Source organism: Streptomyces sp. SolWspMP-5a-2 (genome assembly GCF_900091845.1).
GTDB classification, from domain to species: Bacteria; Actinomycetota; Actinomycetes; order Streptomycetales; family Streptomycetaceae; genus Streptomyces; species Streptomyces doudnae.
The window spans coordinates 1-50696 of sequence record NZ_FMCI01000117.1 but is presented as its reverse complement, the minus strand read 5'-3'; the positions used below and the strand labels follow the sequence as shown (position 1 = coordinate 50696).

The following is a 50696-nucleotide window of genomic DNA, read 5'->3' as shown; positions in this document are numbered from 1 at the left end:
CCCACCGCCCGCCGCCCGGCGCGCCCGCGCACGCCCCCGTGACCCGTACCGGCCGCGCGTCGTCCTCGCGCTCGTCCCGGTGCGCCTCGGGCGGCACAGGGGTCTCCGGGGCCGCGGACGGGCGCCCAGGGCCCGTGGCGGGGGAGACGGCGGCTGGGGCGCCTCTCGCGTCCCGGGTGCCTCCGCGGGCACCCGTGGCCCATGAAAAAAGCCACCGAGGCGGCCGGAACCGTCAAGTTCCGGTCACCCCGGTGACACGTTTCTTCTCAAGCGGGGAGCGGGTCAGCCCTCGTCGTGCGTGGCGACGGCGCGGCGCGCGTCCGCGTCCAGCACACCCCAGCTGATCAGCTGCTCGGTGAGGACCGAGGGGGACTGGTCGTAGATGACGGCCAGTGTGCGCAGGTCGTCCTGGCGGATCGACAGCACCTTGCCGTTGTAGTCGCCGCGCTGGGACTGGATCGTCGCCGCGTAGCGCTGGAGCGGGCCCGCCTTCTCGGCCGGCACCGTGGCCAGCCGCTCCAGGTCGAGGACCAGCTTGGGCGGCGGCTCGGCGGCTCCGCCCGGAGTGGTGCCCGGCAGCAGCTCCTGCACCGGAACGCCGTAGAAGTCCGCCAGCTCGGCCAGGCGCTGCACGGTCACGGCGCGGTCGCCGCGTTCGTACGAACCGACCACGACGGCCTTCCAGCGTCCCTGCGACTTCTCCTCGACTCCGTGGAGGGAAAGGCCCTGCTGGGTGCGGATGGCCCGAAGCTTGGCCCCGAGCTGTTTGGCGTATTCGCTGGACATATAGCTCCCCGGACACTGTGTCGCGCGGAGCGGCCTGGTTTCCGTGCCGCGCGTCTGGTAACTCACTGTGAGGTTACGCAGCGTGACTCTCGTGCGTCAAGCCGAATGGTCCACACCGATGCTTCCGCGACAGCCATGGCCGATTACTCCAGGGGGGTGAATCGGGGGCACGGTGGGGCCTGCTACCGTGGATGGCGCAAATCCGACGTCCTTTAAGGTCCGTCCCGTGAGGCGGAGAAGGAGGTCCGTTTCCCATGGACACGCAGGACACGCAGAACCCGCGGCAGGACCAGGACACCCCGCGAAGCGGTGGCTCCGGGCCCGCCGACGCCCGGCCCGTCCTCGAGGGCCCCGACATCGCGCGGGTGCTGACCCGCATCGCGCACGAGATCGTCGAACGCGCCAAGGGCGCCGAGGACGTGGTGCTGCTCGGCATCCCGACCCGGGGCGTCTTCCTCGGCCGCAGGCTCGCCGAGAAGCTCGCCGAGATCACCGGCCGCACCGTCCCGGTGGGCTCCCTCGACATCACCATGTACCGCGACGACCTGCGGATGCACCCGCCGCGCGCGCTGGCCCGCACCGAGATCCCCGGCGACGGCATCGACGGCCGCCTCGTCGTCCTCGTCGACGACGTGCTCTTCTCCGGCCGCACCATCCGCGCCGCCCTGGACGCCCTGAACGACATCGGGCGCCCGCGCGCGGTCCAGCTCGCCGTCCTCGTCGACCGGGGCCACCGCGAACTGCCCATCCGCGCCGACTACGTCGGCAAGAACCTCCCCACGTCGCTGCGGGAGACGGTCAAGGTGCTGCTCGCCGAGGAGGACGGTCGCGACACCGTGCTGCTCGGTGTGAAGCAGAACCCGTAGCGGACCGACGGCACACCACCTCGCGGTGTGCCGCGCCTTCGCCTGCCCGGAATCTCCTCATTCCTGAACTGCCTTACGGAGCCTGACAGATGCTGCGTCATCTCATCTCGGCCGCCGACCTCACCCGCGACGACGCCGTCCTGATCCTCGACACCGCCGAGGAGATGGCCCGGGTCGCCGACCGGCCGATCAAGAAGCTGCCGACCCTGCGCGGCCGGACGGTCGTCAACCTCTTCTTCGAGGACTCGACCAGGACCCGGATCTCCTTCGAGGCCGCGGAGAAGCGCCTGTCCGCGGACGTCATCAACTTCACCGCCAAGGGGTCGAGCGTCTCCAAGGGCGAGTCCCTGAAGGACACCGCCCAGACCCTGGAGGCCATGGGCGTCGACGCCGTGGTCATCCGGCACGGCGCCTCCGGGGCGCCCTACCGGCTCGCCAACTCCGGCTGGATCGACGCCGCCGTCATCAACGCGGGCGACGGCACCCACCAGCACCCCACCCAGGCGCTGCTGGACGCGTTCACCATGCGCCGCCGCCTGGTCGGCCGGGACGCCGGACTGGGCCAGGACCTCGGCGGGCGGCGCATCACCGTCGTCGGCGACATCCTGCACAGCCGGGTCGCCCGCTCCAACGTCGACCTGCTGCACACCCTCGGCGCCCAGGTCACCCTGGTCGCCCCGCCCACCCTGGTGCCGGTCGGCGTCGGGAGCTGGCCCTGCGAGGTCTCCTACGACCTCGACGCCGTCCTGCCCAAGTCCGACGCGGTGATGATGCTCCGCGTCCAGCGCGAGCGCATGAACGCCGCGTTCTTCCCGACCGAGCGCGAGTACTCGCGCCGCTACGGACTCGACGGCGACCGGATGGCCCGGATGCCCGAGCACGCCGTGGTGATGCACCCCGGGCCGATGGTCCGCGGCATGGAGATCACCGCCGAGGTCGCCGACTCCGACCGCTGCACCGTCGTCGAGCAGGTCGCCAACGGCGTCTCCATCCGGATGGCCGTCCTGTACCTGCTGCTCGGCGGCAACGAGCCCGCCGTCACCCACACCCGCACCGAGGAGAAGTCCGACCGATGAGCAAGATCCTGATCCGCGGTGCGAAGGTGCTCGGCCACGACCCGCAGGACGTCCTGATCGACGGCGAAACGATCGCCGAGGTCGGCACCGGCCTCTCCGCCGACGGCGCCGAGGTCGTCGAGGCCGACGGCAAGGTGCTGCTGCCCGGCCTCGTCGACCTGCACACGCATCTGCGCGAGCCCGGCCGCGAGGACTCCGAGACCGTGCTGACCGGCACCCGCGCCGCCGCCTCCGGCGGGTTCACGGCCGTCTTCGCGATGGCCAACACCTTCCCGGTCGCCGACACCGCGGGCGTCGTCGAGCAGGTGTACCGGCTCGGCCGCGACCACGGCTACTGCGACGTCCAGCCGATCGGCGCCGTCACCGTCGGCCTGGAGGGCAGGAATCTCGCCGAGCTGGGCGCCATGCACGAGTCCGCGGCCGGTGTCACCGTCTTCTCCGACGACGGCAAGTGCGTCCACGACGCCGTGATCATGCGCCGCGCCCTGGAGTACGTGAAGGCCTTCGGCGGCGTCGTCGCCCAGCACGCGCAGGAGCCGCGGCTCACCGAGGGCGCCGAGATGAACGAGGGCGTCGTCTCCGCCGAGCTGGGCCTCGGCGGCTGGCCCGCGGTGGCCGAGGAGTCGATCATCGCCCGGGACGTCCTGCTCGCCGAGCACGTCGGCTCCCGCGTCCACATCTGCCACCTCTCCACCGCGGGCTCCGTCGAGATCGTCCGCTGGGCCAAGTCTCGCGGCATCGCCGTCACCGCCGAGGTCACCCCGCACCACCTGCTGCTCACCGACGAACTGGTGCGCACCTACAACCCCGTCTACAAGGTCAACCCGCCGCTGCGCACCGAGCGCGACGTGCTGGCCCTGCGCGAGGCGCTCGCCGACGGCACCATCGACATCGTCGCCACCGACCACGCCCCGCACCCGCACGAGGACAAGGACTGCGAGTGGGCCGCCGCCGCCATGGGCATGGTCGGCCTGGAGACCGCGCTGGCGGTGGTGCAGGAGACCATGGTGGACACCGGGCTCCTCACCTGGGCCGGGGTCGCCGACCGGATGTCCGTCAAGCCCGCCGAGATCGGCCGGGCGGAGGGCCACGGCCGTCCCGTCTCGGCTGGTGAGCCCGCCAACCTCACACTCGTCGACACGGCATACCGTGGGTCGGTGGACCCCGCGGGCTTCGCCTCGCGCAGCCGGAACACCCCCTACGAGGGGCGCGAGCTGCCGGGCCGTGTGACGCACACCTGGCTGCGGGGCAAGGCCACGCTCGTCGACGGGAAGCTCACGTGACACCTCTCATCCTGCTCGCGGCCGAGAAGAAGTCGGCCGAGGTCACCGACTGGGCCGCCCGGCTCGGCTGGCTCGTCGGACTCGCGCTCTTCGTCGCGCTCGTCTACTGGCTGATGCGCGAGGGCTGGAAATGGCGCGGCACCCTCCAGGGCGACCTGCCGGAGCTGCCCACCGCGCCCGCAGCGCCGGGTGCGGCGAGACTGACCATGAACGGCCGCTACCACGGCTCCACCACCGCCGGCCAGTGGCTCGACCGCATCGTGGCGCACGGCCTCGGCACCCGCAGCCGGGTCGAGCTGACCCTGACCGACGCCGGGCTCGACGTCGTGCGCCCCGGCGCCCGCGACTTCTTCGTGCCGCTCGACCGGCTGCGCGAGGCCCGGCTCGACAAGGGCATCGCGGGCAAGGTCCTCACCGAGGGCGGGCTGCTGGTGGTGACGTGGGAGCACGGCGAGCGGCTGATCGACTCCGGGTTCCGCTCGGACCGGGCGGCCGAGCACACCGAGTGGGCCGACGCCCTGAACCAGATCATCAACAAGACGGAAGGCGCACGATGACAACCTCCACCAGGGGAGCTGACAAGACTCCCGCCGTACTCGTCCTGGAGGACGGCCGGATCTTCCGCGGCCGTGCCTACGGGGCCGTGGGGGTCACGTTCGGCGAAGCCGTGTTCTCCACCGGCATGACCGGCTACCAGGAGACCCTCACCGATCCGTCGTACCACCGCCAGGTCGTCGTGATGACCGCCCCGCACGTCGGCAACACCGGCGTCAACGACGAGGACCCCGAGTCGGGCCGCGTCTGGGTCGCCGGGTACGTCGTGCGCGACCCCGCGCGCGTGCCGTCCAACTGGCGCTCCCGCCGCTCCCTCGACGAGGAGCTGCGCAACCAGGGCGTCGTCGGCATCTCCGGCGTCGACACCCGCGCCCTCACCCGCCACCTGCGCGAACGCGGTGCCATGCGCGTCGGCATCTTCTCCGGGACCGCCCTCCCGGACGACGACAGCATGCTCGCCGAGGTCCGGCAGGCCCCCGAGATGACCGGCGCCGACCTCTCCGCCGAGGTCGCCACCCGGGAGAGCTACGTGGTCCCCGCGGTCGGCGAGAAGAGGTTCACCGTCGCCGCCGTCGACCTCGGCATCAAGGGCATGACCCCGCACCGGATGGCCGAGCGCGGCATCGAGGTGCACGTGCTGCCCGCCACCGCCACCGCCGAGGACGTCTACGCGGTCGCCCCCGACGGCGTGTTCTTCTCCAACGGTCCCGGCGACCCCGCCACCGCCGACCACGCGGTCGCCGTGATGCGCGCCGTCCTGGAGCGCTCCACCCCGCTCTTCGGCATCTGCTTCGGCAACCAGATCCTGGGCCGGGCCCTCGGCTTCGGCACCTACAAGCTGAAGTACGGCCACCGCGGCATCAACCAGCCGGTGCAGGACCGCACCACCGGCAAGGTCGAGGTCACCGCGCACAACCACGGCTTCGCCGTCGACGCCCCCCTCGACCGGGTCTCCGAGACCCCCTTCGGCCGCGCCGAGGTCTCCCACGTCTGCCTCAACGACGACGTGGTGGAGGGGCTGCGGCTGCTCGACCGGCCTGCCTTCAGCGTCCAGTACCACCCCGAAGCGGCAGCGGGCCCGCACGACGCCGCCTACCTGTTCGACCGCTTCGTCTCCCTGATGGAGGGCCAGCGTGCCTAAGCGCACCGATATCCAGTCCGTCCTGGTCATCGGCTCCGGTCCGATCGTCATCGGCCAGGCCGCGGAGTTCGACTACTCCGGCACCCAGGCGTGCCGCGTCCTGCGGGCCGAGGGCCTGCGGGTCGTCCTCGTCAACTCCAACCCGGCGACGATCATGACCGACCCGGAGATCGCCGACGCCACCTACGTCGAGCCGATCACCCCGGAGTTCGTCGAGAAGATCATCGCCAAGGAGCGCCCGGACGCCCTGCTGCCCACCCTGGGCGGCCAGACGGCCCTCAACACGGCGATCTCGCTGCACGAGGCCGGAACGCTCGACAAGTACGGCGTCGAACTGATCGGCGCCAACGTCGAGGCCATCAACAAGGGCGAGGACCGCGACCTCTTCAAGGGCGTCGTCGAGGCCGTCCGCCGCAAGATCGGCCACGGCGAGTCCGCCCGCTCGGTCATCTGCCACTCCATGGACGACGTCCTCCAGGGCGTCGACACCCTCGGCGGCTACCCCGTCGTCGTGCGCCCCTCCTTCACCATGGGCGGCGCCGGTTCCGGCTTCGCCCACGACGAGGAGGAGCTGCGCCGCATCGCCGGACAGGGCCTCACGCTCTCCCCGACCACCGAGGTGCTCCTGGAGGAGTCCATCCTCGGCTGGAAGGAGTACGAGCTGGAGCTGATGCGCGACAAGAACGACAACGTCGTGGTCGTCTGCTCCATCGAGAACTTCGACCCGATGGGCGTCCACACCGGCGACTCGATCACCGTCGCCCCCGCGATGACGCTCACCGACCGCGAGTACCAGACCCTGCGCGACATCGGCATCGCCGTGATCCGCGAGGTCGGCGTCGACACCGGCGGCTGCAACATCCAGTTCGCGGTCGACCCCGAGGACGGCCGGGTCATCGTCATCGAGATGAACCCGCGCGTCTCCCGGTCCTCCGCGCTCGCCTCCAAGGCGACCGGCTTCCCGATCGCCAAGATCGCCGCCAAGCTCGCCGTCGGCTACACCCTCGACGAGATCCCGAACGACATCACCCAGGAGACCCCGGCCTCCTTCGAGCCCACGCTCGACTACGTCGTCGTCAAGGCTCCGCGGTTCGCCTTCGAGAAGTTCCCGAGCGCCGACTCCACGCTGACCACGACCATGAAGTCGGTCGGCGAGGCCATGGCCATCGGCCGCAACTTCACCGAGGCGTTCCAGAAGGCGCTGCGCTCGCTGGAGAAGAAGGGCAGCCAGTTCACCTTCGTCGGCGAGCCCGGCGACAAGGACGCGCTGCTCGCCGAGGCCGTGCGGCCCACCGACGGACGCATCAACACCGTCATGCAGGCCATCCGCGCCGGTGCCACGCCCGAGGAGGTCTTCGCGTACACGAAGATCGACCCCTGGTTCGTCGACCAGCTCTTCCTGATCAAGGAGATCGCGGACGAGCTGGCCGCCGCCGACAAGCTGGAGCCCGAGCTGCTCGCCGAGGCCAAGCGGCACGGCTTCTCCGACCAGCAGATCGGCGAGATCCGCAGCCTGCGCGAGGACGTCGTCCGCGAGGTGCGGCACGCGCTGGGCATCCGCCCCGTCTACAAGACGGTCGACACCTGCGCCGCCGAGTTCGCCGCGCGCACCCCGTACTTCTACTCGTCCTACGACGAGGAGAACGAGGTCGCCCCGCGCGAGAAGCCCGCCGTCATCATCCTGGGCTCGGGCCCCAACCGCATCGGCCAGGGCATCGAGTTCGACTACTCCTGCGTCCACGCCTCCTTCGCGCTCTCCGACGCCGGGTTCGAGACCGTCATGGTCAACTGCAACCCGGAGACCGTCTCCACCGACTACGACACCTCCGACCGGCTCTACTTCGAGCCGCTCACCCTGGAGGACGTGCTGGAGATCGTCCACGCCGAGCAGCAGGCGGGCCCGGTCGCCGGTGTCGTCGTCCAGCTCGGCGGCCAGACCCCGCTCGGCCTCTCGCAGGCGCTCAAGGACAACGGCGTGCCGATCGTGGGCACCTCGCCCGAGGCCATCCACGCCGCCGAGGACCGCGGCGCCTTCGGCCGGGTGCTCGCCGAGGCCGGACTGCCCGCCCCCAAGCACGGCACCGCCACCACCTTCGCCGGTGCCAAGGCCATCGCCGACGAGATCGGCTACCCGGTCCTGGTACGCCCCTCGTACGTCCTCGGCGGACGCGGCATGGAGATCGTCTACGACGAGACCCGCCTCGCCTCCTACATCGACGAGTCGACCGAGATCAGCCCCTCCCGGCCGGTCCTCGTCGACCGCTTCCTCGACGACGCCATCGAGATCGACGTCGACGCCCTGTACGACGGCGAGGAGCTGTACCTCGGCGGCGTCATGGAGCACATCGAGGAGGCCGGCATCCACTCCGGCGACTCGGCGTGCGCGCTGCCCCCGATCACCCTCGGCGGCTTCGACATCAAGCGGCTGCGCACCTCCACCGAGGCCATCGCGCGCGGTGTCGGCGTCCGCGGACTGATCAACATCCAGTTCGCGCTCGCCGGTGACATCCTCTACGTCCTGGAGGCCAACCCGCGCGCCTCCCGCACGGTCCCCTTCACCTCCAAGGCGACCGCCGTGCCGCTGGCCAAGGCCGCCGCCCGCATCTCGCTGGGCGCGACCGTCGCCGAACTGCGCGCCGAGGGCCTCCTGCCGGCCCGCGGCGACGGCGGCGACCTGCCCTACGACGCGCCGATCTCCGTCAAGGAGGCCGTCATGCCGTGGTCGCGGTTCCGCGACGTCCGCGGCCGGGGCGTGGACACCGTCCTCGGCCCGGAGATGCGCTCCACCGGCGAGGTCATGGGCATCGACTCCGTCTTCGGCACGGCGTACGCCAAGTCGCAGGCGGGCGCCTACGGCCCGCTGCCCACCAAGGGCCGCGCGTTCATCTCGGTCGCCAACCGCGACAAGCGGTCGATGATCTTCCCGGCGCGCGAGCTGGTCGCCCACGGCTTCGAGCTGCTCGCCACCTCCGGCACCGCCGAGGTCCTCAAGCGCAACGGCATCAACGCCACCATGGTGCGCAAGCAGTCCGAGGGCACCGGGCCCAACGGCGAGAAGACCATCGTCCAGCTGATCCACGACGGCGAGGTCGACCTGATCGTCAACACCCCGTACGGCACCGGCGGCCGCCTCGACGGCTACGAGATCCGCACGGCGGCCGTGGCCCGGTCGGTCCCCTGCCTGACGACGGTGCAGGCGCTCGCCGCCGCCGTCCAGGGCATCGACGCCCTCCACCACGGCGACGTGGGCGTCCGTTCGCTCCAGGAACACGCCGAACACCTGACCGCGGCCCGCGACTAGCAGCCGACAGGGGGACACCGGAAACGGTGTCCCCCTCGTCATGAGGACACCATGTACAGGATCTTCTTCTCCCTCGTCTTCCGGCGGATGGACGCCGAGGCCGCCCACCGCCTCGCCTTCCGCTGGATCCGCCTCGCCGCCCGGATCCCGGTGCTGCGCACCTTCCTCGCCGCCGCGCTCGCCCCCCGCCACGAGGAGCTGCGCACCGAGGCCCTCGGACTGCGGATGCACGGCCCGTTCGGGCTCGCCGCCGGTTTCGACAAGAACGCGGTCGCCGTCGACGGCATGACGATGCTCGGCTTCGACCACGTCGAGATCGGCACCGTCACCGGGCAGCCGCAGCCGGGCAACCCGGGCAAGCGGCTGTTCCGGCTGGTCCCCGACCGGGCGCTGATCAACCGCATGGGCTTCAACAACGACGGCTCGCTGGCGGTCGCCGCCCGGCTCGCCTCCCGCGAGGCGGTCTTCAGGACCGTCGTGGGCGTCAACATCGGCAAGACCAAGGCGGTCCCCGAGGCCGACGCGGTCGCCGACTACGTCACGTCCACCGAGCGGCTCGCCCCCCACGCCGACTACCTGGTCGTCAACGTCTCCTCGCCCAACACCCCCGGACTGCGCGACCTGCAGGCCACCGAGGCGCTGCGCCCGCTGCTGACGGCCGTGCGCGAGGCCGCGGGCCGCGCGGTCCCCGGCCGCCGGGTCCCGCTCCTCGTCAAGATCGCCCCCGACCTCGCCGACGAGGACGTCGACGCGGTCGCCGACCTCGCCGTCGAACTCGGCCTGGACGGCATCATCGCCACCAACACCACCATCGCCCGCGACGGACTCGGCCTCACCTCCGACCCCGCCCTGGTCGCGGAGACCGGCGGCCTCTCCGGCGCGCCCCTCGGGGAACGCTCCCTCGAGGTCCTGCGACGCCTCTACGCGCGCGTGGGCGACCGCGTCACGCTGGTCGGCGTCGGCGGTGTCCGGGACGCCGAGGACGCCTGGCAGCGCATCCTGGCCGGCGCCACCCTCGTGCAGGGCTACAGCGCCTTCGTCTACGAGGGGCCGTTCTGGGCCCGCGCCGTCCACAAGGGCCTCGCCGCCCGCCTGCGCACCAGCCCGTACGCCACCCTCGCCGACGCGGTCGGCGCCGACGTCAGGAAGGCCGCCGCATGACCGCCCCCGCCCCCTTCGGCGCCCGGCTGCGCCACGCCATGGACACCCGCGGGCCGCTCTGCGTGGGCATCGACCCGCACGCGTCCCTTCTCACCGGCTGGGGCCTGACCGACGACGTCTCCGGTCTCGAGCGGTTCAGCCGCACGGTCGTGGCGGCCCTCGCCGACCGGGTCGCCGTCCTCAAGCCGCAGAGCGCCTTCTTCGAGCGGTTCGGCTCGCGCGGCGTCGCCGTCCTGGAGCGGACCGTCCAGGAGGCGCGGGCGGCCGGGGCGCTGGTCGTGACCGACGCCAAGCGGGGCGACATCGGCTCCACCATGGCCGGGTACGCCGAGACCTTCCTGCACCCGGACTCGCCGCTGTTCTCGGACGCGCTCACGGTCTCGCCGTACCTCGGCTACGGCTCGCTCGCCCCCGCCGTGGAGCTGGCCCGGCGGACCGGCACCGGGCTCTTCGTGCTGGCCCTCACCTCCAACCCGGAGGGCGGCGAGGTGCAGCGCGCGGTGCGGGCCGACGGCCGGGACGTCGGCGCGACGATGCTGGCGCACCTGGCGGCCGAGAACGCGGGGGAGGAGCCGCTCGGTTCCTTCGGCGCGGTGGTCGGCGCCACCCTGGGCGACCTGTCCTCCTACGACCTCGCGATCAACGGCCCGCTGCTGGCGCCCGGCGTCGGCGCGCAGGGCGCCACCGCGGCCGATCTGCCCGCCGTGTTCGGGTCCGCCGTGCGGGACGTCGTCCCCAGCGTCAGCCGGGGCGTCCTGCGCCACGGTCCGGACGCGGGGGCGCTGCGGTCGGCCGCCGACCGGTTCGCGGACGAGATCAGGGCCGTCCTCGCGGCGGTGTGAGGAGCGCCACTGACGACGGCACGCGCGCGTGAGGGGGCGCGCGTGCCGTATGAGGCTTTCGCGACGGTCGTCGCGGGCGTTCGAGCTGGTCGGTGGAGTCCTCCGATGAGTGGCCCGGGATCGGCCCGCGTCCGATTCCGCCCCCACATCCTGGTCCATATGTCCTGAATGTCGGGCCTGACAGAGGCTGACCAGGACTTTTCCGCTGTTCTCGCTGACTCTGGCGCCCTTGCCCGCTAGTCTCCGACGAGAGTCAACGGGCGAGCGTGTTGCTCGTGGCTCGCCAGGTGTGGGGCGACTAGGTTCCTCACCGGTCCGTATCCGACAGTTCGACATCCGAGGTGACGTAGGCGTGGCTCTTCCGCCCCTTACCCCTGAACAGCGCGCAGCCGCGCTCGAAAAGGCCGCCGCGGCTCGCCGGGAGCGGGCCGAGGTCAAGAATCGACTCAAGCACTCCGGCGCCTCCCTGCATGAGGTCATCAAGCAGGGCCAGGAGAACGACGTCATCGGCAAGATGAAGGTCTCCGCCCTGCTGGAGTCACTGCCGGGCGTGGGCAAGGTCCGCGCCAAGCAGATCATGGAGCGACTGGGCATCTCCGAGAGCCGCCGCGTGCGGGGTCTCGGTTCGAACCAGATCGCGTCCCTGGAGCGTGAGTTCGGCAGCACCGGCTCCTGAGTCCGGCCGGTCCGGACCCGGGAGTCCCGGGCACTCCGGGATTGCTGGAATAATCGCTGCATGGCTGCAACATTCCGGGGGACGACCCCCGAGCCCCCGGACGTACGTCCGCGGCTGACCGTGCTCTCCGGCCCCTCCGGGGTCGGCAAGAGCACGGTCGTCGCCCATATGCGCAAGGAACACCCCGAGGTCTGGCTCTCGGTGTCGGCGACGACCCGCAAGCCCCGCCCCGGCGAGCAGCACGGCGTCCACTACTTCTTCGTCAGCGACGAGGAGATGGACAAGCTGATCGCCAACGGCGAGCTGCTGGAGTGGGCCGAGTTCGCCGGCAACCGCTACGGCACGCCGCGCGCGGCGGTGCTCGAGCACCTGGAGTCCGGGGTGCCGGTCCTCCTGGAGATCGACCTCCAGGGCGCCCGCCAGGTCCGCGAGACCATGCCCGACGGACGGCTGCTGTTCCTGGCCCCTCCCTCCTGGGAGGAGCTGGTGCGCAGGCTGACCGGCCGGGGCACCGAGCCGCCCGAGGTGATCGAGCGCCGGCTGGACGCGGCGAAGATCGAACTGGCGGCCGAGCCCGAGTTCGACATGACGCTGGTCAACACCTCCGTCGAGGACGTGGCGCGTGAGCTGCTAGCCTTGATGGACGTTGTGTGATCGTGATCGTGCTGATCACACTCCCCGAATCTTTCCCATCCATCGGAAGGTAGAGCGTGTCCTCTTCCATCTCCGCGCCCGAGGGCATCATCAACCCGCCGATCGACGAGCTCCTCGAGGCCACGGACTCGAAGTACAGCCTCGTGATCTACGCGGCGAAGCGGGCCCGCCAGATCAACGCGTACTACTCGCAGCTCGGTGAGGGCCTCCTCGAGTACGTCGGTCCCCTCGTCGACACCCACGTCCACGAGAAGCCGCTCTCGATCGCCCTGCGCGAGATCAACGCGGGTCTGCTGACGTCCGAGGCCGTCGAAGGCCCCGCCCAGTAGCACCACCCGCTCGACGACGTCCTGTCCGCAGGCCCGGCAGCGCGACTGCCGGGCCTGTGGTGTGTCATGGAGGGTGAACGCCGCCGCGTCGCGGAGTCGCACGGATCAGGGGAGAGACGGTGGACAAGCCCAAGGTCGTCCTGGGGGTCAGCGGTGGCATCGCCGCCTACAAGGCCTGTGAGCTGCTGCGCAGACTGACCGAGTCGGGACACGAGGTACGGGTCGTGCCCACCGCCTCCGCCCTGCACTTCGTCGGCGCCGCCACCTGGTCCGCCCTCTCCGGCAACCCCGTCGCCACCGAGGTCTGGGACGACGTCCACGAGGTCCCGCACGTGCGCATCGGGCAGCACGCCGACCTGGTCGTCGTCGCCCCGGCCACCGCCGACCTGCTCGCCAGAGCCGCCCACGGCCTCGCCGACGACCTCCTCACCAACACCCTGCTCACCGCCCGCTGCCCGGTCGTCTTCGCGCCCGCCATGCACACGGAGATGTGGGAGCACCCCGCCGTCCGGGAGAACGTGGCCACGCTGCGCCGCCGCGGAGCCGTCGTCGTCGAACCCGCCGTCGGCCGCCTCACCGGTGTCGACACCGGCAAGGGGCGGCTGCCCGACCCGGCCGAGATCTTCGAGGTCTGCCGCCGGGTCCTCGCCCGCGGCGTCACCGCACCCGACCTCGCCGGGCGCCATGTCGTGGTCAGCGCGGGCGGCACCCGCGAACCGCTCGACCCGGTCCGCTTCCTCGGCAACCGCTCCTCCGGCAAGCAGGGCTACGCCCTCGCCCGGACCGCCGCCGCGCGCGGGGCCCGGGTCACACTGCTCGCCGCCAACACCGGGCTGCCGGACCCGGCGGGCGTCGACGTCGTCCAGGTCGGCACCGCCGTGCAGCTGCGCGAGGCCGTGCTGAAGGCGGTCGCCGACGCGGACGCCGTGGTCATGGCCGCCGCCGTCGCCGACTTCCGTCCGCAGACCTACGCGGCCGGAAAAATCAAGAAGAAGGACGGCCAGGACCCCGAACCGGTCGTCCTGGTGCGTAATCCGGACATTCTCGCGGAGATCTCCGCGGAGCGCGCCCACCCCGGCCAGGTGGTCGTCGGCTTCGCCGCCGAGACCGACGACGTGCTGGCCAACGGCCGCGCCAAGCTGGCCAGGAAAGGCTGCGACCTGCTCGTGGTCAACGAGGTGGGGGAGCGCAGGACCTTCGGGTCCGAAGAGAACGAAGCGCTGGTCCTGGGCGCGGACGGCACCGAGACGCCCGTGCCGCACGGCCCCAAGGAGGCTTTGGCCGAAATCGTCTGGGACCTGGTGGCGGACCGGCTCCGCTGACGGTTTCCTGCGTCTCCCCGGTCCTGCCGAACCTTCTCCCGACGGGTGTGGCGAGCCTGGCCAACGCCGCTCGGGATGTGCACAATGCCCGTGCCGCAGGTCACAGCCGTCCCTAGGGGCAAGACAGGGGGACCGTTGACCGAGCGCGACCGATAAACTGTTCTCGGACGTGGCCGGGCGCAGCCCCCGTACCGTCCGCCCATGATCAGCCAGCAGCCGCTGCAACCCCAGGGAGCGTTGTGTCCCGTCGCCTTTTCACCTCGGAGTCCGTGACCGAGGGTCACCCCGACAAGATCGCTGACCAGATCAGCGACACCATTCTCGACGCGCTGCTGCGAGAGGACCCCTCGTCCCGCGTCGCCGTCGAGACGCTGATCACCACCGGCCTCGTGCACGTCGCCGGAGAGGTCACCACCAAGACCTACGCGGACATCGCGACCCTCGTCCGCAACACGGTCCTCTCGATCGGCTACGACTCCTCGAAGAAGGGCTTCGACGGCGCCTCCTGCGGCGTGTCGGTGTCCATCGGCTCGCAGTCCCCCGACATCGCGCAGGGTGTGGACACGGCGTACGAGTCCCGGGTCGAGGGTGACGAGGACGAGCTGGACAAGCAGGGCGCGGGCGACCAGGGCCTGATGTTCGGCTACGCGACGGACGAGACGCCGACGCTGATGCCGCTGCCGATCTTCCTCGCGCACCGCCTCTCCAAGCGCCTCTCGGACGTCCGCAAGAACGGCACCATCCCCTACCTGCGCCCCGACGGCAAGACGCAGGTCACCATCGAGTACGACGGCGACAAGGCCGTCCGGCTCGACACGGTCGTGGTCTCCTCGCAGCACGCGAGCGACATCGACCTGGAGTCGCTGCTCTCCCCCGACATCCGCGAGTTCGTCGTGGAGGCCGAGCTGAAGGCGCTCGTCGAGGACGGCATCAAGCTCGACACCGACAGCTACCGCCTGCTGGTCAACCCCACCGGCCGCTTCGAGATCGGCGGCCCGATGGGCGACGCCGGGCTGACCGGCCGCAAGATCATCATCGACACCTACGGCGGCATGGCCCGCCACGGCGGCGGCGCGTTCTCCGGCAAGGACCCGTCCAAGGTGGACCGCTCCGCCGCGTACGCGATGCGCTGGGTCGCGAAGAACGTGGTGGCGGCGGGTCTGGCCGCCCGCTGCGAGGTCCAGGTCGCGTACGCGATCGGCAAGGCCGAGCCGGTCGGTCTCTTCGTCGAGACGTTCGGCACCGCCAAGGTCGACGCCGAGAAGATCGAGAAGGCCATCGACGAGGTCTTCGACCTCCGCCCGGCCGCGATCATCCGCGACCTCGACCTGCTCCGCCCGATCTACGCCCAGACGGCGGCCTACGGGCACTTCGGCCGCGAGCTGCCGGACTTCACCTGGGAGCGCACCGACCGCGTGGACGCGCTGCGCGAGGCCGCGGGACTGTAACCCGCCACACCCGCCGCGAGGCCCGGCGCCCTTGGGGGGCGCCGGGCCTCGCTCTGTTCAGGAGGACCGCCCGCGGCGGACGCCCCCAGGCCCGATGTCAGTCCCGTTTGGTAAGAATGCAGGCGTGAGCAGCGATGACGGGCAGGGTGGCGGGGGCGGGGGGAAGGTGCCGCCCGAGCAGCTCGCGTTGATCCGGGAGAGTGTGCGGGACGCCAAGGTGCCGCGGGCCAAGCCGCGGACCTGGCGGGGGGCCGCGCTGGCCGGGGAGCTGCCCGTCGCGCGGGTGCTCGTCGACAAAGGGGTGCTGCACCTCGACCGGTACTTCGACTACGCCGTGCCCGAGGAGCTGGACGCGGACGCGCAGCCGGGGGTGCGGGTGCGGGTCAGGTTCGGGGCCGGGCGGCACCGGGTGCGGGGCGGGCGGCGCGAGGGCGGCGGCCTGATCGACGGGTTCCTCGTCGAGCGCCGTGCCGAGTCCGACTACGCGGGCCCCCTCGCCGCCCTCGCCCAGGTCGTCTCCCCGGAGCGGGTGCTCAGCGAGGAGCTGCTCGGGCTCGCCCGCGCCGTCGCCGACCGGTACGCGGGCTCCCTCGCCGACGTCCTCCAGCTCGCCGTCCCGCCGCGCAACGCCCGCGCCGAGCAGCGGCCGTCCGCCGCGCCCCTGCCACCGCCCCGCCGCCCGCCGCCGGGTCCTGGGAGCGGTACGCGCACGGGCCCGCGTTCGTCGAGGCGCTCGCCTCCGGTGCCGCGCCGCGCGCCGTCTGGAACGCCCTGCCGGGTCCTGAGTGGGCCGACGAACTCGCCCGCGCCGTCGCCGCCACCCTCGCCTCCGGGCACGGCGCCCTCGTCGTGCTGCCCGACGGCAGGACCGTCGCCCGGGTGGACGCCGCCCTCACCGCCCTGCTCGGCGAGGGGCGGCACGCCGTCCTGACCGCCGACGCCGGGCCCGAGAAGCGCTACCGGCAGTGGCTCGCCGTGCGGCGGGGCGCGGTGCACGCCGTCATCGGCACCCGCGCCGCGATGTTCGCGCCGGTCCAGGACCTCGGCCTGGTCGCCCTCTGGGACGACGGCGACGACAGCCACAGCGAACCCCACGCCCCGCAGCCGCACGCCCGCGAAGTGCTGCTGCTGCGCGCCGCCCAGGACCGCTGCGGGTTCCTGCTCGGCGGGTGGAGCTGCACGGTGGAGGCCGCCCAGCTCGTCGAGACCGGCTGGGCCCGGCCGCTGGTCGCCGTCCGCGACCGGGTCCGCACCGCCGCGCCGCTGGTGCGCACCGTCGGCGACGGCGACCTCGCCCGCGACGAGGCCGCGCGGGCCGCCCGGCTGCCCACCCTCGCCTGGCAGGCCGTCAGGGAGGGGCTGCGGAGCGGACCCGTGCTGGTCCAGGTGCCCCGGCGCGGCTACGTCCCCCGGATGGCCTGCGCCGCCTGCCGGGCGCCCGCCCGCTGCCGGCACTGCGCCGGTCCCCTGGAGGCCCCCGACGCCGCCGCCCTCACCTGCGGCTGGTGCGGGCGTCCCGAGGAGAAGTGGCACTGCCCCGAGTGCGGCGGTTTCCGGCTGCGCGCCCAGGTCGTCGGCGCCCGCCGCACCGCCGAGGAGCTGGGCCGCGCCTTCCCCGCCGTCCCGGTGCGCACCTCCGGGCGCGAGCAGGTGCTCGACACCGTGCCCGGCACCCCCGCCCTCGTCGTCAGCACCCCGGGCGCCGAGCCCGTCGCCGAGGGCGGGTACGCGGCCGCGCTGCTCCTGGACGGCTGGGCCATGCTCGGGCGGCCCGACCTGCGCGCTGGTGAGGACGCCCTGCGGCGCTGGATCGGCGCGGCCGCGCTGGTGCGGCCGCAGACGGTCGGCGGCACCGTGGTCGTCGTCGCCGAGCCCACCCTGCGGCCTGTGCAGGCGCTGGTGCGCTGGGACCCCGTCGGGCACGCGGTGCGCGAACTGGGGGAGCGGGCCGAGCTGGGCTTTCCCCCGGTCTCCCGGATGGCCGCCGTCTCGGGGGCGCCGGACGCGGTGTCCGCGTTCCTCGCCGCGGTGGAACTGCCCGCCGAGGCCGAGGTGTTGGGCCCGGTGCCGCTGCCCGTCACCTCGGCGGGGCGTCCCCGGCGGGTCGGTGCGCCCCCTCCCGGCGAGCGGTGGGAGCGGGCCCTGGTCCGGGTGCCGCCGGGCAGCGGCGCCGCGCTGGCCGCGGCCCTCAAGGCGGCCCAGGCGGCCCGGACGGCACGCGGCGCGTCCGCGTCGGGGGAGGCGGGCGCGGGGGCGGTCCGGGTGCGGGTCGATCCCCCTGACATCGGGTGAGGCGCTGCCGCTGCCCGCGGTGACGGGGGTGGTCCGACGCCGGTCCGGGGGCGGGGTCCGGGGGTCCGGGCGGGCTCGTGTGAACTCCGGCGCCGGGCGCTGATTCCCCGTATCGGCGGGGACGGGGTGGAGAGCGGTGCGGGGGGCCTCGTCCGTGGGTGGGGCCCGGCATGCTACTGCCCTCCCAGAGGGTGGGAGGGCAGGGGCGGTGCGGTGGGTCAGCCGTTGCGGGGGCCGGGGAACGCCGTCGGCCTGGCCTCTTCGCGCAGGACGGGGCTGCCCGACGTCGGCTGGGTCGGCATCGAACGGGCCGCGGGCACCGTCGGGACCGGCGGCAGCGCGGGCGTGACGCTCATCGTGCGGGTCGTCGCCGCCTCCGTGGTCCGCTCGGCGTCCGCCGCGGCCTGCGTCGCCGCGCGCCGGGCGCCGTACCGCCGGTGCACCGCCTGCTTGGTGACGCCCAGCGCCGAGCCCACCGCGTCCCACGAGAAGCCGAGGGAGCGGTCGAAGTCGACGGCGGCCGTGACCAGGGTCTCGACGCTGTCCCGCAGCTCCTGCGCGAGGCGGACCGTGGGCGCGGGGGCGCGTCCGTAGACGACGAAGCCCGTGGAGGGTCCTGAGCGGCGCGGGCGGTAGACGTTGCCCAGTTGGGCGGTGAGCGTGCGCAGTGCGTCCACCTGCCGACGGACCCGCTCGATGTCCCGCACCAGCAAGTGCAGGCTGGCCCGAGCCTGGGCGTCGTGGGTTGCGTGGTCGGCCATGAAGAAGCCTCTCGAACCGGCGTTGCAAACGATCGGGCCGCGCGGTCGCAGCCCGCTGTGGTCAACTCTTTCTTGACCAACGCCGGACCGACCCGCTGGTCACGCATCGGGGGCGTGAGGGCATATGCGTACGCCCCCGGGCACGCCTCGGGCCGCGGTCGTCCGCCGTCGGGCGTCAGCCATAAACTGGGCGTCACCCGTCACCCGTCACCCACAGTCAACCGTCACCTGACGTCCGTCACCCGACGCCCGTCGTCAGTCCTCACCCGTCGTCAGTCCATACCCGCCGTCAGCCGTCACCGTCAGCCGCGCGTCGCCCCCGTCCCCCGAGCGGGCCCCGCCGTGCGCCCCATGTTCCGAGAGGGCCGTATCCACCCATGAAGCTCGTCTTCGCCGGTACCCCCGAGGTCGCCGTTCCCGCCCTGGACGCCCTGATCGCCTCCGGGCGGCACGAGGTGGCCGCCGTCGTCACCCGGCCCGACGCGCCGGCCGGGCGCGGGCGCAGGCTGGTGGCGTCGCCGGTGGCGGAGCGCGCCGAGGAGGCCGGGATCGAGGTGCTCAAGCCGGTGAAGCCGCGAGACCCCGCGTTCCTCGACCGGCTGCGGGAGATCGCCCCCGACTGCTGTCCCGTCGTCGCGTACGGGGCGCTGCTGCCGCGTGTCGCGCTCGACGTGCCCGTCCACGGCTGGGTCAACCTGCACTTCTCGCTGCTGCCCGCCTGGCGGGGCGCCGCGCCGGTGCAGCACTCCATCATGGCGGGCGACGAGATCACCGGCGCCTCCACCTTCCTCATCGAGGAGGGACTCGACTCCGGGCCCGTCTACGGCACCGTCACCGAGGAGATCCGGCCCACCGACACCAGCGGCGACCTGCTCACCCGGCTCGCGTTCGCCGGGTCCGGGCTGCTCGCCGCCACGATGGACGGCATCGAGGACGGCACCCTGAAGGCGGTCCCGCAGCCCGCCGAGGGCGTCACTCTCGCCCCGAAGATCACCGTCGAGGACGGGCAGCTCGACTGGGCCGCCCCCGCGCTGCGCGTGGACCGCGTGGTGCGCGGCTGCACGCCCGCGCCGGGCGCCTGGACCGTCTTCCGGGGCGAGCGGCTCAAGCTCATCCACGTCACGCCGGTGCCGGACCGCACCGACCTCGCGCCCGGACAGCTCGCCGTCGGCAAGAACAGCGTCCACGCGGGCACCGGCTCGTACGCCGTCGAGCTGCTGTGGGTGCAGGCCCAGGGCAAGAAGCCGATGCGTGCGGCGGACTGGGCCCGGGGCGCGCGCATCGCCGACGGGGAGACGCTCCTCGGCTGACCCGCCGCGGGGGCGGGGGAGCGGACCCGGGCCCGGACGCCGCAGGCGTGGTGCCCGGCGGCCGGACGTACGCTGGGGGCGTATGCCGTGCGCGCGGGGCCGGAGGCCCCTCGCACCCCACCCACACCCGGAGCACCTTTTCCGTGAGCGACACCTCCCGTCGGCCCCGCAGACCCGGCAAGCCCTACCGTCGGCCCCAGAAGGACCCCGTCCGCATCCTCGCCTTCGAGGCGCTGCGGGCCGTGGACGAGCGGGACGCGTACGCCAACCTCGTGCTCCCGCCGCTGCTGCGCCGGGCCCGCGAGAAGGAGGGGCCCGAGAAGTTCGACGGGCGGGACGCCGCGCTGGCGACCGAGCTGGTCTACGGGACGCTGCGCCGCCAGGGCACCTACGACGCCGTCATCGCCTCCTGCGTCGACCGGCCGCTGCGCGAGGTCGATCCGCCGGTCCTGGACGTCATCAGCCTGGGCGTGCACCAGTTGCTCGGCACCAGGATCCCGACCCACGCGGCCGTCTCCTCCGCCGTCGAGCTGGCCCGGGTGGTGCTCGGCGACGGACGGGCCAAGTTCGTCAACGCCGTGCTGCGCAAGGTCGCCCAGGACGACCTCGACGGCTGGATCGCCCGGGTCGCGCCGCCCTACGACGAGGACCCGGAGGACCACCTCGGCGTCGTGCACTCGCACCCGCGCTGGGTCGTCTCCGCCCTCTGGGACGCGCTCGGCGGCGGCCGGGCGGGCATCGAGGAGCTGCTGGCCGCCGACAACGAACGCCCCGAGGTCACCCTCGTCGCCCGCCCCGGCCGCTCCACCCGCGAGGAACTGCTCGGCGAGGAGGCCGCCGTCGCCGGGCGCTGGTCGCCGTACGCGGTGCGGCTCTCCGAGGGCGGGGAGCCCGGCGCCGTCGAGGCGGTCAGGGAGGGCCGGGCCGGAGTGCAGGACGAGGGCAGCCAGCTCGTCGCCCTCGCGCTGGCGAACGCCCCGGTCGAGGGGCCCGACCGGGCCTGGCTGGACGGCTGCGCCGGCCCCGGCGGCAAGGCCGCACTGCTCGCCGCCCTCGCCGCCGAACGCGGGGCCGTGCTGCTCGCCTCCGAGAAGCAGCCGCACCGGGCCGGGCTGGTGGCCCGCGCGCTGGACGGCAACCCCGGGCCCTACCAGGTGATCGCCGCCGACGGGACCAGGCCGCCCTGGCGGTCGGGCGCCTTCGACCGCGTCCTGATGGACGTCCCCTGCACCGGGCTCGGCGCCCTGCGCCGCCGCCCCGAGGCACGCTGGCGGCGCCGCCCGGCCGACCTCGACGGCTTCGCCCCGCTCCAGCGGTCCCTGCTGCGCACCGCGCTGGACTCCGTGCGGGTCGGCGGCGTCGTCGCCTACGCGACCTGCTCCCCGCACCTCGCGGAGACCCGGGCGGTCGTCGACGACGTCCTCAAGCAGCGCGGCGGCGCCGAGCTGGTCGACGCCAGGCCGCTGCTGCCCGGCGTCCCCGACCTCGGCGAGGGACCCGACGTCCAGCTCTGGCCGCACCTGCACGGCACCGACGCGATGTACCTCGCGATCCTGCGCAGGACGGGCGACGGCGCCTGAACCGCGCCTGCCGCGGTCCGGGTCCGTACCGGCGCCAACAAAAGGGCCGGGACATGGCAGGCTTGGAGCATGGCAGCCCAGATCAACCCCAGCATCCTGTCCGCGGACTTCGCCCGCCTCGCCGACGAGGCGCGGGCGGTCGAGGGGGCCGACTGGCTCCATGTCGACGTCATGGACAACCACTTCGTGCCGAACCTGACGCTCGGAGTGCCGGTCGTAGAGTCCCTCGCGCGGGCGACGGAGACCCCGCTGGACTGCCATCTGATGATCGAGGCCCCCGATCGGTGGGCACCGCAGTACGTCGAGGCGGGGGCCTCCTCCGTCACCTTCCACGTGGAGGCGGCGGCCGCCCCGGTACGGCTGGCCCGGGAGATCCGGGCCAAGGGCGCCCGCGCGTCCATGGCGCTGCGCCCGGCGACGCCCGTCGAGCCGTACGAGGACCTGCTCCCCGAGCTGGACATGCTGCTGATCATGACCGTGGAGCCGGGCTTCGGCGGCCAGGCGTTCCTCGACATCATGCTGCCGAAGATCCGCCGCACCCGTGAGCTGATCGGCAAGCACGGCCTCGACCTGTGGCTCCAGGTCGACGGCGGGGTCTCCGCCTCCACCATCGAACGCTGCGCCGAGGCCGGGGCCGACGTCTTCGTCGCCGGGTCCGCCGTGTACGGCGCCGACGACCCGGCCGAGGCGGTCCGCGCCCTGCGCGCCCGTGCCGACGCCGCGACCGCCGGAGCCTCCTGGGGATGCGACCACTGAGCCACGGGTACGTGAACGGCGTCCATCGGGGCGAATCAAGTGCGCCGGATCTGCGAGGATGAACGGCGAACCCAGAGCGTGAACAGCAGTGAGGAGAACGCCGTGTCGGGTATGTCGGCGGGCCGGTCAGCAGTGCGGATGGGACCCGCTGAGCTGGTGCAGGCGGCGGCCATGGCCCGCCGCTTCTACCTGGAGGGCAAGTCCAAGATCCAGATCGCGGAGGAGTTCGGGGTCAGCCGCTTCAAGGTGGCCCGGGTGCTGGAGACGGCCCTGGAGAGAGACCTGGTCCGCATCGAGATCCGGGTCCCGGCCGAACTGGACGCCGAGCGCTCGGACGCGCTGCGCGCCCGCTACGGCCTCCGGCACGCCGTCGTCGTCGAGTCCCCGGCCGACGTCGACGAGTCGCCCGACCCGGAGAACCTCGGCGAGGTGGCCGCCGACCTGCTCGGCGAGCTGGTCACCGAGGGGGACGTGCTGGGCCTGGCCTGGGGCCGGTCCACCATCCACATGGCCGCCGCGCTCGACCGGCTGCCGCCGTGCACGGTGGTGCAGCTGACGGGCGTGTACGACGCAGGCACCGCCGAGCGCGGCTCGGTGGAGGCGGTCCGCCGGGCCGCCCAGGTCTCCGGCGGCGACGCGCACCCCATCTACGCGCCCATGCTGCTGCCGGACGCGGCCACCGCGTCGGCGCTGCGCCACCAGACCGGGATCGCCCGCGCCTTCGAGTACTTCGACAAGGTCACCGTGGCCTGCGTGTCGATCGGCTCCTGGGAGCCGGGCATCTCCACCGTGCACGACATGCTCAGCGACGAGGAGCGCGGCCACTACGCCTCGCTCGGGGTCGCCGCCGAGATGTCCGCGCACCTCTTCGACGGCGAGGGCCGCCGGGTCGGCCGGGACCTCGGCGAGCGGTGCATCACCGTCAAGGCCGACCAGCTCCGCCGCATCCCCGAGGTGGTGGCGATCGCGGGCGGGGCGCGCAAGGCCGCCGCGATCGACGCCGTGCTCCGCTCGGGCCTGGTGACCAGCCTGGTCACCGACACCTCCGCAGCCGACGTCCTGATGACGACGGGGACCACCCCGAAGTCCGCGCTCAACCGCGAGGACCCGGACGGGATCTGACGGGGCGCGGCGGCCGCACGGACACCCGGGGACGGACATGGCAGCATCACCGTATGCTGCCGAGGTTCGTCCCCCGAGTCCTTCTCTGCCTGCTCGCCGTCCTGCTCACCGGCTGCTCGACGGCGCCCGGCACCGGCTCGGCCGTCCCCTCCGCCCGCTCCAGCGGCGCCCCGTCCGCCCCCGCGCGGGCCGACGGCATGTCCACCGTCAGGGCCGCCGCCCTGCCCGCCGAGGCCCGCCGCACCCTCGACCTCATCGACCGGGGCGGCCCCTACCCCTACAGCAGGGACGGCGTCGTCTTCGGGAACCGCGAGGGGCTGCTGCCGCGCGAGGCGCGCGGCTACTACCACGAGTACACGGTGCCGACCCCGGGTTCCCGGGACCGCGGCGCGCGGCGCATGGTCACCGGGCGCGAGGGGGAGGTCTACTACACCGATGATCACTACGAATCGTTCAGGGCGGTACTGAGATGACGAGCCCCCACTCCGTCACGCTGGACCTCCACGGCGTCGCCGACAAGGCGGAGTTCATGGACCGGGTCGCGCGCGCCCTCGCGCTGCCCGACTGGTTCGGCCGCAACTGGGACGCCCTCGCCGACTCCCTGGCCGACCCCGGCACCTGGCCGGGGACGGCCGCCGACGACGGCCTGCTGATCGTCGTGCGCGGCTGGCGGCCCTACGCCCAGACGCGGCCCGACGAGTGGGCGATCGCGCAGGACGTGCTCGCCGAGGCCGCCGACCGGGCGCCCGCGCTCGACGTGATGCTCGCCCTCGGCCACCGGGTCCGCTGATCCGCTCCCTCTCGTACGTTCCGCCGAGAACCCCGCTGACCTGCCTGGACGATCCTCCGTGGCAGGACGTTCCGGTCGGCGTGGGACAATGAGGTACGTGCTCTTCCCCCTGGCTGACCTGTCCGGGGGCCACCTCTGATCGACTGGGATGTGCAGCACGTGCGTTTCCTCAACGACATCCAGCCCCCGTACGACCTGACGTACGACGACGTCTTCATGGTCCCGAGCCGCAGCGCCGTCGGTTCGCGGCAGGGCGTGGACCTCAGCTCGCCGGACGGCACGGGCACCACGATCCCGCTGGTCGTCGCCAACATGACCGCCATCGCCGGTCGCCGGATGGCCGAGACCGTCGCCCGGCGCGGCGGGCTCGTCGTCATCCCGCAGGACATCCCGGACGAGGTCGTCACCGACGTCGTCTCCTGGGTCAAGAGCCGCCACCACGTGCTCGACACCCCGATCGTGCTCTCCCCGCACCAGACCGTCGCCGACGCGCTGGCCCTGCTGCCCAAGCGCGCGCACAACGCCGGGGTCGTCGTCGACGAGAAGGGCCGCCCGGTCGGCGTCGTCACCGACGAGGACCTCACCGGCGTCGACCGCTTCACCCAGCTCGACGTGGTCATGTCCAAGGACCTGCTGCTGCTCGACGCCGGGATCGACCCGCGCGAGGCCTTCAACCGGCTCGACGGCGCCAACCGCCGCTACGCCCCCGCCGTGGACGCCGAGGGCCGCCTCGCGGGCATCCTCACCCGCACCGGCGCGCTGCGCGCCACCCTGTACACGCCTGCCGTCGACGCGACCGGCGCGCTGCGGATCGCCGCCGCCGTCGGCATCAACGGCGACGTCGCGGGCAAGGCGCGGGCGCTGCTCGACGCGGGCGTCGACACCCTCGTCATCGACACCGCGCACGGCCACCAGGAGTCGATGATCAGCGCCGTCAAGGTGGTGCGCGCCCTCGACCCGCGGGTGCCGATCGTGGCCGGCAACATCGTCGCCGCCGAGGGCGTGCGCGACCTGATCGAGGCGGGCGCCGACATCGTCAAGGTCGGCGTCGGACCCGGCGCCATGTGCACCACCCGGATGATGACCGGCGTCGGCCGCCCGCAGTTCTCCGCGGTCCTGGAGTGCGCGGCCGAGGCCAGGCGGCACGGCAAGCACGTGTGGGCCGACGGCGGGGTCCGCCACCCCCGGGACGTGGCGATGGCGCTGGCCGCCGGTGCCTCGAACGTGATGGTCGGCTCCTGGTTCGCGGGCACCTACGAGTCACCCGGCGACCTCCAGCAGGACGCCTCCGGACGGCTCTACAAGGAGTCCTTCGGCATGGCCTCCGCGCGCGCGGTCCGCAACCGCACCTCCGACGAGTCCGCCTACGACCGGGCCCGCAAGGCGCTCTTCGAGGAGGGCATCTCCACCTCGCGGATGTTCCTCGACCCGGCCCGCCCCGGCGTCGAGGACCTGATCGACTCGATCGTCGCGGGCGTCCGCTCGTCCTGCACCTACGCGGGCGCGGGCTCCCTGGAGGAGTTCGCCGAGAAGGCGGTCGTCGGCGTCCAGAGCGCGGCCGGTTACGCCGAGGGCAAGCCCCTGCACGCGAGCTGGAGCTGACCCCTGGTCCCGGGCGGGGCCGCCCCCACGACGTCCCCGAGGCGGCGCGCAACGAAACGGCGTGCCGCCGCCCGCAACGCAACGATCTTGCGGCGACGCGCAAGGTTGCCGCATTACGTGGGGGAACGCGCGGCTCGTAGGGTGCTGCGCTGTACGTGGCGTGCCGGGGACTCCGCTCGGTGGGTTCCCGCTCACGCGGGTGCGCCTGCGGTTCCCGACGCCTGACCGCTGTGAGAAGGAGTCGGCGCGTGCCGGACCAAGGACCATCCCCGCAGGACCGCACGGAGCCGGGGCCCGCCCCGGGGTTCGGCGCCCGCCTGATGCGCCGCAAGCCGGTGGAACTGCTGGTCGCGGAGGGCGGCCACGGCGAGGGCGGCACGCTCAGGCGTTCCCTCGGGCTCTGGCAGCTGACCATGATCAGCATCGGCGCCACCCTCGGCACCGGCATCTTCGTGGTCCTCGGCGAGGCGGTGCCCAAGGCCGGACCCGCCGTCATCCTCTCCTTCGTCCTCGCCGGGTTCACCGCCCTCTTCTCGGCCCTCTCCTACGCCGAACTCGCCGGTACCATCCCGGTCGCCGGATCCTCGTACTCGTACGCGTACGCCACTCTGGGTGAACTCATCGCCTGGGTCTGCGGCTGGTGCCTGATCCTGGAGTACGGCGTCTCCGTCGCGGCCGTCGCCGTCGGCTGGGGCCAGTACCTGAACGAACTCCTCGACGGGACCGTCGGTTTCACCCTGCCCGCCGCGCTCTCCGCCCCGCCGGGCGACGGCGGCGTCTTCAACCTGCCCGCGCTGATCGTCGTCCTGCTCGCCATGACGTTCCTGCTGGGCGGCGCCCGCGAGTCGGCCCGCGCCAACACGATCATGGTCTGCGTCAAGATCGCCGCGCTGGTCATGTTCTGCGCCATCGGCGTGCAGGGCTTCAGGTCGGGCAACTACGCGGACTTCATGCCGCTCGGGGTGGCCGGGGTCAGCGCCGCCGGTGCCACCCTGTTCTTCTCCTACATCGGCTTCGACGCCGCCTCCACGGCCGGTGAGGAGGCCAGCAACCCGCAGCGGGACCTGCCCCGCGCCATCATGCTGTCGCTCGTCATCGTGACGGTCCTGTACGTCATGGTCGCGGCCGTCGCCGTCGGCGCCCGGCCCTGGCGCACCTTCGCCGACTCCGAGGCCGCCCTCGCCCAGATCATGCGGGATGTCACCGGACAGACCCTCTGGGGGACCCTGCTCGCGTTCTGCGCCGTCGTCGCCATCGCCAGCGTCGTCCTGACCGTCCTCTACGGCCAGACCCGCATCCTGTTCGCCATGGCCAGGGACGGCCTGGTGCCGAAGGTCTTCGCCAGGGTCCACCCGAGGACCGGCGCGCCCCGCGCCAACACCCTGATCGTCTCCCTCTTCTGCGGCGGCCTCGCCTCGGTCGTGCCGCTCGGCCAGCTCGCCGACGCCACCAGCATCGGCACCCTGTTCGCCTTCGCGCTCGTCAACGTCGCTGTCGTCGTCCTGCGCCGGACCCGGCCCGAGATGCCCCGCACCTTCCGGGTGCCGCTCTCCCCGCTGCTGCCCGCCCTCGGCTTCGCGCTCTGCGTCTGGCTGATGGGCAGCCTGTCCCCGGTCACCTGGGTGGTCTTCGGGTGCTGGATGGCCGCCGGGCTCGTGTTCTACTTCAGTTACGGTCACCGCCGCTCCCGTCTCGCACCATCTGAGAGCTGAACCACCCCCGTGCTGAACCCACTCGACGAACGCATCGTGCACGCCCTCGCCGAGGACGCCCGCCGCTCCTACGCCGACATCGGCCAGCTCGTCGGGCTCTCCGCGCCCGCCGTGAAACGGCGCGTCGACCGGCTGCGCGCCACCGGCGCCATCACCGGCTTCACCGTACGGGTGGACCCGGCGGCCCTCGGCTGGGAGACCGAGGGCTTCGTCGAGATCTACTGCCGCAGCAACACCTCGCCCGAGACCATCCAGCGGGGCCTGGAGCGCTACCAGGAGGTCGTGGCCGCGTCGACCGTCACCGGCGACGCGGACGCGATCGTGCAGGTCTTCGCCGCCGACATGCGCCACTTCGAGCGGGTCCTGGAGCGGATCGCGGGCGAGTCCTTCGTGGAGCGCACCAAGTCCGTCCTCGTCCTGTCGCCGCTGCTGCGCCGCTTCTCCTCCGGGACACCCGGGTAGCGTGCCCGGCCGGTGCGCGCCCGCCCGCGGCCACCGTGAGCCGGAGCGCAACGAATCGCCGCCGGGTGCGCGGCCCGCGCAACGAACCGCGCACCGTCGCGCAACGGCTGCTCCTTGTCCGGCCGCGGGCGCCGACCGTACCGTCTAGAGGGCTGCCCGGCCGTCGTCCGGGAGCCTCCCCGACACCCCCCGGTACCCGTGAGGACCCCGCATGCGCACCGCCCTGCTCCAGAGCTCCGGCCGCCCCGGCTCCGTCGCCGAGAACCTCACGGTGCTCGCCGCGGCCGCGCGCCGGGCCGCGGCGGCGGGCGCCCGACTGCTGGTCACACCGGAGCTGTTCCTCACCGGGTACGCCATCGGCGACGCCGTCGGCGTCCTCGCCGAACCCGCCGACGGCGAGGCCGCGGACGCGGTCGCCGACCTCGCCGCCCGGCACGGCCTCGCGATCGCCTACGGCTACCCCGAGCGGGACGGCGAGGCCGTCTTCAACGCGGTCCAGCTCGTCTCCGCCACCGGCGACCGCCTCGCCAACCACCGCAAGACCCACCTCTTCGGCTGCTTCGAGCGCGACCACTTCACCCCCGGCGACCTGCCCGTCGTCCAGGCCGAACTGGACGGCGTCCGGGTCGGCCTGCTGATCTGCTACGACGTCGAGTTCCCGGAGAACGTCCGCGCCCACGCCCTCGCCGGTACCGACCTGCTGGTGGTGCCGACGGCGCAGATGCACCCGTTCCAGTTCGTCGCCGAGTCGATGATCCCGGTGCGCGCCTTCGAGAACCAGATGTACGTCGCCTACGTCAACCGGACCGGTGCCGAGGGGGAGTTCGAGTTCGTCGGACTCTCCTGCCTCGCCGGGCCCGACGGGGTCGCCCGCGCCCGCGCCGGACGCGGTGAGGAACTGCTCCTCGCGGACGTCGACCCGGCCTTCCTGGCCGCGTCCCGCGAGGCCAACCCCTACCTCGCCGACCGCCGCCCCGGCCTCTACGGGTCCCTGGCCTGACCTCCCCCCGAACCCCGTTGCCGCAAGGAGCCCGTACCCCATGACGTCCACGGTGCCCAACGCCGTCGAGCACACCGACGCGCAGCAGCCGCCGATCACCATGTTCGGCCCCGACTTCCCCTACGCCTACGACGACTTCCTCGCCCACCCGGCGGGAATCGGCCAGGTGCCCGCCACCGAGCACGGCACCGAGGTCGCCGTCGTCGGCGGCGGGCTCTCCGGCGTCGTCGCCGCGTACGAGCTGATGAAGATGGGGCTCAGGCCCGTCGTGTACGAGGCCGACCGGATCGGCGGCCGTCTGCGGACCGTCGGCTTCGACGGGCCGGGCACCGAGGGGCTGACCGCGGAGATGGGCGCGATGCGCTTCCCGCCGTCGTCCACCGCGCTCCAGCACTACATCGACCTCGTCGGTCTGCAGACCCGCCCCTTCCCCAACCCCCTTGCGGAGAGCACCCCTTCGACGGTCGTCGACCTCAAGGGCGAGACGCACTACGCGCGGACCGCCGCCGACCTGCCGCAGGTCTACCGGGACGTCGCCGACGCCTGGCACCGGTGCCTGGAGGAGGGCGCCGACTTCTCCGACATGAACCGCGCCCTGCGCGAGCGGGACGTGCCGCGCATCCGCGCGATCTGGGCCCGGCTGGTCGAACAGCTCGACAACCAGACGTTCTACGGGTTCCTCTGCGCCTCCGAGGCGTTCCGGTCCTTCCGGCACCGCGAGATCTTCGGCCAGGTGGGCTTCGGCACCGGCGGCTGGGACACCGACTTCCCCAACTCCATCCTGGAGATCCTCCGGGTCGTCTACACCGAGGCCGACGACCACCACCGGGGCATCGTCGGCGGCTCCCAGCAACTGCCGCTGCGGCTCTGGGAGCGCGAGCCCGGCAAGATCGTCCACTGGGCGCCGGGCACCTCGCTGGCGAGCCTGCACGAGGGCGGCGAGCCGCTGCCCGCCGTGACCAGGATGCACCGCACCGCCGGTGACCGGATCACCGTCACGGACGCCCGCGGCGACATCCGCACCTTCCGCGCCGCCGTCTTCACCGCCCAGTCCTGGATGCTCCTGTCGAAGATCGACTGCGACGAGTCCCTCTTCCCCATCGACCACTGGACGGCCATCGAGCGCACCCACTACATGGAGTCCTCGAAGCTGTTCGTGCCGGTGGACCGGCCGTTCTGGCGGGACCGCGACGAGGAGACCGGCCGGGACGTCATGTCGATGACGCTCACCGACCGGATGACCCGCGGCACCTACCTCCTCGACGACGGCCCCGACCGGCCCGCCGTCATCTGCCTCTCCTACACCTGGTGCGACGACAGCCTCAAGTGGCTGCCGCTGTCCGCCAAGGAGCGGATGGACGTGATGCTGAAGTCGCTCGGCGAGATCTATCCGAAGGTCGACATCAGGAAGCACGTCATCGGCAACCCGGTGACCGTCTCCTGGGAGAACGAGCCCTACTTCATGGGCGCGTTCAAGGCCAACCTGCCCGGCCACTACCGCTACCAGCGGCGCCTGTTCACCCACTTCATGCAGGACCGGCTCCCCGCGGGGCAGCGGGGCGTCTTCCTCGCGGGCGACGACATCTCCTGGACGGCGGGCTGGGCGGAGGGCGCCGTGCAGACCGCCCTGAACGCGGTCTGGGGCGTCATGCACCACCTGGGCGGCGCCACCGACGCCACCAACCCGGGCCCCGGCGACCTCTACGACGAGATCGCGCCGGTCGAACTGCCCGAGGACTGAGCCGCCTCGGCGTACCTGCGCGCCAACCGCCCGCACGCCTCGGCCAGTTCGGGCGGCCCGACCACCTCGATCGCGGCGTCGAAACGGCCGAGCCAGGACGCGAGCCCCGTCCACGACCAGGCGCTCACGACCACCCGGCAGCGGTCGGCGCCGAGTTCCTCGACGAGCGCGTCCCGCGCGTATGGGGAGACGGCGGACGCCGGGAGGGACAGGACCACCTCGCCCCGGCAGACCTGCCTCTCGTGGCCCTGGAAGCGGTCGGCGACGAACCCGGCCACCGACCCGCCGGGCAGCTCGCGCGGCGTGAAGCGCGGGCCGGTGGGCACGCGCGGGGTGATCCGGTCGACGCGGAACGTGCGCCAGTCCGCCCGCTCCAGGTCCCAGGCCACCAGATACCAGCGCCCGCTCCAGGTCACCAGGTGGTGCGGCTCGGCCCGGCGGGGCGGCGGCTGCTGCCCGGCGTCGGCCGCGCCGGGCGCCGCGTAGTCGAAGCGCAGCACCTCACGGTCCCTGACCACCGCGCTGAGCGCCAGCAGCACCTGCGGATCGACCCGCGGCCACGACCCCGCGCGCTCCACCGCCGTCACCCGCAGCGCGTCCACCCGGTGCCGCAGCCGGGCCGGCATCACCTGCCGCACCGTGTTCAGCGCCCGCGCCGACGCCTCCTCGATCCCGGCGCCGGTCACCGACGCGGTCCGCAGCGCGACGGCGAGCGCCACGGCCTGGTCGTCGTCGAACAGCAGCGGCGGCAGCGCCGCGCCCGCCTCCAGACGGTAGCCGCCGTCCGGACCCTTGACGGCGGCGACCGGATACCCCAGCTCCCGCAGCCGGTCCACGTCCCGGCGGACCGTGCGCGCGCTGACCTGGAGGCGCTCGGCCAGCAGCGCGCCCGGCCAGTCCCGGCGCGCCTGGAGCAGCGACAGCAGGGAGAGCAGGCGTGCGGAGGTCTTCGGCATGGGACCAGTATGGATCGCGGTAGCGGACACCTCCTGACCGCTACCGCTGCCAAGGTGAGGGAGTCCCGCGACGGGGAGCCCTCCCCGGGAGGAGACTTCCCGCACGCCTCGCGTCCCCGGCGAGGAGCGTGCCGCGCCGCGGGGCGTCCGTGACAGCGCACGACCGGAAGGACCCCGATCACCATGACGACCCCCCGCCCCCTCGACGACGAGCGCACCGACCTGCTCGCCTCCCTCGCCGCGGCGCGCGACGCCCTCACCGCGACCGTGCGCGACCTGGACGACACCCGCGCCGGGGAGCGGCCCACGGCCAGCGCGCTCTGCCTCGGCGGACTCGTCAAGCACGTCGCGTCCATGGAGGAGCGGTGGCTGCGCTTCGTCCTGGAAGGACCCTCGTCGATGCACCTGAGCCTGCCGGACGGCGTCACCTGGGCCGACCTCGCGGCCGGCACCGCCACGACCGTCCCGCAGTGGGCGGTGGACCGCGCGAACGACTTCCGCATGCTGCCCGACGACACCCTCGACGCCGTCCTCGCCCGGTACGCGCGGGTCGCCGCCCGCACCGAGGAGATCGTCGCCGCCGTGCCCGACCTCTCCGCCACCCACCCGCTGCCCCCGGTGCCCTGGCACCGGCCGGGCGAGACCCGCAGCGTCCGCCGCGTCCTCACCCACGTCATCGCCGAGACGGCCCAGCACGCGGGGCACGCGGACATCCTCCGCGAGACGCTCGACGGGCGGACGGCGAGCTGACCGCGCGGGCCGGGACAGGGGAGACGACCGTGCCGACCGTCCTCGACGACCGTGCGCTCAACCGGGCGACGCTCGCCCGTCAGTTGCTCCTGGACCGGGCCGCGCTGCCGGCCCTGGACGCCGTGGCCCACCTCTGCGGGTTGCAGGCGCAGGAACCCCAGGAGCCCTTCACCGGGCTCTGGTCACGGCTGCGCGCGTTCGACCCGGCGGAGCTGTCGGGGCTGCTGGTCGACCGGAAGGTGGTGCGCACCCATCTGATGCGGCGCACCGTCCACCTGGTCACCGCGGGGGACGCGCTCGCCTGGCGGTCCCGGCACGCCCCGATGCTCAGGCAGCGGGTGCTCGGCACCTACCGGGCCGACTTCGCCGGGGTCGACCTCGACGAACTCGCCGCGGACGCCGCCCGGTTGGCCGCCGACGGTGTGCCGCGCACGATGCCCGAACTGGCGCGGGCGCTCGCCGGGCGCTGGCCCGGTCCGGGGCAGCGGGCCCTCGGCGAGATGGTCGTCGCCGCGCTGCTGCCGATGGCCCAGGTGCCGCCGCGCGGGCTGTGGCGGACCGGCGGCGGCGCCCGCAACGTCTCCCTCGCCCGCTGGCTCGGCCGCCCGGTCGACCCGCCCCACCAGGACGGCCCGGGGCACCCGGAGGGCCCCGACCCGGTCGGGCGGGCGCTGGTCCGCCGCTACCTGGCCGCGTTCGGACCGGCGGCCACCGCCGACCTGCGCGCCTGGTCGGGGGTGGCCGGGCTGCCCGGCGCGGTGGCGGCGCTCCGCCCGGAACTGGTCGTCCTGCGCGACAGCAGGGGGCGCGAACTGCTCGACCTGCCCGACGCGCCCCGCCCCGACCCGGACACCCCGGCTCCGGTGCGGTTCCTGCCCGCCTTCGACAACGCGCTCCTCGGCTACCAGGAGCGCGGCCGGATCGTCGCGGACGAGCACCGGGGGCTGTCGGTCGCGGGCGAACGGGTGGTCCTGGTCGACGGCCGGGTCGCCGCGACCTGGCGGACCGACGCGGGCACCGTCACCGTCACCGCGCTGCGCCCGCTCGCCCGCGCCGAGCGCGCCGAAGTCGTCGAGGAGGGCGGGCGGTTGGCGCGGTTCCTGTCCGACGGCGGGGACGGGGGAGCGCGGCTCGTGACGGGGGAGGGATGAGCGGATCGGCCGGGCCGCGCCGACCCCGGTCCGGGGGAACGGGGTCGGCGCGTGCCCCGCCGGCGCGTGCCGCACCGGCCGCGGTCGGCCCGCCGCCACGGGGCTGGGGCGGGCCGGGCTTCGCCGGGCAGGCAGGACTGTGCGGACGACCTACGGCTTGGTGTCGTCGTAGGAGGACGTGCCCTCGTCCAGGAGCGGGGTCGTGGTCTTCAGATGGGCCGGGGCGAACGCCCGCAGCGCGTGGTACCCGGTGATCACCACCAGCGTCCCCAGGGCGATGCCGCTGAGCGAGAAGGTGTCGGAGAAGGTCATCGAGACGTCCCCGATGCCGATGATGATGCCCGCGGCGGCCGGTACCAGGTTCAGCGGATTGCGCAGGTCCACCCCGGCGTTGGTCCAGATCTGCGCGCCGAGCAGGCCGATCATGCCGTAGAGGATCACCGTGATGCCGCCCAGGACACCGCCCGGGATCGCGGCGACGATCGCGCCGAACTTCGGGCAGACGCCGAACAGCAGCGCGAAGCCGGCGGCGGCCCAGTAGGCGGCGGTGGAGTAGACGCGGGTCGCGGCCATCACGCCGATGTTCTCGGAGTACGTGGTGTTCGGCGGGCCGCCGACCGCGGTGGAGAGCACGGAGGCGACGCCGTCCGCGGAGATCGCCGTGCCGAGCTTGTCGTCGAGCGGGTCGCCGGTCATCTCGCCGACCGCCTTGACGTGTCCGGCGTTCTCCGCGACCAGCGCGATGACGACCGGCAGCGCGACCAGGATCGCCGACCACTGGAACGCGGGGCCGTGGAAGTCCGGCAGGCCGATCCAGTCGGCGCCGCCGACACCGGAGAGGTCGAGCCGCCAGTGGTCGGTCACCTTGCCGCTCGCGTCGACCGAGTGGATCCGCCCGAGGACCAGGTCGAAGATCCACGAGACGGCGTACCCGAAGACCAGGCCGAGGAAGATCGCCACCCGGGACCAGAAACCGCGCAGGCAGACGACGGCGAGGCCGGTGAACAGCATGACCAGCAGCGCCGTCCACTGGTCCTGCGGCCAGTACGTCTTGGCGGTGACCGGGGCCAGGTTGAAGCCGATCAGCATGACCACCGCGCCGGTGACGACCGGGGGCATCGCGGCGTGGATGATCCGCGCCCCGAACCGCCGCACCGCGAGTCCCACCAGGAACAGCGCGACCCCGACGACCAGGATCGCGCCGGTGACCGTCGCGCTGCTGCCGCCCTGCGCCCTGATCACGGCGGCCACGCCCACGAAGGAGAGCGAGCAGCCGAGGTAGCTGGGCACCCGGCCGCGCGTCGCGAGCAGGAAGATCACGGTGGCGACGCCCGACATCATGATCGCCAGGTTGGGGTCGAGCCCCATGAGCACCGGGGCGACGAACGACGCCCCGAACATGGCCACCACGTGCTGGGCGCCCAGGCCGATGGTGCGGGGCCAGGAGAGCCGTTCGTCGGGTCGTACCACCGCTCCGGGCGCGGGGGTGCGGCCGTCCCCGTGCAGCTTCCAGCGCACGCCGAGGTCCATGGTGAGGTTTCGCTTTCTCTGTACAGCAGGATGGTCCGGACCCATTGTCACGGCTCCCCGGACCTCCTCCGCACAGCCTGACCTGCCCGTTCCCCGGCCTGCCCGCGACCTCCGCGGCCGGGGCGGGGGCGCGCGGGGTCAGGGACGGGCGTCGGGCAGCGCCTCGGCCGGTCGGCCCGCCCCGGTCCTGGGGCCCTCGCGGGTGGGCCGCAGCACCCGGGCGAACACCACGAGCCCGCTCGCCAGCACCGTCACCACCACGAACGACACCGTCAGGCTGGTCGCCTGCGCCACCCCGCCGATCAGGCTCGGCGCGATCAGGCCCGAGGTGTAGGTGATCGTCGCGACGCCCGCGATGGCCTGACTGGGGTTCGGGCCGCTGTGCCCGGCCGCCGCGAAGCAGAGCGGGACCACCACCGCGATGCCGAGGCCCATCAGCGCGAACCCGGCCATGGCGACGGCGGGGTGGGCGGAGACGACGACCAGCACCCCGCCGACGACGGCGAGCACACCCCCGGCCCGGACCGTGCGCACCGCGCCGAAGCGGTCGACCGCCGCGTCGCCGACGATCCTGGCGACGGCCATGGTCAGCATGAACCCGGTGGTGCAGGCGGCGGCCAGACCGGCCGAGGTCTCCAGCCGGTCGCGCAGGTAGACCGCCGACCAGTCGAGGCTGGCGCCCTCCGCGAAGACCGCGCAGAAGCCGACCGCGCCGATCAGCAGCGCCGAGCGCGGCGGCAGCGCGAACCTCGGCGGCGGCTCCTCGTCCTGCGTCGCCTTCAGGTCGAGCACCCAGCGGCAGGCGGTGAGGCCGAGGACGGTCAGGACGGCGGCGGCCAGCGCGAAGTGCAGGCGCGCGTCCGATCCGAGGTGCGCGGCGAGGGTGCCGCCCGCCGAGCCGAGCAGGGCGCCCGCGCTCCACATGCCGTGCAGCCCCGACATGATCGACTTGTCGAGCAGCCGCTCTATCTCGACGCCGAGCGCGTTCATCGCGACGTCGGCCATGCCCGCGCTCGCGCCGTAGACGAACATCGCCAGGCAGAGCGTGAGCAGGTTCGGCGCGAGCGACGGCAGGACCAGGGAGAGCGTCCACAGCGCGAGCAGTCCGCGCAGCGCGGTCCGGCTGCCGAAGCGGTGGCTGATCCGTCCGGCGAGCGGCATCGCGCAGGCGGCGCCGAACGCGGTGAAGGCGAGCGAGAAGCCCAACTGGCCCGCGCTCAGGCCCGCGTGGTCCTGGATCCAGGGCACCCGGGTCGCGAACGAGCCGGTGACACCGCCGTGCACGGCGAACACGGCCGCCACGGCGTACCGGGCACGCCTCACCTCGCGCAGGTCGCCGCCCACGTCGCCCATTTCCCCGCCCCTCCCGCACACCTCGGCCCCGCTGACGCCGCGTAAACTATCAGGAACCCTGCCTGATAGATAGAGCGCACGGGTCCCGCCCATCTGGAAGGATCCCCGGCATGCCCGCATCCCCCAGCACCGCTCGGGCCATCAACGACCGGCTCGCCCTGCGTCTGCTCCAGCAGGAGGGCCCGTTGACGGCAGGCCAGTTGAAGGCGCTCACCGGCCTGTCCCGGCCCACCGTCGCCGACCTCGTCGAACGCCTCACCGACTCCGGGTTCGTGACGGTCGTCGGCGAGGCCGGGGAGACCCGCAGGGGGCCGAACGCCAGGCTGTACGGGATCGTCGCCGACCGCGCCCACCTCGCCGCCCTCGACGTGCGCACCGAGGGGCTCGCCGTCGTCGTCTCCGACCTGGTCGGCGAGGTGCTGGCGGAGGCCGCCCTGCCGATCGGCGGCGAGATGGGGACAGGCCCGGCCGTCGAGCACGCGGTCGCGCTCGTGGAACGGGTGCTGAAGGAGGCGGGCGCCGACCGGCTGCACACCGTCGGGATCGGGGCGCCCGGCCTGATCGACCCGGCGAGCGGCGAACTCCGCGACTCCTCCGGCCTGCCCGCCTGGCACCGCCGACTGGTGGCGGCCCTGCAGGAACGGCTCCCCGGGGCCCGCGTCCGGGTCGAGAACGAGACCAACCTCGCCGCCCTGGCCGAGCAGCGGGAGGGCGCCGCCCGCGACCACGACACGTTCGTCCTGCTCTGGCTCGGCCACGGCACGGGCGCGGCCGTCGTCCTGGACGGCACCCTGCGCAGGGGCGCGTCCGGCGGCACCGGCGAGATCGGCTTCCTGCCGGTCCCCGGCACCACCGGGCTCCCCACGGCGACGGACTGCGACGGCGGCTTCCACTCCCTCGCGGGCGCGGCGGCGATCGCCCGCCTCGCCGGGGAGCACGGGGTGACGGGCGAGGCACGGGGGCACGAGCCGCCCGCCGCCGGGCCGGTGCGGGAGGCGGTACGGGCGGTCACCGGGGCGGCCGACGCCGGGGTGGCGGCCGCGTCCGCCGAGCGTTTCCTGGACGCCCTCGCCGACCGGCTCGCCGTCGGGGTCGCCTCCGTCGCGGCGCTGCTCGACCCGGGGTGCGTGGTCCTGGGCGGCGAGATCGGGCACGCCGGGGGCGGGGAACTCGCGGGCCGGGTCGCGGAACGGGTGCGCCGGATGTCCCCGCTGCCCACCGAGGTGCGCCCCGGCCTGCTGGGCGGCGCTGCGGTCCTGCGGGGAGCCCTCCTGACCGCCAGGGACCGCGCCCAGGACGAGGTGTTCGCGCCCCCCGGACGGTGACCGGCGCGGGGCGGCCGCCGCCCGGCTCAGGCGCGGCCCGCCGCCCTCGCCCTGCGGTGCAGGTAGTCCTCGAACGTGCCCCTGCCCAGGGCGTGTTCGTCGCCGGTCAGATGACCGCCCTCGTGGAAGGCCCGGTACGTGCGGCCCCACAGCGGGACGTTGACCAGGGCGCGGCGGCGGTCCGTCGCCGTCAGATAGGCGCGGGCCAGCGATTCGAGGGTGCGCACCTCCGGGCCGCCGAGGTCGGGGACCCGGCCCGCGGGTGGCTCCGTCGCCAGTGCGGCCAGCCGGTCCGCGACCTCCGTCACCTCGACGGGCTGGTCGCTCAGCCCGGCCGGGAGCAGCAGCACCGGCGCCTTGGCGAGGGCCTGGAGGACACCGAGGACCAGGTCGTGGAACTGTGTCGCGCGCAGGATCGTCCAGCCGAGGCCCGACTCCTCGATCAGCCGCTCCGCCGCGAGCTTGCTGCGGTAGTAGCGGTAGGGGACCCGGTCGACGCCGACGATCGAGATGTGCGCCAGGTGCCGCACGCCCGCCCGCCGGGCCGCCCCGACCAGCCGCGCCGCCGCCTTCTCGTCCCCGCCGCTGGGCGTGGACGCGCAGTGCACCACCGTCTCCACGCCCTCGACGGCGGCGTCGAGCGCCGCGCCGCCGGTCCGCAGGTCGACCGCGTACGGCGGGGCGTGGCGGCTGAGCACCCGCACCTCGTGCCCGTCCGCCCGCAGCCGGGCGGCGACGAGCCGTCCGAGGGTTCCGGTCCCGCCGGTCACCAGCATCGTGGTCATGCCGTTCAGCCCCTTCGCGCGCCGGGCGCCCCCGGGCGGAGCGCCGCAACACCAGCGAGGACCGCGGAGCGCCCCGGAATGTGACAGCCGGGGCGCGCGGATCAGGTCCGCTTCAGCTGGCGGCCCACGTACTCCAGCTTCTCCGGGTTGACCACCGAGCGCACCCGGGTGATCAGACCGTCCCTGATGTCGAACACGAGCACCGCGACGACCGTCTCGCCCGACCGGGCCACCAGGGCCGTCCCGCCGTTGATCTCGGCCGGCGAGAAGACGAGGCCGCCGGTGAACCTCGGGCCGCCGCCCGCCAGGAAGCGGGCCACCTTGGCGCGCCCCGCGATCGGCCGCAGCGCCGCCCTGACCTTGCCGCCGCCGTCGCTCCACCAGACCACGTCGGCCGACAGCCGGCGTTCGAGGGCGCTCAGGTCGCCGTCCCGCGCGGCGGTCAGGAACGACGTCACCAGCTCCTCCCACCGCTCGGGCGCCGGTTCGAAACGGGTCTCCGGCTCGCCCACCCGCCGCACCGCCCGCCGGTACAGCTGACGGCAGTTGGCCTCGCCCAGCTCCAGCACCCCGGCGATCTCCTGGTGCCCGTACCCGAACGCCTCGCGCAGCACGTACACCGCGCGCTCGGCCGGGGTCAGCCGCTCCAGGAGCACCAGCATCGCCATCGACACCGCTTCCCGCTGCTCCGCGGACTCCAGCGGGCCGAGCGCGCCGTCGGAGGTGGCCACGGGCTCCGGCAGCCAGTCGCCGACGTAGCTCTCGCGCCGGGCCCGAGCGGAGGTCAGCCGGTTGAGGCAGAGGTTGGTGACGACCTTCGCGAGCCAGGCCGCGGGATGCTCGATCGCGGCGCGGTCGGCGCCGCTGAAGCGGAGGTAGGCGTCCTGGACGGTGTCCTCGGCCTCGTGGGCCGAGCCCAGCATCCGGTAGGCCAGCCCGAACAGGCGGGAGCGGTGCGATTCGAACTCGTCGGCGAGCGCGGTCGTCATGCCGCCACCCTGCCAGAGCCGTCGCGGGCGGTGGCCGAAGGCCCGGCGGCGGGCAAGGGCCGTCGTCACCGCCGCCGGACCGGTCCGGGAGGGTGCGCACCGGGCCGCGCCCCCGGAGGGACCCTAGAAAGGACTAGACCATTCCGTCAATAGGTACGGACCTGCCGTCCGCGGGAGGGGCGCGCGGGCGCGCGCCGGGTGGTGCGACGACCGGCTGTGAGCCAGCCCACAGCCGTCACCCGTATGGACCTCCGACGGGCGTGGCACACTGACCGTGTACCAGAAGCAGCGCACTCCGGGGTCGGTGAAAGTCCGAACCGGCGGTTACAGTCCGCGACCCGGTCACGTCCAGTGGCCGGTTGACCAGGTGAAATTCCTGGACCGACGGTTAAAGTCCGGATGGGAGGCAGTGCGCGGCGGGCGGGCATGCGTGCGCGCCGCCGTATCGGCTCGTCCTGGCTCAGGACGAGTGCTTTCGGCGTCGCCCCCGGTGTCCACGCTCGCTCTCTCTGTCGTCATCGACAGCCCCGGAGTCCGTGCCCCCATGAGGCAGGAGGACCCGGGAAGTGTTCACCGGAATCGTCGAAGAACTGGGTGAGGTCACCGCCGTCGAGCATCTCGGCGACGCCTCCCGCTTCCGGCTGCGCGGACCCGTCGTCACCGACGGCGCGAAGCACGGCGACTCCATCGCCGTGAACGGGGTCTGTCTCACCGTCGTCGAGCACGAGGGCGACGAGTTCACCGCCGACGTCATGGCCGAGACCCTCGTCCGCTCCAGCCTCGGCGCCCTCACCGCCGGGTCCCGCGTCAACCTGGAGCGCCCCACCGCCGTCGGCGCCCGGCTCGGCGGCCACATCGTGCAGGGCCACGTCGACGGCACCGGCCGCATCCTGGCCCGCGAACCCTCCGAGCACTGGGAGGTCGTCACGGTCTCCCTCCCCGCCGACCTCGCGCGGTACGTCGTCGACAAGGGCTCCATCACCGTCGACGGGATCAGCCTCACCGTGGTCCGGGCGGACGCCGACCGCTTCACCGTCAGCCTGATCCCCACCACCCTCGCCCTGACCACCCTCGGCCGCAAGCAGCCCGGGGACCCGGTCAACCTGGAGGTGGACATCGTCGCCAAGTACGTGGAGCGACTGCTCGCCGCCGGACCGGGGGCCACCAAGTGAGCGGCCTGAACTCCGAGGCGTTCACCCTCCTCGGCCAGCACATCATCTGGTCCGACATGACCGGCAACATCCTCGGCCTGATCACCCTCGCCCTCGGCTGGCGCCGCTCGCTGTGGACCTGGCCCGTGCAGTTCCTCTCCGGGGCCGTCCTGTTCGTCGCCTTCTACGGCCACCTCGCCGGGAGCGCGGGCAAGCAGGTCGTCGTCATGGCCGTCGCCCTCTACGGCTGGTGGCAGTGGAGCCGCGACCGGGGCCGGGCCGCCGACGGGCACATCGCCCCCCGGTTCGCGACCTGGCGCGAGCGCGCCGCCATGGTGGCGGCCGCGGCCGCCGGGACCGTCGCCGTCGCCCTCCTCTTCGAGGCCGTACCCAGCCTGTCCTGGGACCCCTGGCCGGACGCCTACATCTTCGTCGGCACCGTCGTCGCGATGTATGCGCAGGCCCGCTCCATGGTCGAGTTCTGGATCGCCTGGCTCCTCGTCGACCTCGTGGGCGTCCCCCTCAACTTCGCCAACGGATACGCCTTCTCCGGCTTCGTCTACGTCATCTACGGCGCGCTCGTCCTGTGGGGCCTGCGCGACTGGTGGCTGCGCTCCCGCGCCGACGCGCGGCACACCCTGGAAGGAGTGCCGGCATGACCACGGCATCTGACCCGCACGACACCGACGGCATCGAGCACTGGGCCCTCGACCCGATCGAACGCGCCCTCGCCGACATCGCCTCCGGCCGCCCGGTCGTGGTCGTCGACGACGAGGACCGGGAGAACGAGGGCGACCTCGTCATCGCCGCCGAGAAGGCCACCCCCGAGATCGTCGCCTTCATGATGAGCGAGTGCCGCGGACTGATCTGCGCCCCCATGGAGGGCGACGAACTCGACCGGCTCCGGCTGCCCCAGATGGTCGCCGACAACACCGAGTCGATGAAGACCGCGTTCACCGTCTCCGTCGACGCCGGGCCCGCCCACGGCGTCACCACCGGGATCTCCGCCGCCGACCGGGCCGCCACCCTGCGGCTGCTCGCGGGCGGTACCGCCGAACCCGGCGACCTCGTCAGGCCCGGCCACGTCTTCCCGCTGCGCGCCAGGCCCGGCGGCGTCCTCACCCGCGATGGGCACACCGAGGCCGCCGTCGACCTCGCCCGCCTCGCGGGCCTGCGCCCGGCCGGCGCCATCGTCGAGATCGCCGGGGAGGACGGCCGGATGCTCCGGCTGCCCGAACTGATCCCGTTCGCCCGCAAGCACGGCCTCACGATCATCTCCATCGCGGACCTGATCGCCTACCGCCGCAGCGCCGAACCCACCGTCCGCCGCGAGGCCGAGGTCCGCCTTCCCACCCGGCACGGCGTGTTCACCGCCTACGGCTACCGCTCCGTCACCGACGGCGTGGAGCACGTCGCGCTCGTGCACGGCGACCTCGGCGACGGCGAGGACGTCCTGGTCCGGGTCCACTCCGAGTGCCTCACCGGCGACGTCTTCGCCTCCCTGCGCTGCGACTGCGGCCCCCAGCTCGACGCCGCGCTCGGCCGCATCCAGCGCGAGGGCCGGGGCGTCGTCGTGTACCTGCGCGGCCACGAGGGACGCGGCATCGGGCTCCTGTCCAAGCTGCGCGCCTACGAACTCCAGGAGCGGGGCCGCGACACCCTCGACGCCAACCTCGAACTCGGCCTGCCCGCCGACGCCAGGGACTACGGCGCGGGCGCCCGCATCCTGGCCGACCTCGGCGTGCGCGGGGTCCGCCTCATGACCAACAACCCCGACAAGACCGACGCGCTGCGGCGCCACGGCATCGGGATCACCGGCCGTGAGCCGATGCCCGTGCAGGCGGGCGAGCACAACCTCCGCTACCTGCGCACCAAGCGGGACCGGATGGGGCACGATCTGCCCTGGCTCGACGCGGCCCCCGAGGCGGCCGCGTCCACCTGCGGCAACCAGTGACCGGCACATCAGCGAGCAAGTGAGCGAGCGAGGAGAGAGACGAACGTGAGCGGCAAGGGCGCACCCGAACTGTCCGTACGCAACGTCGGGGACCTGCGGGTCGCCGTCATCGCGGCGCAGTGGCACGAGACGGTGATGGACGGACTGGTCGACGGCGCCCTGCGCGCCCTGCACGACCTCGGCATCGACGAGCCGACCCTGCTGCGGGTCCCCGGCAGCTGGGAACTGCCGGTCGTCGCCAAGGTCCTGGCGGGACGGGGCTACGACGCGATCGTCGCCCTCGGCGTCGTGATCCGCGGCGGCACCCCGCACTTCGAGTACGTGTGCCAGGGCGTCACCCAGGGCCTCACCCAGGTCTCCGTGGAGACCGGCGTCCCCGTCGGCTTCGGCGTCCTGACCTGCGACACCGAGGAGCAGGCCCTGGAGCGGGCCGGTATCGAGGGCTCGCGCGAGGACAAGGGCCACGAGGCGGTGACGGCGGCCGTGGCGACCGCGGCCACCCTGCGCTCGGTATCCGAACCCTGGCGCTGAGTCGCCCCCGATCAGCGGCTAGGGTGGGACCACCATGTCCAAGAAGACGTTCGAGGAGCTGTTCACCGAGCTCCAGCACAAGGCAGCCACCGGCGACCCCGCCACCTCCCGCACCGCGGAACTGGTCGGCAAGGGCGTCCACGCCATCGGCAAGAAGGTCGTCGAGGAGGCCGCCGAAGTCTGGATGGCCGCCGAGTACGAGGGCAAGGAGGCGGCGGCCGAGGAGATCTCGCAGCTGCTGTACCACGTCCAGGTGATGATGGTCGCCCGGGGGATCTCCCTCGACGACGTCTACTCCCATCTGTAGACCCCGCCTCCCGGCCCCCCGTCCCACCCCCACCGCACCGCACCGTCCCGAGCGAAGGAAGCCGACCTCATGCTGCGCATCGCCGTCCCCAACAAGGGTTCCCTGTCAGGACCTGCGGCGGACATGCTGCATGAGGCCGGCTACCAGCAGCGCCGCGAGTCCAAGGAACTGCGGATCGTCGACCCGGTCAACGAGGTGGAGTTCTTCTACCTCCGCCCCCGCGACATCGCGATCTACGTCTCCTCCGGCCGCCTCGACATCGGCATCACCGGCCGCGACCTGCTGATCGACTCCGACGCCCGCGCCGAGGAGATCCTGCCGCTCGGCTTCGCCCGCTCCACCTTCCGCTTCGCCGCCAAGCCCGGCCAGGCGCGCGGCATCGAGGACCTCACCGGCAAGACGGTCGCCACCTCCTACGAGGGCATCGTCGCCAAGCACCTCGTCGACAGCGGCATCGACGCCTCCGTCGTCCACCTCGACGGCGCCGTCGAGACCGCCATCGAACTCGGGGTCGCCGAGGTCATCGCGGACGTCGTCGAGACCGGCACCAGCCTGCGCAACGCGGGCCTGGAGGTCTTCGGCGAGCCCATCATGCGCTCCGAGGCGATCGTGATCCGCCGCACCGGCGCGGACACCGAGGACTCCGCCGAGCCCAAGGTCCAGCAGTTCCTGCGCCGCCTCCAGGGCGTCCTGGTCGCCAGGACCTACGTGATGATGGACTACGACTGCCGCGTCGAGCAGCTGGAGAAGGCCGTCGCCCTCACGCCCGGCCTGGAGTCCCCGACCGTCTCCCCGCTGCACAACGAGGGCTGGGTCGCCGTCCGCGCCATGGTCCCGGCCAAGGAGGCCCAGCGGATCATGGACGACCTGTACGAGATCGGCGCGCGGGCCATCCTGACCACGGCCATCCACGCCTGCCGGCTCTGAGGGGCGCCCCACCCATGTCCGACCTGCCCGCCCTGCCCGTCACCTTCCGGCCGGGCCGCACCCGCGCCGTGCTGCTCACCGCCGGTGTCCTGATCCTCGCGGTCATCACCGCGGTCGCGCTCGCCCTGGAGCAGCTCGGCCCCGGTGAACGCCTCAGCTTCATCCTCACCGGCGCCCTCCTGTTCGGGGTTCTCGCGCTGCTGGCCCGGGTCAAGGTCGTCGCCGACGACGACGGCGTCACCGTCCAGAACATCGCCAGCCGCCGCAGGCTGGACTGGGCCGAGATCCTCCGGGTGAACCTGCGCCCCGGCGACCCCTGGGTCTTCCTCGACCTCAGCGACGGCACCAGCCTGCCGGTGCTCGGCATCCAGCCGGGCATCGCCCGCGAGCACGCCATCGCCGACGCGCGCGCCCTGCGCGCCCTGGCCGAATCCCGGTCCCCGGGCGATTCTCAGGAACATCAGGGCTGACTCCGGCCCTTCGACCCTGCCGCGAGGGCCCCTGTCTTGATTAATCTGGTGGCGGAGGCGTTCCACGCGCCTCCGCCGCCGCTGTTCTCCGCCGGGTCGCTCCGGCCGCGGCGGCTTTCCCTGCTACCCGAGGAGTGACTCCCTCCAGCGATGGACGGATCGTCCTGTAGTACCTGCGCCGCCCCCTCCCGAACCGGCGAGGCGGCGGCATCATGAGCATCCCCCTGCTGCTCCTCGGAGCGGCGTTCCTGTTGATTCTGGCCAACGGCTTCTTCGTGGCGGCCGAGTTCGGCCTGGTCACCGTCGAGGCCACGGACGCCGAGAAGGCCGCCGCCGAGGGCGACCGACGGGCCCGCACCGTCGTCGAGTCGCTCAAGGAGCTGTCCTTCCAGCTCTCCGGCACCCAGCTCGGCATCACCATCACCTCCCTCGTCGTCGGCATGCTCGCCGAACCCGCGCTGGCCGAGCTGCTGCACGGCCCGTTCGCGGCCCTCGGCGTCCCGGGCGGCGCCGTCTCCGGGGTCGCCGTCGTCGTCGGCATGCTGCTGGCGTCCGCCGTGCAGATGGTCGTCGGCGAACTCGTCCCGAAGAACTGGGCGGTCTCCAAGCCGATGCAGGTCGCCCGGTTCGTGGCCGGCCCGCAGCACACCTTCGCCCGGCTGTTCCGGCCGGTCATCGCCGGTCTGAACACGGTCGCCAACCGGCTGGTGCGGGCCCTGGGCGTGGAGCCCGCCGAGGAGCTGGCGTCCGCCCGCACCCCCGGCGAACTGGTCTCCCTCGCCCGGCACTCCGCCCAGGCTGGCGCCCTGGAACAGGACACCGCCGACCTCTTCGTGCGGACGCTGTCGCTCGCCGAGCTGACCGCGCAGCACGTCATGACCCCGCGCGTGAAGGTCAGCGCGCTCCAGTCGTCGGCCACCGCCGAGGACGTCGTCAACCTGACCCGGGCCACCGGGCTCTCCCGCTTCCCCGTCTACCGGGAGCGGATCGACGAGGTCGTCGGCATGGTCCACCTCAAGGACGCGCTCGCCGTCCCCGCCCAGGACCGGCTGCGCACGTCCGCCGCCCGGATCGCCCGCCCGGCGCTCCTGGTTCCCGAGACGCTCCCGGTCCAGCCGCTGCTGGCCCGGCTGCGCAGCGAGCAGCCCATCGCGGTCGTCGTCGACGAGTACGGCGGCACCGCGGGCGTGGTCACCCTGGAGGACATCGTCGAGGAGCTGGTCGGCGAGGTCCGCGACGAGCACGACGGCCAGGACGTGCCCGAACTCGCCGCCGCGGCGCCCGAGGACGGCAGGCCCGCCTGGGACGCCGACGGGAGCTGCCGGGTCGACGTCCTCCAGCGGATAGGCCTGGACGTGCCCGAGGGCCCGTACGAGACCGTCGCGGGCCTGGTCGCCGACCTGCTCGGCCGGATCCCGGCCGCCGGTGACCGGGCGGAGCTGCCCGGCTGGCGGCTCACCGTCCGCCGGGTCGGCCACTACCGGGCCGAGCGGGTCCGCCTGGTGCGCACCGCGCCGATCATGGAGGCCGTCCGATGAGCCTGCTGCAACTCCTGTTCGCCGGGCTGCTCGTGCTCGCCAACGGCTTCTTCGTCGGCGCCGAGTTCGCGCTCGTCTCGGTCCGCCGCAGCCAGATCGAACCGCTCGGCACCGCCCGCGCCCGCCAGGTCCTCCACGGCCTGGAGCGGCTGCCGCAGATGATGGCCGCCGCCCAGTTCGGCATCACCGTCTGCTCGCTCACCCTGGGCGCGGTCGCCGAACCGACGGTCGCGCACCTGCTGGAGCCGGTCTTCGCGTGGATGTACCTCCCCGAGGGCCTGATCCACCCGCTCGGCTACGTCCTGGCGCTCGCCGCCGTGGTCTTCTTCCACCTCGTCATCGGCGAGATGGTCCCGAAGAACCTCGCGATGGCGGCCCCGGAGAAGGTCGCGCTGTGGCTCAGCCCCGGTCTCGTCGCCTTCGCGCGGCTCTGCCGGCCGATCACCGCCGCCCTCGGCTTCTGCGCGCAGGGCATCCTGCGGCTGTTCAGCGTGGAGCCCAAGGACGAGATCGAGGCCGTCTTCACCAGCGAGCAGCTCAACCGCCTGGTGGAGGACTCCGGTCAGGCCGGACTGCTCGGACCCGAGGAGCAGGAGCGCCTGGAGGACGCGCTGGAACTGGGCTCGCGCCCGGTCACCGACGTCCTGCTGACCCGCGACTCCCTGATCACGGTGAGCCCGTCGGTGACTCCGGGCCGGATCGTGGAGCTGACCGCCCGCACGGGCTTCTCCCGGTTCCCGGTCGCCGCCGACAACGGCGTCTTCATGGGGTACCTGCACGTCAAGGACGTCCTGGACGTGGAGGAGTCCGAGCGGGCGGTCCCGCAGCACCTGTGGCGTCCGATGACGACGCTCCGCCCGGAGCTTCCGCTGGACGACGCCCTGACGGTGATGCGGCGCGCGGCCACCCACCTCGCGCAGGTGGCGGACGCCTCCGGCCGCGTCCTCGGCCTGGTGGCCCTGGAGGACGTGCTGGAACTCCTGGTGGGCGAGGTCACCGACCCGGCCCACCACCGGCCGCCCCTCTCGGTGGCCAGCTGAACGGCGGGGGCGGGCCCGCCCGAGCGGACCCGCCCCCACCCCGCCTCACGGGCGGCGGCTACATCCCGGCGGGATCCTGCGGGCCCCGCCCCGACAGCACCTCGCCGTACGCCTGCATCAGATCGGGCAGCCGCAGCGTCGACAGGTCGTCCCGCGACAGCACCCCCGGGTACGTCGACAGCCGCAGGTCCCGGTAGGCGCAGCTCTTCTCGTACAGGGTGCGCAGGAACCGCCCGTTGCCCAGCTCGTCGATCCACCCCTGGTCGACCACGTGCCCGGCGATCGACCGCAGCTCGTCGAGGGTCTCCTCGTCCCACACGTCACCGTTCTCCGTGGCCAGCACCTCCCCGATCGAGGTCAGTTCGAGCGGCCGGTAGGACGGGAAGTCGACGCGGGTGGTGAAGCGCGAGGAGAGTCCGGGGTTCGCGGCGAGGAGCCGGTCCATGCCCTCCGGATACCCGGCGAGGATCACGACGAGGTGGTCCCGGTTGTCCTCGGCCCGCTTCAGCAGCACCTGGAGCGCCTCGTCGCCGTACGCGTCGCCCTTGCCGTAGCCGGTGTTGGAGAGCGAGTACGCCTCGTCGACGAAGAGGACGCCGCCGATCGCCGAGTCGATCAGTTCGTTGGCCTTGACGGCGGTCTGCCCCAGGTACTCGCCGACCAGGTCGGCCCGCTGCGCCTCCACGAGGTGGTCGCCGCCGAGCAGCCCGAGGGCGTAGAAGACCCGGCCCAGGATGCGCGCGACGGTGGTCTTGCCGGTGCCGGAGGGCCCGGAGAAGACGAAGTGCCGCTTCGGAGGCTGCACCGGCAGCCCCTGACCGGCCCGCAGCCGCGCCATGTTCAGCTGCGCCGACAACGCCTTGACCTGGCGCTTCACCGGCTCCAGACCCACCATGCGCTCCAGTTCGGCGAGCGCTTCGTCCAGCAGGGCGGGATCGGTGGGCCCGGCCGGCAGCGGGGGACCCGCCGTCACCAGGCCGCGGTCGCGCACGGCGGGACCGGTCGCCGACGGCAGCGGCCCGACCGGCGGCAGGTCGGGCTCGGACAGCCGCAGGTCACGGCCCTCCGCCCCGAACAGCGGGTCGAACCCCTCGGGGCCGTCCAGCGCGTCCTGGGCGCCGGAGAGCGTGATCGCGGCGAGGTCGGCGGCCTCGGAGGTGTCGTCGTAGCCGTCGCCCTCGGAGATCGCGGTGAGCCGGGCCGAGGTGTCCATGAACGCCGGGTCGACCCGGTGCACCGCCCGGTACAGGGGGAGCGCGGCGGCCGACCTGCCGGTGCCCTCGTGGGCGCGGGCCAGCCAGTAGCGCAGCTCCTTGCGCTGCGGCTGCTCGCTGCGGCAGCGCATCAGCGACGCCGACAGCAGCGGCTCGGCCTGCCCGTACATCTCCAGCCTGACCCGGGCCATCCCGCCGAACAGCCCGGCCTCGATGCCGAGGAGGTGGTCGTCGATCAACGGGTCGGTGTTCCTGACCAGTTGCTCCCAGTCCTTGACCAGGTAGGCCCGGCAGGCGTGCAGGAAGCGGACCTGGTGGTCGGTGTCCACCGGCGGCAGCCCGGCCAGCGCCCGGTCCAACTCCGGTACGTGGCGCCCGTCCAGCCAGTGGGAGGCGTGCGCGAGCAGCAGGTCGCGCGGGCTCTCCAGCACCGGCTGCACCCACCAGCCCAGCCAGTACCAGGAGTTGAGGCACCGGCGGTGCCGGGCGCGCTGTTCGCCGAAGCGGTCGCGGTGGCGGAACATCCGCAGCAGCGCGGTCGTCGTGTCGACGCGCAGCGCGTGCAGTCCGAGCCAGCCGTCGGCCATCCCGGGGTCGGCCCTGACCGCGGCCCGGAACTCCTCCTCCGCCTGTGGATAGGCGCCCATGGTGTAGGCGTCCACGCCTCGCAGCCAGGCGAGGTCGGCCGGGGCCTCGGGGCCCCGCGTGCCGAAGTCCATCACGTCCCCCACAAACCGTGCCCCCGTCGGTTGGCCCGCGGGCTGGTACCCGTCGGGCCGCCTTGATCGAACCGCCGTGCCGCGGACCGGAGTTGCGGTGCGCGGAGCAGTCGGTAGGTCGCACCGAGGGCATCGTACCTGCGCGGGTGTCGCTCGCCGAAGGGTGCCGCACAGGCCGTTTGACGAGGTGGGAGCGGATGGGGCGCACTTCGGACGGTGACCGAGGGTGAGCGGAACACGTCGTCCGGCGGCCGGAAAACCGGCTCGGGGCAGAACGAAGCCCCCGATCACGGGGGAACAACCGGGGGCTTCGCGTCTGACAGGCGGCTTCGCAGGGCCGCACATCCAGAACGTAAGTCCTGTACGGCCCCTGGGTCAAGCCGAGTTGGGGCACTCCGGCAACTTCCCGCGCGGTCGCCTTCACAAGTTCAGCACATTGCGGATGGTCCGTCACCCTGCGTGAGATCCTGGTCCGGTCCAACGCTGTGCAGGGGCCCCGGGAGCACCTCGTACCCCTCCTCCCGCTGCCGTACCAGGGAGTCGGCGAAGGGGCGGGACGGGTCTTCGGCGAAGTGTCGCCGCTCCGCCTCGACCCACCCGGCCCAGAACGCCCGCTGCTCCTCACCGTCCCGCCGCCTGCCCCGGCTCCACGACTCCTCGGGGGGCAGCTCCATCCACAACAGGTGCGCCAGGAAGGGCCGCAGGGCGCGGCGCCCGGCTCCGACGCCCTCGATCAGCACCACCGGGGCCGGGGGCAGCGCGCGGGGCGCCCCGCGGGCGCGGGCGTGCCAGTCGTAGGGGGCGTAGCGGGCCGTGAGGCCCCGGCCGAGCGGTTCGATCACCTCGGCGAGCAGCCGGTCGGTCCAGGAGAACAGCCGGTCGTGGGCGGCGACGTCGTCGAGGTGCAGGACCGGGGCGTCGTCCAGGGCGTGCGCCAGCCGGGCCGCGAAGGTGGTCTTGCCGGACCCGGCGTGCCCGTCGACGCCGATCAGGCGGACCGGCCCGCAGGACGGGGGGAGGGTGCGGAGCCGGGCGGCGAGACTGTGGATGGCCGGTCCTCGGGTCGGTGGGGAGGGCGGAATGTGTCGGGAAGATTCTAATGTCCGGGCGGATCGGTGCCCGGTGCCGTGCCCGGCGGGGGAGCGCGGGGCGGTCGCCGGGGGTCCGCCGCAGGTCATGCCACGTGTCGAGACCAATATTGCTGGGCGCGGCATGCCGCGAAGTGCTGGCAGCGCGGGCCGCCCCCGGCCATAGTTGGCGCACAACCGTGCAGCGCGACCCGTGTGCATCGGATCCGCCCCGACTCGACACTTGGGGGTCTTCCGCCCATGAGCAGAGCCGAACAGCCGTCCCGCAGAACCGTCCTGGCCGTGGCCGTCGCCGCGGCCGTGACCGGCGGAGCGGGATCCGCCCGCGCCGCCGAGCCCGCCGCCCCCGC

General features: G+C 73.3%; 45 protein-coding genes, 1 pseudogene and 1 riboswitch. Of the genes and pseudogenes, 37 read left to right on the top strand and 9 right to left on the bottom strand.

The annotated features are described in order from the left end of the window. Positions 1 to 282: 282 nt before the first annotated feature. Positions 283 to 786, bottom strand: a complete 504-nt coding sequence (bldD, locus tag GA0115242_RS11690; RefSeq protein ID WP_003988955.1) for a transcriptional regulator BldD — start codon at positions 784 to 786, stop codon at positions 283 to 285. Positions 787 to 1040: 254 nt separating this feature from the next. Here bldD and pyrR point away from each other — a divergent pair, with 254 nt between their 5' ends. The 14 genes and pseudogenes from pyrR (at position 1041) to GA0115242_RS11620 (ending at position 17732) form a co-directional block, all read left to right on the top strand. Then, the gene (gene pyrR, locus GA0115242_RS11685) at positions 1041 to 1652 is read left to right on the top strand and encodes a bifunctional pyr operon transcriptional regulator/uracil phosphoribosyltransferase PyrR (protein ID WP_093827376.1); all 612 of its coding nucleotides are present in this window, start codon (positions 1041 to 1043) and stop codon (positions 1650 to 1652) included. Between the two features lie 89 nt (positions 1653 to 1741). Continuing rightward, entirely contained in the window at positions 1742 to 2728 is a 987-nt protein-coding gene (locus GA0115242_RS11680; RefSeq protein WP_093827374.1) for an aspartate carbamoyltransferase catalytic subunit, read from the top strand. Beyond that, positions 2725 to 4011: a dihydroorotase gene (locus GA0115242_RS11675; RefSeq protein ID WP_093827372.1), complete on the top strand. Its 1287-nt coding sequence runs from the start codon at positions 2725 to 2727 to the stop codon at positions 4009 to 4011. Before GA0115242_RS11680 ends, GA0115242_RS11675 begins: the two co-directional genes overlap by 4 nt. After that, complete coding sequence (locus tag GA0115242_RS11670; RefSeq protein WP_093827370.1) at positions 4008 to 4568, top strand: PH-like domain-containing protein; 561 nt, start codon at positions 4008 to 4010, stop codon at positions 4566 to 4568. Before GA0115242_RS11675 ends, GA0115242_RS11670 begins: the two co-directional genes overlap by 4 nt. Further along, positions 4565 to 5707, top strand: a complete 1143-nt coding sequence (gene carA, locus GA0115242_RS11665; protein ID WP_093827368.1) for a glutamine-hydrolyzing carbamoyl-phosphate synthase small subunit — start codon at positions 4565 to 4567, stop codon at positions 5705 to 5707. Before GA0115242_RS11670 ends, carA begins: the two co-directional genes overlap by 4 nt. Next, the gene (gene carB / locus GA0115242_RS11660) at positions 5700 to 9008 is read left to right on the top strand and encodes a carbamoyl-phosphate synthase large subunit (RefSeq protein ID WP_093827366.1); all 3309 of its coding nucleotides are present in this window, start codon (positions 5700 to 5702) and stop codon (positions 9006 to 9008) included. Before carA ends, carB begins: the two co-directional genes overlap by 8 nt. A gap of 51 nt (positions 9009 to 9059) precedes the next feature. Continuing rightward, positions 9060 to 10169 carry a quinone-dependent dihydroorotate dehydrogenase gene (locus GA0115242_RS11655; RefSeq protein WP_093827364.1) on the top strand — a complete coding sequence of 370 codons (1110 nt, stop codon included), beginning with the start codon at positions 9060 to 9062 and terminating at the stop codon, positions 10167 to 10169. After that, positions 10166 to 11011, top strand: coding sequence for an orotidine-5'-phosphate decarboxylase (gene pyrF, locus GA0115242_RS11650; RefSeq protein ID WP_093827362.1), 846 nt, complete (start codon positions 10166 to 10168; stop codon positions 11009 to 11011). Before GA0115242_RS11655 ends, pyrF begins: the two co-directional genes overlap by 4 nt. A gap of 352 nt (positions 11012 to 11363) precedes the next feature. Next, the gene (locus GA0115242_RS11645; protein ID WP_003977346.1) at positions 11364 to 11687 is read left to right on the top strand and encodes an integration host factor; all 324 of its coding nucleotides are present in this window, start codon (positions 11364 to 11366) and stop codon (positions 11685 to 11687) included. Between the two features lie 60 nt (positions 11688 to 11747). Next, a complete protein-coding gene (gene gmk / locus GA0115242_RS11640) occupies positions 11748 to 12341 on the top strand; it encodes a guanylate kinase (protein ID WP_093827360.1) in 594 nt (197 codons plus the stop codon). Positions 12342 to 12397: 56 nt separating this feature from the next. Then, positions 12398 to 12670, top strand: a complete 273-nt coding sequence (gene rpoZ, locus GA0115242_RS11635; RefSeq protein ID WP_003988945.1) for a DNA-directed RNA polymerase subunit omega — start codon at positions 12398 to 12400, stop codon at positions 12668 to 12670. A gap of 119 nt (positions 12671 to 12789) precedes the next feature. Next, positions 12790 to 13992 (top strand): bifunctional phosphopantothenoylcysteine decarboxylase/phosphopantothenate--cysteine ligase CoaBC, encoded by a 1203-nt coding sequence (gene coaBC / locus GA0115242_RS11630; RefSeq protein WP_093827358.1) that lies wholly within the window; start codon positions 12790 to 12792, stop codon positions 13990 to 13992. Between the two features lie 239 nt (positions 13993 to 14231). Then, the gene (gene metK / locus GA0115242_RS11625; RefSeq protein ID WP_093827356.1) at positions 14232 to 15440 is read left to right on the top strand and encodes a methionine adenosyltransferase; all 1209 of its coding nucleotides are present in this window, start codon (positions 14232 to 14234) and stop codon (positions 15438 to 15440) included. A 124-nt stretch (positions 15441 to 15564) separates the two neighbouring features. Next, positions 15565 to 17732 (top strand): annotated as a pseudogene (locus GA0115242_RS11620) (primosomal protein N'). Positions 17733 to 17950: 218 nt separating this feature from the next. Here GA0115242_RS11620 and GA0115242_RS11615 read toward each other — a convergent pair. Continuing rightward, entirely contained in the window at positions 17951 to 18493 is a 543-nt protein-coding gene (locus GA0115242_RS11615; RefSeq protein WP_093827354.1) for a hypothetical protein, read from the bottom strand. A gap of 377 nt (positions 18494 to 18870) precedes the next feature. Here GA0115242_RS11615 and fmt point away from each other — a divergent pair, with 377 nt between their 5' ends. From fmt to GA0115242_RS11560, 11 genes are all read left to right on the top strand, one after another. Next, complete coding sequence (gene fmt / locus GA0115242_RS11610; protein ID WP_093827352.1) at positions 18871 to 19803, top strand: methionyl-tRNA formyltransferase; 933 nt, start codon at positions 18871 to 18873, stop codon at positions 19801 to 19803. Positions 19804 to 19946: 143 nt separating this feature from the next. Then, on the top strand, positions 19947 to 21383 hold the full coding sequence (locus GA0115242_RS11605) for an RsmB/NOP family class I SAM-dependent RNA methyltransferase (protein WP_093827351.1): 1437 nt from the start codon (positions 19947 to 19949) through the stop codon (positions 21381 to 21383). A 69-nt stretch (positions 21384 to 21452) separates the two neighbouring features. Next, on the top strand, positions 21453 to 22139 hold the full coding sequence (gene rpe, locus GA0115242_RS11600; RefSeq protein ID WP_093827350.1) for a ribulose-phosphate 3-epimerase: 687 nt from the start codon (positions 21453 to 21455) through the stop codon (positions 22137 to 22139). A gap of 78 nt (positions 22140 to 22217) precedes the next feature. Then, positions 22218 to 23261 carry a sugar-binding transcriptional regulator gene (locus GA0115242_RS11595; protein ID WP_093827347.1) on the top strand — a complete coding sequence of 348 codons (1044 nt, stop codon included), beginning with the start codon at positions 22218 to 22220 and terminating at the stop codon, positions 23259 to 23261. A gap of 53 nt (positions 23262 to 23314) precedes the next feature. Continuing rightward, complete coding sequence (locus GA0115242_RS11590; protein WP_093827345.1) at positions 23315 to 23734, top strand: ribonuclease domain-containing protein; 420 nt, start codon at positions 23315 to 23317, stop codon at positions 23732 to 23734. After that, a complete protein-coding gene (locus GA0115242_RS11585) occupies positions 23731 to 24051 on the top strand; it encodes a barstar family protein (RefSeq protein ID WP_093827344.1) in 321 nt (106 codons plus the stop codon). Before GA0115242_RS11590 ends, GA0115242_RS11585 begins: the two co-directional genes overlap by 4 nt. Before the next feature lie 159 nt (positions 24052 to 24210). After that, positions 24211 to 25653, top strand: a complete 1443-nt coding sequence (locus GA0115242_RS11580; RefSeq protein ID WP_218088639.1) for a GuaB1 family IMP dehydrogenase-related protein — start codon at positions 24211 to 24213, stop codon at positions 25651 to 25653. 248 nt (positions 25654 to 25901) lie between these two features. Next, entirely contained in the window at positions 25902 to 27365 is a 1464-nt protein-coding gene (locus GA0115242_RS11575; protein WP_093827340.1) for an amino acid permease, read from the top strand. Positions 27366 to 27374: 9 nt separating this feature from the next. Beyond that, positions 27375 to 27827: an Lrp/AsnC family transcriptional regulator gene (locus GA0115242_RS11570; RefSeq protein WP_093827338.1), complete on the top strand. Its 453-nt coding sequence runs from the start codon at positions 27375 to 27377 to the stop codon at positions 27825 to 27827. A gap of 211 nt (positions 27828 to 28038) precedes the next feature. Beyond that, positions 28039 to 28827: a carbon-nitrogen hydrolase family protein gene (locus GA0115242_RS11565; protein WP_093827336.1), complete on the top strand. Its 789-nt coding sequence runs from the start codon at positions 28039 to 28041 to the stop codon at positions 28825 to 28827. Between the two features lie 40 nt (positions 28828 to 28867). After that, positions 28868 to 30568: a flavin monoamine oxidase family protein gene (locus GA0115242_RS11560; protein ID WP_093827334.1), complete on the top strand. Its 1701-nt coding sequence runs from the start codon at positions 28868 to 28870 to the stop codon at positions 30566 to 30568. Here the strand turns inward: GA0115242_RS11560 and GA0115242_RS11555 are convergent. Then, the gene (locus tag GA0115242_RS11555) at positions 30529 to 31524 is read right to left on the bottom strand and encodes a helix-turn-helix transcriptional regulator (RefSeq protein WP_093827332.1); all 996 of its coding nucleotides are present in this window, start codon (positions 31522 to 31524) and stop codon (positions 30529 to 30531) included. The two genes, GA0115242_RS11560 and GA0115242_RS11555, sit on opposite strands and share 40 nt — an antisense overlap. Positions 31525 to 31707: 183 nt before the next feature. Between GA0115242_RS11555 and GA0115242_RS11550 the strand changes: the two genes are divergently transcribed. Both GA0115242_RS11550 and GA0115242_RS11545 read left to right on the top strand, forming a co-directional pair. Then, complete coding sequence (locus GA0115242_RS11550; protein WP_093827330.1) at positions 31708 to 32274, top strand: DinB family protein; 567 nt, start codon at positions 31708 to 31710, stop codon at positions 32272 to 32274. A gap of 29 nt (positions 32275 to 32303) precedes the next feature. Continuing rightward, entirely contained in the window at positions 32304 to 33425 is a 1122-nt protein-coding gene (locus GA0115242_RS11545) for a winged helix DNA-binding domain-containing protein (protein WP_093827328.1), read from the top strand. A gap of 150 nt (positions 33426 to 33575) precedes the next feature. Here the strand turns inward: GA0115242_RS11545 and GA0115242_RS11540 are convergent, their stop codons facing one another. Then, complete coding sequence (locus GA0115242_RS11540; RefSeq protein WP_093827326.1) at positions 33576 to 34955, bottom strand: uracil-xanthine permease family protein; 1380 nt, start codon at positions 34953 to 34955, stop codon at positions 33576 to 33578. A 138-nt stretch (positions 34956 to 35093) separates the two neighbouring features. Further along, complete coding sequence (locus tag GA0115242_RS11535) at positions 35094 to 36308, bottom strand: MFS transporter (protein WP_093827325.1); 1215 nt, start codon at positions 36306 to 36308, stop codon at positions 35094 to 35096. Between the two features lie 110 nt (positions 36309 to 36418). On the opposite strand from GA0115242_RS11535, the gene GA0115242_RS11530 reads away from it, so the two are divergent. Beyond that, positions 36419 to 37633 (top strand): ROK family transcriptional regulator, encoded by a 1215-nt coding sequence (locus tag GA0115242_RS11530; RefSeq protein WP_093827321.1) that lies wholly within the window; start codon positions 36419 to 36421, stop codon positions 37631 to 37633. Between the two features lie 26 nt (positions 37634 to 37659). On the opposite strand, the gene GA0115242_RS11525 is transcribed toward GA0115242_RS11530, so the two are convergent. Then, positions 37660 to 38418, bottom strand: a complete 759-nt coding sequence (locus tag GA0115242_RS11525) for an SDR family oxidoreductase (protein ID WP_093827319.1) — start codon at positions 38416 to 38418, stop codon at positions 37660 to 37662. 101 nt (positions 38419 to 38519) lie between these two features. Then, positions 38520 to 39407 carry an RNA polymerase sigma-70 factor gene (locus GA0115242_RS11520; RefSeq protein ID WP_093827318.1) on the bottom strand — a complete coding sequence of 296 codons (888 nt, stop codon included), beginning with the start codon at positions 39405 to 39407 and terminating at the stop codon, positions 38520 to 38522. A gap of 286 nt (positions 39408 to 39693) precedes the next feature. Next, a riboswitch (FMN riboswitch) is annotated at positions 39694 to 39824 on the top strand. 149 nt (positions 39825 to 39973) lie between these two features. On the opposite strand from GA0115242_RS11520, the gene GA0115242_RS11515 reads away from it, so the two are divergent. The 9 genes from GA0115242_RS11515 (at position 39974) to GA0115242_RS11475 (ending at position 47325) form a co-directional block, all read left to right on the top strand. Next, on the top strand, positions 39974 to 40579 hold the full coding sequence (locus GA0115242_RS11515; RefSeq protein WP_093827315.1) for a riboflavin synthase: 606 nt from the start codon (positions 39974 to 39976) through the stop codon (positions 40577 to 40579). Beyond that, entirely contained in the window at positions 40576 to 41217 is a 642-nt protein-coding gene (locus tag GA0115242_RS11510) for a nicotinamide mononucleotide transporter family protein (RefSeq protein WP_093827314.1), read from the top strand. The genes GA0115242_RS11515 and GA0115242_RS11510 overlap by 4 nt, the downstream gene beginning before the upstream one ends. Then, positions 41214 to 42512, top strand: a complete 1299-nt coding sequence (locus GA0115242_RS11505; protein ID WP_093827310.1) for a bifunctional 3,4-dihydroxy-2-butanone-4-phosphate synthase/GTP cyclohydrolase II — start codon at positions 41214 to 41216, stop codon at positions 42510 to 42512. The genes GA0115242_RS11510 and GA0115242_RS11505 overlap by 4 nt, the downstream gene beginning before the upstream one ends. A gap of 45 nt (positions 42513 to 42557) precedes the next feature. Then, a complete protein-coding gene (ribH, locus tag GA0115242_RS11500) occupies positions 42558 to 43043 on the top strand; it encodes a 6,7-dimethyl-8-ribityllumazine synthase (RefSeq protein ID WP_093827308.1) in 486 nt (161 codons plus the stop codon). A gap of 34 nt (positions 43044 to 43077) precedes the next feature. Continuing rightward, positions 43078 to 43350, top strand: coding sequence for a phosphoribosyl-ATP diphosphatase (locus GA0115242_RS11495; protein WP_093827306.1), 273 nt, complete (start codon positions 43078 to 43080; stop codon positions 43348 to 43350). A gap of 69 nt (positions 43351 to 43419) precedes the next feature. Further along, positions 43420 to 44277, top strand: a complete 858-nt coding sequence (gene hisG, locus GA0115242_RS11490; protein ID WP_093827304.1) for an ATP phosphoribosyltransferase — start codon at positions 43420 to 43422, stop codon at positions 44275 to 44277. Between the two features lie 14 nt (positions 44278 to 44291). Beyond that, positions 44292 to 44747 (top strand): PH domain-containing protein, encoded by a 456-nt coding sequence (locus GA0115242_RS11485; RefSeq protein WP_093827302.1) that lies wholly within the window; start codon positions 44292 to 44294, stop codon positions 44745 to 44747. Positions 44748 to 44959: 212 nt separating this feature from the next. Next, a complete protein-coding gene (locus GA0115242_RS11480) occupies positions 44960 to 46285 on the top strand; it encodes a hemolysin family protein (protein WP_093827300.1) in 1326 nt (441 codons plus the stop codon). Continuing rightward, positions 46282 to 47325, top strand: a complete 1044-nt coding sequence (locus GA0115242_RS11475; protein ID WP_093827298.1) for a hemolysin family protein — start codon at positions 46282 to 46284, stop codon at positions 47323 to 47325. Before GA0115242_RS11480 ends, GA0115242_RS11475 begins: the two co-directional genes overlap by 4 nt. A gap of 58 nt (positions 47326 to 47383) precedes the next feature. Here the strand turns inward: GA0115242_RS11475 and GA0115242_RS11470 are convergent, their stop codons facing one another. After that, complete coding sequence (locus GA0115242_RS11470; protein WP_093827297.1) at positions 47384 to 49258, bottom strand: AAA family ATPase; 1875 nt, start codon at positions 49256 to 49258, stop codon at positions 47384 to 47386. Positions 49259 to 49686: 428 nt separating this feature from the next. Next, positions 49687 to 50307, bottom strand: a complete 621-nt coding sequence (locus tag GA0115242_RS11465) for a uridine kinase family protein (protein WP_176729799.1) — start codon at positions 50305 to 50307, stop codon at positions 49687 to 49689. Between the last annotated feature and the right edge of the window lie 389 nt (positions 50308 to 50696).

Bases quoted from the DNA above. Each gene is read 5' to 3' on its own strand.
- GA0115242_RS11585 (WP_093827344.1), top strand. From the start codon at position 23,731: ATGACGAGCCCCCACTCCGTCACGCTGGACCTCCACGGCGTCGCCGAC.
- GA0115242_RS11495 (WP_093827306.1), top strand. From the start codon at position 43,078: ATGTCCAAGAAGACGTTCGAGGAGCTGTTCACCGAGCTCCAGCACAAG.
- bldD (WP_003988955.1), bottom strand. From the start codon at position 786: ATGTCCAGCGAATACGCCAAACAGCTCGGGGCCAAGCTTCGGGCCATC.
- GA0115242_RS11505 (WP_093827310.1), top strand. From the start codon at position 41,214: ATGACCACGGCATCTGACCCGCACGACACCGACGGCATCGAGCACTGG.
- GA0115242_RS11530 (WP_093827321.1), top strand. From the start codon at position 36,419: ATGCCCGCATCCCCCAGCACCGCTCGGGCCATCAACGACCGGCTCGCC.
- GA0115242_RS11550 (WP_093827330.1), top strand. From the start codon at position 31,708: ATGACGACCCCCCGCCCCCTCGACGACGAGCGCACCGACCTGCTCGCC.
- gmk (WP_093827360.1), top strand. From the start codon at position 11,748: ATGGCTGCAACATTCCGGGGGACGACCCCCGAGCCCCCGGACGTACGT.
- fmt (WP_093827352.1), top strand. From the start codon at position 18,871: ATGAAGCTCGTCTTCGCCGGTACCCCCGAGGTCGCCGTTCCCGCCCTG.
- rpe (WP_093827350.1), top strand. From the start codon at position 21,453: ATGGCAGCCCAGATCAACCCCAGCATCCTGTCCGCGGACTTCGCCCGC.
- GA0115242_RS11540 (WP_093827326.1), bottom strand. From the start codon at position 34,955: ATGGACCTCGGCGTGCGCTGGAAGCTGCACGGGGACGGCCGCACCCCC.
- GA0115242_RS11565 (WP_093827336.1), top strand. From the start codon at position 28,039: ATGCGCACCGCCCTGCTCCAGAGCTCCGGCCGCCCCGGCTCCGTCGCC.
- GA0115242_RS11615 (WP_093827354.1), bottom strand. From the start codon at position 18,493: ATGGCCGACCACGCAACCCACGACGCCCAGGCTCGGGCCAGCCTGCAC.
- GA0115242_RS11675 (WP_093827372.1), top strand. From the start codon at position 2,725: ATGAGCAAGATCCTGATCCGCGGTGCGAAGGTGCTCGGCCACGACCCG.
- pyrF (WP_093827362.1), top strand. From the start codon at position 10,166: ATGACCGCCCCCGCCCCCTTCGGCGCCCGGCTGCGCCACGCCATGGAC.
- GA0115242_RS11590 (WP_093827345.1), top strand. From the start codon at position 23,315: ATGCTGCCGAGGTTCGTCCCCCGAGTCCTTCTCTGCCTGCTCGCCGTC.
- GA0115242_RS11680 (WP_093827374.1), top strand. From the start codon at position 1,742: ATGCTGCGTCATCTCATCTCGGCCGCCGACCTCACCCGCGACGACGCC.
- GA0115242_RS11525 (WP_093827319.1), bottom strand. From the start codon at position 38,418: ATGACCACGATGCTGGTGACCGGCGGGACCGGAACCCTCGGACGGCTC.
- GA0115242_RS11535 (WP_093827325.1), bottom strand. From the start codon at position 36,308: ATGGGCGACGTGGGCGGCGACCTGCGCGAGGTGAGGCGTGCCCGGTAC.
- GA0115242_RS11475 (WP_093827298.1), top strand. From the start codon at position 46,282: ATGAGCCTGCTGCAACTCCTGTTCGCCGGGCTGCTCGTGCTCGCCAAC.
- GA0115242_RS11480 (WP_093827300.1), top strand. From the start codon at position 44,960: ATGAGCATCCCCCTGCTGCTCCTCGGAGCGGCGTTCCTGTTGATTCTG.
- hisG (WP_093827304.1), top strand. From the start codon at position 43,420: ATGCTGCGCATCGCCGTCCCCAACAAGGGTTCCCTGTCAGGACCTGCG.
- GA0115242_RS11485 (WP_093827302.1), top strand. From the start codon at position 44,292: ATGTCCGACCTGCCCGCCCTGCCCGTCACCTTCCGGCCGGGCCGCACC.
- GA0115242_RS11560 (WP_093827334.1), top strand. From the start codon at position 28,868: ATGACGTCCACGGTGCCCAACGCCGTCGAGCACACCGACGCGCAGCAG.
- GA0115242_RS11555 (WP_093827332.1), bottom strand. From the start codon at position 31,524: ATGCCGAAGACCTCCGCACGCCTGCTCTCCCTGCTGTCGCTGCTCCAG.
- pyrR (WP_093827376.1), top strand. From the start codon at position 1,041: ATGGACACGCAGGACACGCAGAACCCGCGGCAGGACCAGGACACCCCG.
- GA0115242_RS11655 (WP_093827364.1), top strand. From the start codon at position 9,060: ATGTACAGGATCTTCTTCTCCCTCGTCTTCCGGCGGATGGACGCCGAG.
- carA (WP_093827368.1), top strand. From the start codon at position 4,565: ATGACAACCTCCACCAGGGGAGCTGACAAGACTCCCGCCGTACTCGTC.
- GA0115242_RS11470 (WP_093827297.1), bottom strand. From the start codon at position 49,258: ATGGACTTCGGCACGCGGGGCCCCGAGGCCCCGGCCGACCTCGCCTGG.
- GA0115242_RS11520 (WP_093827318.1), bottom strand. From the start codon at position 39,407: ATGACGACCGCGCTCGCCGACGAGTTCGAATCGCACCGCTCCCGCCTG.